This window comes from Modicisalibacter xianhensis (assembly GCF_900113605.1).
GTDB classification, from domain to species: domain Bacteria; phylum Pseudomonadota; class Gammaproteobacteria; order Pseudomonadales; family Halomonadaceae; genus Modicisalibacter; species Modicisalibacter xianhensis.
Window position 1 is genome coordinate 148416 of the sequence record NZ_FOPY01000006.1, and the last position, 55166, is coordinate 203581.

The 55166-nt window shown below is 64.1% G+C and carries 56 protein-coding genes (1 of these 56 only partly in view); 31 read left to right on the forward strand and 25 right to left on the reverse strand.

What is annotated here, in order from left to right; all coding sequences use genetic code 11:
* The coding region (locus BM194_RS20910; RefSeq protein ID WP_244890919.1) for a methyl-accepting chemotaxis protein at window positions 1-855 on the forward strand (855 nt) is incomplete at its 5' end.
* A gap of 60 nt (window positions 856-915) precedes the next feature.
* Here the strand turns inward: BM194_RS20910 and BM194_RS08670 are convergent.
* Complete coding sequence (locus BM194_RS08670; RefSeq protein WP_092845764.1) at window positions 916-1842, reverse strand: LysR family transcriptional regulator; 927 nt, start codon at window positions 1840-1842, stop codon at window positions 916-918.
* Between the two features lie 149 nt (window positions 1843-1991).
* Here BM194_RS08670 and BM194_RS08675 point away from each other — a divergent pair, with 149 nt between their 5' ends.
* Complete coding sequence (locus BM194_RS08675) at window positions 1992-2768, forward strand: ferredoxin--NADP reductase (RefSeq protein WP_092845766.1); 777 nt, start codon at window positions 1992-1994, stop codon at window positions 2766-2768.
* A gap of 82 nt (window positions 2769-2850) precedes the next feature.
* Here the strand turns inward: BM194_RS08675 and glnK are convergent, their stop codons facing one another.
* The 3 genes from glnK to BM194_RS08690 form a co-directional block, all read right to left on the reverse strand.
* On the reverse strand, window positions 2851-3189 hold the full coding sequence (gene glnK / locus BM194_RS08680) for a P-II family nitrogen regulator (protein ID WP_019019171.1): 339 nt from the start codon (window positions 3187-3189) through the stop codon (window positions 2851-2853).
* A 156-nt stretch (window positions 3190-3345) separates the two neighbouring features.
* Window positions 3346-4590 carry an ammonium transporter gene (locus BM194_RS08685; RefSeq protein ID WP_092845768.1) on the reverse strand — a complete coding sequence of 415 codons (1245 nt, stop codon included), beginning with the start codon at window positions 4588-4590 and terminating at the stop codon, window positions 3346-3348.
* A 27-nt stretch (window positions 4591-4617) separates the two neighbouring features.
* Window positions 4618-4956 (reverse strand): P-II family nitrogen regulator, encoded by a 339-nt coding sequence (locus BM194_RS08690; protein ID WP_092845770.1) that lies wholly within the window; start codon window positions 4954-4956, stop codon window positions 4618-4620.
* A gap of 247 nt (window positions 4957-5203) precedes the next feature.
* On the opposite strand from BM194_RS08690, the gene BM194_RS08695 reads away from it, so the two are divergent.
* From BM194_RS08695 to BM194_RS08710, 4 genes are all read left to right on the forward strand, one after another.
* Window positions 5204-5596 (forward strand): accessory factor UbiK family protein, encoded by a 393-nt coding sequence (locus BM194_RS08695; RefSeq protein ID WP_092845772.1) that lies wholly within the window; start codon window positions 5204-5206, stop codon window positions 5594-5596.
* A gap of 114 nt (window positions 5597-5710) precedes the next feature.
* On the forward strand, window positions 5711-7246 hold the full coding sequence (locus BM194_RS08700) for a YifB family Mg chelatase-like AAA ATPase (protein WP_092845774.1): 1536 nt from the start codon (window positions 5711-5713) through the stop codon (window positions 7244-7246).
* Window positions 7247-7274: 28 nt separating this feature from the next.
* The gene (locus BM194_RS08705) at window positions 7275-8693 is read left to right on the forward strand and encodes an amidase (RefSeq protein ID WP_092845776.1); all 1419 of its coding nucleotides are present in this window, start codon (window positions 7275-7277) and stop codon (window positions 8691-8693) included.
* A gap of 9 nt (window positions 8694-8702) precedes the next feature.
* On the forward strand, window positions 8703-9752 hold the full coding sequence (locus BM194_RS08710; protein WP_092845778.1) for a sodium:calcium antiporter: 1050 nt from the start codon (window positions 8703-8705) through the stop codon (window positions 9750-9752).
* 6 nt (window positions 9753-9758) lie between these two features.
* Here the strand turns inward: BM194_RS08710 and BM194_RS08715 are convergent, their stop codons facing one another.
* The 3 genes from BM194_RS08715 to BM194_RS08725 form a co-directional block, all read right to left on the reverse strand.
* Complete coding sequence (locus BM194_RS08715) at window positions 9759-10862, reverse strand: aminotransferase class I/II-fold pyridoxal phosphate-dependent enzyme (RefSeq protein ID WP_092845780.1); 1104 nt, start codon at window positions 10860-10862, stop codon at window positions 9759-9761.
* Window positions 10863-10939: 77 nt separating this feature from the next.
* The gene (locus tag BM194_RS08720; RefSeq protein ID WP_092845782.1) at window positions 10940-11431 is read right to left on the reverse strand and encodes a hypothetical protein; all 492 of its coding nucleotides are present in this window, start codon (window positions 11429-11431) and stop codon (window positions 10940-10942) included.
* Window positions 11428-12420, reverse strand: coding sequence for an alpha/beta hydrolase (locus BM194_RS08725; protein WP_092845784.1), 993 nt, complete (start codon window positions 12418-12420; stop codon window positions 11428-11430). Before BM194_RS08725 ends, BM194_RS08720 begins: the two co-directional genes overlap by 4 nt.
* A gap of 219 nt (window positions 12421-12639) precedes the next feature.
* Between BM194_RS08725 and BM194_RS08730 the strand changes: the two genes are divergently transcribed.
* Window positions 12640-14829, forward strand: a complete 2190-nt coding sequence (locus tag BM194_RS08730) for a malate synthase G (RefSeq protein WP_092845786.1) — start codon at window positions 12640-12642, stop codon at window positions 14827-14829.
* 158 nt (window positions 14830-14987) lie between these two features.
* Complete coding sequence (locus tag BM194_RS08735) at window positions 14988-15413, forward strand: PaaI family thioesterase (protein WP_092845788.1); 426 nt, start codon at window positions 14988-14990, stop codon at window positions 15411-15413.
* A 33-nt stretch (window positions 15414-15446) separates the two neighbouring features.
* Here BM194_RS08735 and BM194_RS08740 read toward each other — a convergent pair whose 3' ends face one another.
* Window positions 15447-15824, reverse strand: coding sequence for a DUF423 domain-containing protein (locus BM194_RS08740; protein WP_092845790.1), 378 nt, complete (start codon window positions 15822-15824; stop codon window positions 15447-15449).
* A gap of 164 nt (window positions 15825-15988) precedes the next feature.
* Between BM194_RS08740 and BM194_RS08745 the strand changes: the two genes are divergently transcribed.
* The 4 genes from BM194_RS08745 to trmB all read left to right on the forward strand — a co-directional run bounded on the left by BM194_RS08745 (window position 15989) and on the right by trmB (window position 19422).
* Entirely contained in the window at window positions 15989-17473 is a 1485-nt protein-coding gene (locus tag BM194_RS08745; protein WP_092845792.1) for an alanine/glycine:cation symporter family protein, read from the forward strand.
* Between the two features lie 66 nt (window positions 17474-17539).
* Window positions 17540-17740, forward strand: coding sequence for a sulfur carrier protein ThiS (gene thiS / locus BM194_RS08750; protein ID WP_092845794.1), 201 nt, complete (start codon window positions 17540-17542; stop codon window positions 17738-17740).
* Window positions 17741-17851: 111 nt separating this feature from the next.
* Window positions 17852-18658, forward strand: a complete 807-nt coding sequence (locus BM194_RS08755; protein WP_092845796.1) for a thiazole synthase — start codon at window positions 17852-17854, stop codon at window positions 18656-18658.
* Between the two features lie 26 nt (window positions 18659-18684).
* Window positions 18685-19422 (forward strand): tRNA (guanosine(46)-N7)-methyltransferase TrmB, encoded by a 738-nt coding sequence (gene trmB / locus BM194_RS08760; protein ID WP_092845798.1) that lies wholly within the window; start codon window positions 18685-18687, stop codon window positions 19420-19422.
* Window positions 19423-19925: 503 nt separating this feature from the next.
* Here trmB and BM194_RS08765 read toward each other — a convergent pair.
* Window positions 19926-20840, reverse strand: a complete 915-nt coding sequence (locus BM194_RS08765; RefSeq protein ID WP_092845800.1) for an AEC family transporter — start codon at window positions 20838-20840, stop codon at window positions 19926-19928.
* Window positions 20841-20949: 109 nt separating this feature from the next.
* Here BM194_RS08765 and BM194_RS08770 point away from each other — a divergent pair, with 109 nt between their 5' ends.
* Window positions 20950-21450: a hypothetical protein gene (locus BM194_RS08770; RefSeq protein ID WP_092846028.1), complete on the forward strand. Its 501-nt coding sequence runs from the start codon at window positions 20950-20952 to the stop codon at window positions 21448-21450.
* Window positions 21447-22058: an SCO family protein gene (locus tag BM194_RS08775; RefSeq protein ID WP_092845802.1), complete on the forward strand. Its 612-nt coding sequence runs from the start codon at window positions 21447-21449 to the stop codon at window positions 22056-22058. The genes BM194_RS08770 and BM194_RS08775 overlap by 4 nt, the downstream gene beginning before the upstream one ends.
* Window positions 22059-22078: 20 nt before the next feature.
* Here BM194_RS08775 and BM194_RS08780 read toward each other — a convergent pair whose 3' ends face one another.
* The 3 genes from BM194_RS08780 to BM194_RS08790 form a co-directional block, all read right to left on the reverse strand.
* Window positions 22079-23110: an extracellular catalytic domain type 2 short-chain-length polyhydroxyalkanoate depolymerase gene (locus BM194_RS08780; protein WP_092845804.1), complete on the reverse strand. Its 1032-nt coding sequence runs from the start codon at window positions 23108-23110 to the stop codon at window positions 22079-22081.
* A 6-nt stretch (window positions 23111-23116) separates the two neighbouring features.
* Window positions 23117-23851 carry a BamJ family beta-barrel-assembly machinery protein gene (locus BM194_RS08785; RefSeq protein ID WP_092845806.1) on the reverse strand — a complete coding sequence of 245 codons (735 nt, stop codon included), beginning with the start codon at window positions 23849-23851 and terminating at the stop codon, window positions 23117-23119.
* A 77-nt stretch (window positions 23852-23928) separates the two neighbouring features.
* Window positions 23929-24429: a TIGR02444 family protein gene (locus BM194_RS08790; protein WP_092845808.1), complete on the reverse strand. Its 501-nt coding sequence runs from the start codon at window positions 24427-24429 to the stop codon at window positions 23929-23931.
* 51 nt (window positions 24430-24480) lie between these two features.
* Between BM194_RS08790 and BM194_RS08795 the strand changes: the two genes are divergently transcribed.
* Together BM194_RS08795 and bamE are read left to right on the forward strand one after the other, a co-directional pair.
* Window positions 24481-26397 carry an ABC-F family ATP-binding cassette domain-containing protein gene (locus BM194_RS08795; RefSeq protein ID WP_092845810.1) on the forward strand — a complete coding sequence of 639 codons (1917 nt, stop codon included), beginning with the start codon at window positions 24481-24483 and terminating at the stop codon, window positions 26395-26397.
* 12 nt (window positions 26398-26409) lie between these two features.
* Window positions 26410-26676, forward strand: coding sequence for an outer membrane protein assembly factor BamE domain-containing protein (bamE, locus tag BM194_RS08800; RefSeq protein WP_092845812.1), 267 nt, complete (start codon window positions 26410-26412; stop codon window positions 26674-26676).
* Between the two features lie 69 nt (window positions 26677-26745).
* Here bamE and BM194_RS08805 read toward each other — a convergent pair whose 3' ends face one another.
* The 5 genes from BM194_RS08805 to BM194_RS08825 form a co-directional block, all read right to left on the reverse strand.
* The gene (locus BM194_RS08805; RefSeq protein ID WP_092845814.1) at window positions 26746-27174 is read right to left on the reverse strand and encodes a hypothetical protein; all 429 of its coding nucleotides are present in this window, start codon (window positions 27172-27174) and stop codon (window positions 26746-26748) included.
* Window positions 27175-27472: 298 nt separating this feature from the next.
* Window positions 27473-28252 carry an SDR family oxidoreductase gene (locus BM194_RS08810; protein WP_092845816.1) on the reverse strand — a complete coding sequence of 260 codons (780 nt, stop codon included), beginning with the start codon at window positions 28250-28252 and terminating at the stop codon, window positions 27473-27475.
* 30 nt (window positions 28253-28282) lie between these two features.
* Complete coding sequence (dtd, locus tag BM194_RS08815) at window positions 28283-28720, reverse strand: D-aminoacyl-tRNA deacylase (RefSeq protein WP_092845818.1); 438 nt, start codon at window positions 28718-28720, stop codon at window positions 28283-28285.
* 60 nt (window positions 28721-28780) lie between these two features.
* Window positions 28781-30055 (reverse strand): TRAP transporter large permease, encoded by a 1275-nt coding sequence (locus tag BM194_RS08820; protein WP_092845820.1) that lies wholly within the window; start codon window positions 30053-30055, stop codon window positions 28781-28783.
* 36 nt (window positions 30056-30091) lie between these two features.
* A complete protein-coding gene (locus BM194_RS08825; protein WP_177223370.1) occupies window positions 30092-30706 on the reverse strand; it encodes a TRAP transporter small permease in 615 nt (204 codons plus the stop codon).
* Between the two features lie 139 nt (window positions 30707-30845).
* On the opposite strand from BM194_RS08825, the gene BM194_RS08830 reads away from it, so the two are divergent.
* Window positions 30846-31871, forward strand: coding sequence for a TRAP transporter substrate-binding protein (locus BM194_RS08830; RefSeq protein WP_092845824.1), 1026 nt, complete (start codon window positions 30846-30848; stop codon window positions 31869-31871).
* A gap of 101 nt (window positions 31872-31972) precedes the next feature.
* On the opposite strand, the gene BM194_RS08835 is transcribed toward BM194_RS08830, so the two are convergent.
* Window positions 31973-32818, reverse strand: coding sequence for a universal stress protein (locus BM194_RS08835; protein ID WP_092845826.1), 846 nt, complete (start codon window positions 32816-32818; stop codon window positions 31973-31975).
* A 125-nt stretch (window positions 32819-32943) separates the two neighbouring features.
* A complete protein-coding gene (gene thiD / locus BM194_RS08840) occupies window positions 32944-33762 on the reverse strand; it encodes a bifunctional hydroxymethylpyrimidine kinase/phosphomethylpyrimidine kinase (protein ID WP_092846030.1) in 819 nt (272 codons plus the stop codon).
* A gap of 199 nt (window positions 33763-33961) precedes the next feature.
* On the opposite strand from thiD, the gene ndhC reads away from it, so the two are divergent.
* The 13 genes from ndhC to nuoN all read left to right on the forward strand — a co-directional run bounded on the left by ndhC (window position 33962) and on the right by nuoN (window position 48998).
* On the forward strand, window positions 33962-34375 hold the full coding sequence (gene ndhC, locus BM194_RS08845; RefSeq protein ID WP_092845828.1) for an NADH-quinone oxidoreductase subunit A: 414 nt from the start codon (window positions 33962-33964) through the stop codon (window positions 34373-34375).
* Between the two features lie 71 nt (window positions 34376-34446).
* Window positions 34447-35127, forward strand: a complete 681-nt coding sequence (locus BM194_RS08850) for a NuoB/complex I 20 kDa subunit family protein (RefSeq protein ID WP_092845830.1) — start codon at window positions 34447-34449, stop codon at window positions 35125-35127.
* Window positions 35128-35164: 37 nt separating this feature from the next.
* A complete protein-coding gene (gene nuoC / locus BM194_RS08855) occupies window positions 35165-36946 on the forward strand; it encodes an NADH-quinone oxidoreductase subunit C/D (protein ID WP_092845832.1) in 1782 nt (593 codons plus the stop codon).
* Window positions 36947-36948: 2 nt separating this feature from the next.
* Window positions 36949-37473 carry an NADH-quinone oxidoreductase subunit NuoE gene (gene nuoE / locus BM194_RS08860; protein ID WP_092845834.1) on the forward strand — a complete coding sequence of 175 codons (525 nt, stop codon included), beginning with the start codon at window positions 36949-36951 and terminating at the stop codon, window positions 37471-37473.
* The gene (nuoF, locus tag BM194_RS08865) at window positions 37470-38852 is read left to right on the forward strand and encodes an NADH-quinone oxidoreductase subunit NuoF (RefSeq protein WP_177223371.1); all 1383 of its coding nucleotides are present in this window, start codon (window positions 37470-37472) and stop codon (window positions 38850-38852) included. Before nuoE ends, nuoF begins: the two co-directional genes overlap by 4 nt.
* Window positions 38853-38880: 28 nt before the next feature.
* Window positions 38881-41670, forward strand: coding sequence for an NADH-quinone oxidoreductase subunit NuoG (gene nuoG, locus BM194_RS08870; protein ID WP_092845836.1), 2790 nt, complete (start codon window positions 38881-38883; stop codon window positions 41668-41670).
* Window positions 41667-42647, forward strand: coding sequence for an NADH-quinone oxidoreductase subunit NuoH (nuoH, locus tag BM194_RS08875; protein ID WP_092845838.1), 981 nt, complete (start codon window positions 41667-41669; stop codon window positions 42645-42647). The genes nuoG and nuoH overlap by 4 nt, the downstream gene beginning before the upstream one ends.
* Before the next feature lie 25 nt (window positions 42648-42672).
* On the forward strand, window positions 42673-43212 hold the full coding sequence (nuoI, locus tag BM194_RS08880; protein WP_092845840.1) for an NADH-quinone oxidoreductase subunit NuoI: 540 nt from the start codon (window positions 42673-42675) through the stop codon (window positions 43210-43212).
* A 20-nt stretch (window positions 43213-43232) separates the two neighbouring features.
* Window positions 43233-43772: an NADH-quinone oxidoreductase subunit J gene (gene nuoJ, locus BM194_RS08885; protein WP_092845842.1), complete on the forward strand. Its 540-nt coding sequence runs from the start codon at window positions 43233-43235 to the stop codon at window positions 43770-43772.
* Window positions 43769-44077 carry an NADH-quinone oxidoreductase subunit NuoK gene (gene nuoK, locus BM194_RS08890; RefSeq protein ID WP_092845844.1) on the forward strand — a complete coding sequence of 103 codons (309 nt, stop codon included), beginning with the start codon at window positions 43769-43771 and terminating at the stop codon, window positions 44075-44077. The genes nuoJ and nuoK overlap by 4 nt, the downstream gene beginning before the upstream one ends.
* Before the next feature lie 11 nt (window positions 44078-44088).
* Window positions 44089-45942: an NADH-quinone oxidoreductase subunit L gene (gene nuoL, locus BM194_RS08895; protein ID WP_092845846.1), complete on the forward strand. Its 1854-nt coding sequence runs from the start codon at window positions 44089-44091 to the stop codon at window positions 45940-45942.
* Window positions 45943-46008: 66 nt separating this feature from the next.
* A complete protein-coding gene (nuoM, locus tag BM194_RS08900) occupies window positions 46009-47556 on the forward strand; it encodes an NADH-quinone oxidoreductase subunit M (RefSeq protein ID WP_092845848.1) in 1548 nt (515 codons plus the stop codon).
* On the forward strand, window positions 47553-48998 hold the full coding sequence (gene nuoN / locus BM194_RS08905) for an NADH-quinone oxidoreductase subunit NuoN (RefSeq protein ID WP_092845850.1): 1446 nt from the start codon (window positions 47553-47555) through the stop codon (window positions 48996-48998). The genes nuoM and nuoN overlap by 4 nt, the downstream gene beginning before the upstream one ends.
* 83 nt (window positions 48999-49081) lie before the next feature.
* On the opposite strand, the gene BM194_RS08910 is transcribed toward nuoN, so the two are convergent.
* From BM194_RS08910 to BM194_RS08935, 6 genes are all read right to left on the reverse strand, one after another.
* Entirely contained in the window at window positions 49082-50200 is a 1119-nt protein-coding gene (locus BM194_RS08910; RefSeq protein WP_092845852.1) for a TRAP transporter substrate-binding protein, read from the reverse strand.
* Window positions 50201-50314: 114 nt separating this feature from the next.
* Window positions 50315-51718, reverse strand: a complete 1404-nt coding sequence (locus BM194_RS08915; RefSeq protein WP_092845854.1) for a TRAP transporter large permease — start codon at window positions 51716-51718, stop codon at window positions 50315-50317.
* Window positions 51718-52278: a TRAP transporter small permease subunit gene (locus tag BM194_RS08920; RefSeq protein ID WP_092845856.1), complete on the reverse strand. Its 561-nt coding sequence runs from the start codon at window positions 52276-52278 to the stop codon at window positions 51718-51720. The genes BM194_RS08915 and BM194_RS08920 overlap by 1 nt, the downstream gene beginning before the upstream one ends.
* A 195-nt stretch (window positions 52279-52473) precedes the next feature.
* Window positions 52474-53265, reverse strand: a complete 792-nt coding sequence (locus BM194_RS08925; protein ID WP_092846033.1) for an endonuclease/exonuclease/phosphatase family protein — start codon at window positions 53263-53265, stop codon at window positions 52474-52476.
* Window positions 53266-53284: 19 nt separating this feature from the next.
* Entirely contained in the window at window positions 53285-53923 is a 639-nt protein-coding gene (locus BM194_RS08930; protein ID WP_092845858.1) for a thiol:disulfide interchange protein DsbA/DsbL, read from the reverse strand.
* 179 nt (window positions 53924-54102) lie between these two features.
* On the reverse strand, window positions 54103-54711 hold the full coding sequence (locus BM194_RS08935; protein WP_092845860.1) for a c-type cytochrome: 609 nt from the start codon (window positions 54709-54711) through the stop codon (window positions 54103-54105).
* A 211-nt stretch (window positions 54712-54922) separates the two neighbouring features.
* Here BM194_RS08935 and yihA point away from each other — a divergent pair, with 211 nt between their 5' ends.
* Window positions 54923-55166, forward strand: the start of a protein-coding gene (yihA, locus tag BM194_RS08940) for a ribosome biogenesis GTP-binding protein YihA/YsxC (RefSeq protein WP_092845862.1). Its footprint extends 425 nt past the window's final position; 244 of the gene's 669 nt are visible here — the first part of the coding sequence; the start codon lies at window positions 54923-54925; its stop codon lies beyond the right edge, outside the window.

The window sequence follows — 55166 nt, forward strand, 5'->3', positions numbered from 1 at the left end:
ATGAACGACGTGCTGCTCGACGTGCGCGACAGCAGCGAATCGGTCAGCGTGGCGGCAGGCGAGATTACCCAGGGCAGCCAGGACCTGTCGTCGCGCACCGAGACGGCGGCCTCCAACCTGCAGGAAACCTCGGCCTCGATGGAACAGCTGACCAGCACCGTCGAGCACACCGCCGAATCGACGCGCCAGGCCAACCAGCTGTCGCAGTCGGCCTCGGAAGTCGCCTCGCGCGGCGGCGAGGTGGTGTCGCAGGTCGTAAACACCATGGACGACATCGATGCCTCGTCACGCCAGATCGCCGAGATCGTCACGCTGATGGACGGCATCGCCTTCCAGACCAACCTGCTGGCGCTCAACGCTTCGGTGGAAGCCGCGCGTGCCGGCGAACAGGGGCGCGGTTTCGCGGTGGTGGCCGGCGAGGTGCGTCAACTGGCCAGCCGCAGCGCCGACGCCGCGCGCCAGATCAAGGAACTGATCGATACGTCGGCGGCCAAGACCCGTGCCGGTGCGGCACTGGTACGCCGCGCCGGCGAGACCATGGACGAGATCGTCGCCAGCGTGGCGCGGGTCTCCGATGTGCTTTGCGAGATCAGTGCCGCCACCAAGGAGCAGAGCCAGGGCATTGGCCAGGTCAACCAGGCCGTTGCCGAGCTGGATCGCATGACCCAGCAGAACGCCGCGCTGGTCGAGGAATCCACGGCGGCGGCAGACCGGCTCGAGGAACAGGCGGTGAGACTGACCCAGGTCGTCGGCGCCTTCAACCTGGCGCCCCGGAATGGGCAACACACCGATATGGCGCTGCCAGCACCGGCCCAGCCTTCAGCGACACGGGCACTTAGTCGAGACGATGCCTGACGGCTGAACCCTACCTCAACGGCCCGGAATTCCGGGCCGTTGTCTTGATGCGCCTGCTCTCTAGGGAACGTAAGGCAACTCGATCTCGTCGCTGCGACGGATGCCCTCAGTCATCTGCTGGCACAGGCGCACGAATTCACGCAGGCCGGTGGCCAGGTACTTGTGGCGATGCCAGATGAAGCTGAACTGACGGCGCAGGTCGAGCTGTGGAGTGACGACCGGCACCAGGCTGCCGCGCCGGAAGGCGTCACGCAGCGCCAGACGCGAGACGCAGCCGATGCCCAGCCCCGATTCGACGGCCCGCTTGATGCCTTCGGTATGCTCCAGCTCGAGCAGGATGTTGAAGCGTCCGCGCCGGTGGCGCATGGCATGCTCCAGCGTTAGCCGTGTCCCCGAGCCCTGTTCGCGCATGATCCACGACTCGCGCAACAGCTGATCGAGGCCCACGTCGCCGGCTTGCGCGAGCGGATGGCGGGGTGAGCAGAACACCGTGAGCTCGTCCTCGACCCAAGGCTGCATCACCACATCTTCATGCTGGCAATCGCCTTCGATCAGACCCAGGTCAAGCTCGTGCTGGACGATATGCTCGATAATCGAGGCCGTGTTACGCACATGCAATCGCACCCGGCTGCCGGGATGGCGCTGCATGAAATCACTGATCAACAGCGTCGCCAGGTAGTTGCCGATGGTCAGCGTGGCGCCCACGTCCAGTGAGCCGATACCGCGCTGGCCGCGCAACAGCTCCTCGATCTCCTCGGCACGGTCGAGCAGGGCGACCGCCTTGGGCAACAGCTGGAAACCCAGCGCGTTGAGCTTGAGTCGTTTGCCGATGCGGTCGAGGAGTTGGCAATCGAACTGGCGTTCGAGCTCCGCCAGGGCGGTACTGGTTGCCGACTGGGACAGAGCCAGGGCGCGTGCAGCGCGCGAGACACTCTCGTGCTGGGCAACGGCGACGAAGACTTCGAGCTGGCGCAGGCTGTAGCGCATGTCAGGCTCCGGCAGGGCGTGTATATCAGGATTACAGATAAGCCTTATCCAGACAATCCATTTAACAGATAAGCGTCGGCAACTTAGAATGCATGTATCGACTTGGCGCGCTGCTTTATGCGCTTTGGGAATAAATACGGGAGATCGTCATGAGCAAGTTTGCCCTGGAAGAGGTCCTCAGCGTTCATCACTGGAACGACACGCTATTCAGTTTCCGCACCACGCGCGAGCGCAGCCTGCGGTTCAAGAACGGCCAGTTCGTGATGATCGGCCTGGAAGTCGAGGGCAAGCCGCTGGTACGTGCCTACTCGGTCGCCAGCCCCAACTACGAGGATCACCTCGAGTTCTTCAGCATCAAGGTGCCCGATGGCCCGTTGACCTCGCGTCTGCAGCATCTCAAGGTCGGCGACCAGATCATGGTCAGCCGCAAGCCGACCGGCACGCTGGTGACCGACGATCTGCTCCCTGGGCGCAACCTGTACATGCTGTCGACCGGTACCGGCCTGGCGCCGTTCATGAGCCTGATCCAGGATCCGGAAGTCTACGAGCGCTTCGAGAAGGTCGTGCTGATTCATGGCGTACGTACCGTCAGCGAGTTGGCGTATGCCGATTTCATCACCAAGGAGCTGCCGGCCCACGAGTATCTGGGTGAGGAAATCAGCGAGAAGCTGGTCTACTACCCGACCGTGACCCGCGAAGAGTTCCACACCATGGGCCGTCTGACCGACCACATGCGTAGCGGCAAGCTGTTCGAGGACACCGGCCTGCCGGCACTCGATCCGAAGCAGGATCGCGCCATGATCTGCGGCAGCCCGGCGATGCTCGACGAAACCAGCGCCATGCTCGACGACTTCGGCTTCAAGATCTCGCCGCGCATGGGCGAGCCGGGGGATTACGTCATCGAGCGGGCCTTCGTGGAAAAATAACCAGGCCGCTCGCCTACGTTTGAGTCAAACGAGAAAAACCCACGGCACGGGCCGTGGGTTTTTCATGTCGGGGTCAGGGCGTTTAAACGGCGTCCTTGCCGGTTTCGCCGGTACGGATACGGATGACCTGCTCCAGCGGAGAGATGAAGATCTTGCCGTCGCCGATCTTGCCGGTATTGGCGACTTGGGTGATGGCCTCGATGACCTGGTCGGTCAGCGCATCGTCCACGGCGACTTCGAGCTTTACCTTGGGCAGGAAGTCGACCACGTACTCGGCTCCCCGGTACAGCTCGGTATGGCCCTTTTGCCGGCCAAAGCCCTTGACCTCGGTGACGGTGATGCCCTGCACGCCGATATCGGAGAGCGACTCACGGACATCGTCGAGCTTGAACGGCTTGATGATAGCGGTCACCAGTTTCATCGTTGCTTCCTCGCAGCCTATTGTCTGGAGCGACCGGGACCACCGATCGCCGTTAAGGGGATTCTGCTTTCAAGCATACACCCGCTCGTCCAAGGAATAAAAAAGCCCCCCCGAAGGGGGCCAGGGGAGCACGCCAGCTCACTCGTAGGGTCGGCCTTACTTGTTGCTGCCGACAGTAAACTCGGGATAGGCCTCCAGGCCGCACTCGGCCAGGTCGACCCCCTCGTATTCTTCCTCTTCGCTGACCCGAACACCCATGATCGCCTTGATGATAAGCCACACGATCAGGCTGGCGATGAAGACCCATGCAAAGATACCGATGATGCCGATCAACTGGGCACCGAAGCTGGCGTCGCCGTTGGTGAAGGGCACCACGATCACGCCCCAGATGCCGACCACGCCGTGGGCGGAGATGGCACCCACCGGATCGTCGATCTTCAGCTTGTCCAGGGTGACGATGGAAACCACCACGAGCAGGCCACCGATGGCACCGATGAGGGTTGCGCCCAGGCCGGTCGGGGACAGCGGATCGGCAGTGATCGATACCAGGCCGGCGATTGCGCCGTTCAGAGCCATGGTCAGGTCCGCCTTGCGGAACCAGATCTTGGCCAGGATCAGTGCAGCGATGACACCGCCGGCAGCCGCGGCATTGGTGTTGAGCAGAACCTGGGCCATGTTGTTGGCGGAAGAGACGTCGGACACCTTCAACTCTGAGCCGCCATTGAAGCCGAACCAGCCCATCCACAGGATGAAAGTGCCCAGCGTGGCCAGCGGCATGTTGGCACCGGGAATCGCATAGATGGCGCCGTTCTTGCCGTACTTGTCCTTGCGAGGGCCGAGGACCAGCACGCCGGCCAGCGCAGCGGCGGCACCGGCGAGGTGAACGATGCCGGAGCCGGCATAATCGGAATAGCCGACCTCTGACAGCCAGCCGCCGCCCCAGGTCCAGAAGCCTTCCACCGGGTAGATGACGCCGGTCATGACCACGGCGAAGGCCAGGAAGGCCCACAGCTTCATGCGCTCGGCCACGGCACCGGAGACAATGGACATGGCGGTCGCCACGAACACCACCTGGAAGAAGAAGTCGGCGCGGGCGGAGTAATAGGGGGCGTCTTCGCCGCCGTTGAGTACGGCATCGACGGTGTTCTCGCCACCCAGCAGGAACCCGAGGTTGGGCAGGATGCCGCCGGCATCACTGGAATACATGATGTAGTAGCCGACCAGCAGATACATCGTACAGGCGATGGCAAACAGCACGATGTTCTTGGTCAGGATTTCTGCGGTGTTCTTCGAGCGTACCAAGCCTGCTTCCAGCATCGCGAAGCCGGCGGCCATCCACATGACCAGCACGCCGCAGATGAGGAAGTAGAATGTATCGAGCGCGTAGTTGAGCTCTGTCATCGTTATTTTCTCCTAAGTCCAGCGCCTTTAGACGGCGTCGGGCCCACGTTCGCCGGTGCGAATGCGGATCACATCCTCGAGTGGCGTGACGAACACCTTGCCGTCACCGATCTTGCCGCTGTTGGCGGACCGGGTGATGGCATCCAGCACGCCTTCGACACGATCGTCGTCCACGGCGATCTCGACCTTCACCTTGGGCAGGAAATCCACGACGTATTCGGCGCCGCGATAGAGTTCGGTGTGACCCTTCTGCCGACCGAAGCCTTTCACCTCGGTCACGGTGATGCCCTGAACGCCATTGTCGGCGAGTGCCTCTCTGACATCGTCCAGCTTGAATGGCTTTATTATGGCGGTGATGAGTTTCATCCCTTGTCTCCATTGTCGGACTGCGCCTTGCTAGACTGGCGAACGCCATGCCATGCGAAATTATTTTTCGTTCAATCAATCGGTTAGGGCGGTGTCTGGCAAGGGGTGGTCAAGATCGGGGCATAAGTGAAAATTCAGGTGCACCATGCTGGTGCCGGGGCTTTCAGGCTTTGCGCCAGGATTGCGCATGCGTCAGTCGGCGTCCTTGCGTATGCTTGAGGCAGTTCACTCGAAAGGAGCCCATTCGATGGCAAGCAACGACCGGTTCAGTCGCCTGGCCCAACAGATCGGCGAACGTCTTCAGGAAGCTTCCCACGCTCCCGAAGAGATCCAGCGCAGCGTGCAGAGTGTCATGCGCGGTGCCTTCGACCGCATGGAACTGGTATCTCGCGAAGATTTCGATATCCTCATGGACGTGTTACAGCGCACCCGGTCGCGCGTCGAGGCGCTCGAGCGCCAGGTCGCGGCACTGGAGGCCGCGGTAGATGCCCAGTCTGCCACGCCGGCATCGCCCGCCGTGGTAGCGGCCGATACTGCTGCGCCACCCGCCGAAGAGGCAGAAGGGGGTACAGCGAGCCAGCCCAGCGGCATCGACAGCAAGCGGACCGATCAAGGGACCGGTGGCGACAAGACGCCGTAACTGATCGGCGGAGCGCGCCCAAACTCGGTGCATTCACCGAACCCATTCATTCTGGGCTCCACGCTCCGCTTGCCCGGCGCGAACGATCAGGGAGCCATCTGGCGAGGGAGAGCCATGGCGCTAGCCATCATTGCCACCCGGGCGGGGCTGGGACTTGAAGCCCCGGAAGTCCTGGTCGAGGTCCATCTGTCCAACGGCCTACCGGGGCTGACCCTGGTGGGCCTGCCCGAGACGGCCGTCCGCGAAAGTCGCGAACGGGTGCGCAGTGCCCTGCTCAATGCCGGTTTCGAATTTCCCAATACCCGGCGCATTACCATCAACCTGGCGCCTGCCGACCTGCCCAAGGAAGGCGGGCGCTTCGACCTGCCCATCGCCCTGGGTATTCTGGTGGCCTCCGAGCAGATTCCTGCTGCAGCCCTGGAAGGCCTCGAATGCCTGGGCGAGCTGGCCCTGGACGGGCGATTGCGTTCCATCAATGGTGCGCTGCCGGTGGCGCTGGCCGCCAAGGTTGCCGGCCGGGGACTGCTGTTGCCGGCAGCCAACGCCGACGAGGCCGCTCTGGCCGGTGAGCTGGCGGTATTCCCGGCCGAGCATCTCTCTCAGGTTGTCGCTCACCTGCTGGGCCAGGATCGCCTGGCCCAGCATCGCCTCAGCAGCCCGAGCTTGCCGGAGCGCACCACGCACGATCTGGCCGAGGTACGTGGCCAGCATCAGGCGCGTCGCGCTCTCGAAGTCGCTGCCGCTGGCGGCCATAACCTGCTTTTCGCTGGCCCGCCAGGGACCGGCAAGACCATGCTGGCCAGTCGCCTGCCCGGCATCCTGCCGCCGCTGTCGCATGACGAGGCGCTGGAGGTCGCGGCCATCCGCTCGGTGTGCGGCATGGGCCTGCTCGATCGCTGGGGCGAGCGCCCTTTCCGCTCGCCGCACCATACCGCCAGCGGTGTCGCCCTGGTCGGTGGCGGCTCGAAACCGCGGCCCGGCGAGATCTCGCTGGCGCATCACGGCGTGCTGTTTCTCGACGAGCTGCCGCAATTCGATCGCGGTGTTCTGGAAGTGATGCGCGAGCCGCTGGAGTCGGGGCAGATCCATATCGCCCGCGCCAGCCACCAGCGCTGTTTTCCGGCGCGCTTCCAGCTCGTTGCCGCCATGAATCCGTGCCCGTGCGGCCATCTGGGCGATCCCCGCCAGCCCTGCGTATGCACCCCGGCCCAGGTACAACGCTACCAGGCCAAGCTGTCCGGCCCCCTGCTCGACCGCATCGACCTGCAGGTCGAAGTACCAGCCCTGCCGCCCGAGCAACTGACCTCGCCGACCCTCGGCGAAAGCTCGGCCACGGTGCGTGAGCGGGTACTGGCTGCCCGTGAGCGCCAGCGCCAGCGTGGTGCACTCAACGCCCGCCTGCCCGGGCGCGAGCTGGAAGCCGCCTGTGCCCTGACCACGGAAGAGCGGGCCTGGCTGGCTGACGTGCTGACACGGCTGAAGCTGTCGGCCCGGGCCTATCACCGGGTGCTGCGGGTGGCCTTGACCTTGGCCGACCTGGCCGGCGAGCCGCGTCCATCGCGCCCGCAATTGATGGAAGCCATCGGCTACCGCCAGCTGGATCGCCTGCGCGGAGGGAACGAAACGCCAAAGGCCGTTGCCGGTATGTAAGAGACATCAGCGAAGCCAAGGAGGCACGATGGACAACAGGGAATCCCGGATTGCCGCGATGGATGCCGCCACCCTGATCGACGCTTACGCGGCCGGGCGACTCTCGCCCGTGGAAGTCATCGAGGATACGCTGGCCAGGATCGACCGCGACAACCCGGCCATCAATGCATTCTGCCATGTCGATCACGAGGGGGCGCTGGCCGCAGCGCGCGAGGCCGAGACGCGCTGGCGCGCCGGCAAGCCGCTGGGGTTGGTGGACGGCCTGCCGGTCACCATGAAGGACCTGACGCGCGTACGCGGCATGCCAGCCCGTGAGGGGACGCTGATTTCCGACCCTGCACCCTGCGAGGAGGACGGCCCACCGGCGCGCATGATGCGCGAGGCCGGGGCCATCATCCTTGGCAAGACCACCACCCCCGAGTTCGGCTGGAAGGGCGTCACCGATAGTCCGCTTACCGGGGTGACCCGCAACCCTTGGGATACGCGACTGACCCCAGGCGGGTCGTCGGGCGGTGCTGCCGCGGCGTGTGCGCTCAACCTGGGCGTGATGCACCAGGGCGGGGATTCGGGCGGCTCGATCCGGATTCCGGCCTCGTTTACCGGCACCTTCGGCTTCAAGCCGACCTTCGGGCTGGTGCCGCAGTGGCCACCCTGCTCCCTGCCGTCGATGTCGCACCTGGGGCCGATCACCCGCACCGTCGACGATGCGATCCGCATGCTCAACGTGGTGGGGCGCTACGACTCGCGTGACAGCTACGCGGTCGATGCTGCACCGGACGACTGGGGCGAGGGGACACACGCACCGCTGGAAGGCATGCGTATCGGTTTGATCACCCGGGCCGAGCGCGTCGGCGTCGACCCTCAGGTCACCAAGGCCATCGAACGTGCCGCCAGGCAGTTCGAGGCGCTCGGCGCCGAAGTCGTACCCGATGACCTGGACCTTCACGAGGCGGGTGAAGCCTTCAAGATCCTGTGGTACTCCACCAGTTGGCGCCTGTGCAGCCAGATGACCGAGAGCGAGCGTCGCCAGATCAGCGAAGGTCTGATGAAGAATGCCTGGCGCGGCGAATCCCTCAATGCCAACGATGTGCATGCCGCCCAGGAAGCGCGCGCCATGCTGACGGCGCGTTTCGAAGCGAGCTTTCGCAATCGCTTCGACCTGTTCCTGATGCCCAGCGTCGCCGTGCTGCCGTTCGCGGCCGGTCAGGAAGTGCCGGAAGGGCGTGGCATGAGCGACTGGATGGATTGGACGCCGTTCACCTACCCGTTCAATCTGACGCGCCAGCCGGCTGCCTCATTGCCGTGTGGGTTCAGTGAGGAAGGCCTGCCTATCGGTTGTCAACTGGTCGGGGCACGCTTCAACGACCGCGCCGTGCTGCGCGCCAGCCGCGCCTACCTGGCGGCGCATCCGCCGCGTTTCCCGGACGCACCCCACGACCCACGGTGAGCCCAAGCCATGCCTGTGTCTCTCGAAAGCCTGCCGCTACCCTGGAGTATCGGCCTGTTCTGTGCCTGTGCGCTGATCATCGGCGTGGTCGGTACCCGCCTCACCCATGTGGTCGACGATCTTGCCGACCGGACCGGTCTGGGCGAGGCGATTGCCGGCGCCCTGCTGTTGGGGGCGACCACGTCGCTATCGGGCAGTGTGCTGTCGATCACTGCCAGCCTGGAAGGCCAGGCCGAACTCGCGGTCAGCAACGCGGTAGGCGGGATTGCCGTACAGACCCTGTTCCTGACCGTGGCCGATATGTTCCTGCGCCGGGTCAACCTCGAGCATGCCGCGGCCTCCATCGGCAACATGATGCAGGGTTCGCTGCTGGTCTGCATGCTGGGACTGGTGCTGATCGGAACCTTCTCCCCCGAGTGGACGTTCTGGAGCGTTCATCCCATCACGCCGATTCTGGTCGTGGGTTATATCTACGGCCTGCACATCGTCGACAAGGCCCAGGCCGCTCCCATGTGGCAGCCGGCGCGCACGCGCGAGACCCGCGAGGATGTACCCGATGAACAGGCCCAGCAGCGTTCATTAGTCTCGCTGTGGATCGCCTTCCTGACCATGGCGCTGATCCTTGGCGTGTCGGGGTGGCTGCTGCAGCGTTCGGCCACGGTGATTGCCCAGGAGACGGGGCTGGGCCAAGTGGCGGTGGGCGTCTTGCTGACCTCGGTCGTTACCTCGTTGCCGGAACTGGTAACGTCGGTCGCCGCGGTACGGCGTGGCGCCCTGACGCTTGCCGTGGGCGGGATCATCGGCGGCAATGCCTACGATACGCTGTTCACCGCCATGTCGGACGTCGCCTACCGCCAGGGCTCGGTCTATCACGCCGTTTCCGACGAGACGCTATTATGGGTGGCGATCTCGATGGTCATGACCGGTGTGCTGATCATGGGCCTGATTCGTCGCGAGAAGCATGGGCCTGGCCATATCGGCTTCGAGAGCATGGCCATCATCGGGCTCTATGTGGCCGGGGTCGTCATGGTGATCTTCGGTGGAGCGGCCTCCGGCTAGCGCCGCTCACTCGGCCAGGGCCCGCTCCAGTGCGGTCAACCGGCCGGGGCGCAGGGCGTCTTCCACGGCACTGATGCGCAGCACATGGCCCAGCGCCGGGTGCGGTGGCCGATGGATGAGGCTGCCGGCCTCGAGAAGCTCACGGTGCACGCGGGCGGCTGTGTCGGCCTCGGACAGGCGCACGGCCACGAAGTTGGTATCGCTGGTGGGCACATCGGCGCCCAACTCGCGTAGCCAGTCGGCCAGACGCTCGCGGCGTGCGATCACTGCATCGATATGCTCGCGCGTCTCGTCGGGATGATCCAGCACCGTCTCGGCGGCAGCCAGCGCCAGCGACGATACCGCGTAGTGAATCCTCACCTTGTGCATGATCTCGACGGCCTCGGGCTCGGCAATCGCATAACCGATACGCAGGCCGGCCAGGCCGTGGGCCTTGGACAGGGTACGCAGGCGAATCACGCCGGGCCAGGCCGCGCCAGCGGAGGCGGAACCGGCATCGGGACGGAAGTCGTGGTAGGCCTCGTCGAGCAGCAGCGTACACGTCTCGGGCAGTGCTTCGCGCAGGCGCTGGATGGCGGCATCGTCATGCAGGTGCCCGCTCGGGTTGTCGGGGTTGGCCAGATAGACCAGCCGCGCCGATTGCTCATTCGCCGCCTCGGCCAGTGCCTCCAGGTCGGGTGCCAGCAGCCCCGGTGCGTCACGGTAGGCCACCTCATGCATCACGCAGCCTTGGCCCAGCGCGAAATAGCCGAACGTGGGATAGGTACCGGCGCTGGCCACGACGGCGGCCCCCGGCTCGCAGGTGGCGCGCAGCGCCAGGGCGATCAGGCTGTCGGCGCCGGCATCGACCAGCAAGGCGTCCAGTGGCGTGTCAAGCGCTGCCGACAGCCGCTGGCGCACGCCTAGCGCCTGTGCATCGCCATAGCCCCGGGCCAGTTCGGCCACGGCATTGCCAAAGCGCGCCGACAGGGCGCGGTGCGGCATGTCCAGCCCCTCGTTGGAGCCCAGTTGATACGGGATGGCGCGCCCCAGGCGGCGCTCCAGGGCCTTGATGCCCGGAAAGGGGTTATGCGGGCCGTCGCGGTAGAGGTGGCGAGCGTAGCGGGGCATGGCGGTCCTCGCGGTCTGGCGGATGAACGGCCATTGTGGCGGCTGGACCGCGACATGCAAAGCCCGGGTGCGCCACGCTACAGGGCGCTGGCATCCAGTGCACCGCTGATGACCTGGGTCCAGTGCGGTGCCGCATCGCCCGGCCGGCGCAAGGCCAATTCCAGACGATAGGGCAGCAACTCGCGGTCCGACAGGATCAAGGCTGGCCCCTCGGCACGCAAGCGGCTCTCCAGCAGCCACTGGTTGTCGGGTAGTCGGGCCTCGGCCATCGTCGGAGTCCAGTCCAGAACCTGGGGGCCCTCCTCGCGGGCGAGAAGGGCACGGGTCAGCGTCTCGCGAAAGCGCTCGGTGTCGACGCCCAGGTCGCTGTCGATCTCGGGTAGCGCCAGCAACAGCACGACTTCCTCGGTTGGGCCCGACCAGGTGGGCTGGGTGGCGGCCGCCTCGGCGGCGCGCTCGCCCAAGCCGTAGAGCGCCTGACGCTGTGTCTGCGGACGCTCCGGCTGGCCGGCACAGGCTGATAGGGTGAGTGTCAGGACAGCGATCAGGAATTTCAGGCGACGGCTCATAGCGTGGTCGACGGTGACGAGAAAGGGGAGGGTACGGGCCCGCTGGGGCACGCCAGGTCGTCCAGAAACGCGTCGAGCTCTTCGAACAGCAGGTCGCGGATGGGCGCCGCCTCGTTGACCAGATGATGTCGGGCCTCGGGGTGACGATGGATACGGGCCTGGGGAAACTTGCTGGTCAGCACTTCCAGGTTCCATTGCCAGTCCACGGTCAGGTCCTGCTCACCCTGCAGGATCAGCACCGGCAGGTCACTCGAGGGCAGGGCCAGCATGTGCGCCATCCAGCGGCGCATGGCCGCGACCCAGGTCAGCGTCAGGCGATCGGGTTGCAGCGGGTCGTGCTCGCGCAGGAAGGTGGCGAAATCGTCGTCGGTGGAATTGGCGCGGTACTTGCGGGGAATCGAGCGGATGAACGGACTGGCCAGGCGATGCAGCCAGTTCGATTGTGGCCAGCCCCACGGCCGGACCAGCGGCGCCAGCAGGACCAGCGCTTGCCAGGGCGCGGACGAACCTCGACCGAGCGCATCGGTGGCGAGAATTGCCGCCCCTGTGCTCTGGCCGACCCCGATCCACGGCCCCGGCGCCATGTCGCGGGCTGACAGGTGATTCTGCAGTGCCTGCAGGCAGGCGCCGTACTCCTCGAAATCGTCGATGGTGGCACGCTCGCCGCTGGACAGGCCATGGCCGGGCAGGTCCCAGAGTACTACCCGCCAGCCCTGGCCGAGCAAGCGCTCCAGCAGGTGACGGTAAAGTCCCAGGTGATCGAAGTAGCCATGCACCACGAACGCCGTGCCACGTGGTGCTTCCGGCGACCACACCTGGGCCCAGAGGCGGTAGCCTTCGGCATCGATGAAGCCGACATGCAGGCCCACCTCTTCCTTGAGCAGCGGGGCCAGACGATAGTGATCGAGGTAATCCACCAGGGCTGAGGCCTGGGATTCGCCCACCGGGGCCAGCGGCCCAAGTGCTTGCAACGGTGCGAAATCGGTCATCGCGTTCTCCCTGTACGTCTTCATGCTAGCCCGCTTTACTGATGAACACGACACCCCGAGCATCAACGGCTTTCTTAGTCATTGGTCGAGCGGTACACAATTTTCTTCCAATTTGGTTATTATATGGAAGTCATTTCCATAAACGTGGCAACCATAACGAATCGTCTATCGTTGGAAGGATCGCATCGTTAGACAGCAGCGCAGCAGGAGAGGATTTCCATGACTCAACGCATCTCTCGCCATCGTCTCCAGGTGGCCGCCGAGCTCGACCGCTTCCTCAATGAAGAAGCCTTGCCCGGCACCGGTGTAGATGTCGATGCCTTCTGGACCGGGCTCGACGCCCTGATTCACGATCTCGCCCCCACCAACCGGGAGCTGCTCGCCGAGCGCGATCGCCTGCAGGGCGAACTTGATGCCTGGCACAAGGCACACCCGGGACCGGTGCGCGACCTGGCCGGCTATCGCGAGTTTCTCAAGCAGATCGGTTACCTGGTCGAGGCACCGGCCAAGGTCGAGACGACGACCCGCAACGTCGACCCCGAGATCGCCGTGCAGGCCGGGCCGCAACTGGTGGTGCCGGTCAGCAATGCGCGCTATGCCCTGAATGCCGCCAACGCGCGTTGGGGCAGCTTGTACGACGCGCTCTACGGCACCGACGCCATCAGCGAGGATGATGGCGCCGAGAAGAGTGGCGACTACAATCCCAAGCGCGGTGCCAAGGTCATTGCCTATGCGCGTGGCGTGCTGGATCAGGCCGCTCCGCTGGCCGAAGGCTCGCACAAGGATGCCGTCAGCTATACCCTGCGTGACGGCAAGCTGGTCGTTGGCCTCGAAGGGGGGCAGGAAACTGGCCTCAAGGACCCGGCCCAAATGGTCGGCTTCCAGGGCGATGCCGCCCAGCCGCAGGCGATTCTGCTGACCAACCATGGCCTGCATCTCGAAGTGCAGTTCGACGACACCCACCCGATCGGCAAGACCGACCCGGCCGGCGTCAAGGACGTGCTGGTGGAAGCCGCGATCACCACCATCATGGATTGCGAAGACTCGGTGGCTGCCGTGGATGCCGAGGACAAGGTCCACGTCTACCGCAACTGGCTGGGCCTGATGCAGGGCGACCTCGAGGAAGAGGTCAGCAAGGGCGGCAAGGCGTTCATGCGTCGTCTCCATGATGACCGCAGCTACACTACGCCCGATGGCAGCACGCGCACCCTGCCGGGCCGTTCGCTGATGTTCGTGCGCAACGTTGGCCATCTAATGACTACGCCGGCGATCCTCGACGGCAACGGCGATGAGATCCCCGAAGGCATGCTCGACGGCATCGTCACCAGCCTGATCGCCATGCACGACCTCAAGAAGGGCGGAGCGACCGGCACCCAGAAGACCAACAGTCGCAGCGGATCGATCTATATCGTCAAGCCCAAGATGCACGGGCCCAGGGAAGTCGCTTTCGCCAATACCCTGTTCGGGCGTATCGAGGACGTACTGGGACTGGAGCGCGATACCCTGAAGATGGGCATCATGGACGAGGAACGGCGTACCACCGTCAACCTCAAGGCCTGTATCAACGAGGCCTCCTCGCGCGTCGTGTTCATCAACACCGGTTTCCTCGACCGCACCGGCGACGAGATGCACACCGCCATGGAAGCCGGCCCGATGCTGCGCAAGGGCGACATGAAGGGCGCCAAGTGGATCGCCGCCTACGAAAAGAATAACGTCCAGGTCGGCCTGGCCTGCGGCCTGCGCGGCCGCGCCCAGATCGGCAAGGGCATGTGGGCCATGCCTGACCTGATGGCGGCCATGCTCGAGCAGAAGATCGGCCATCCCAAGTCTGGCGCCAATACCGCCTGGGTGCCGTCGCCGACCGCTGCGGTGCTGCACGCGCTGCATTACCACCAGATCGATGTCGCGGCGCTGCAGCAGGAAATGGAGCGCCAGGGCGAAGCCGATCTGCTTGACGACCTGCTCAGCGTGCCGGTGGTCGAACGGGCCGATTGGTCAGCCGACGAGCTCCAGCAGGAACTCGACAACAACTGCCAGGGTATCCTCGGTTACGTGGTGCGCTGGGTCGAGCAGGGTGTGGGGGCGTCCAAGGTGCCCGATATCCACGATGTGGGCCTGATGGAGGATCGCGCCACACTGCGTATCTCCAGCCAGCACATCGCCAACTGGCTGTACCATGGCGTGGTGACCGAGGCGCAGGTGCGCGAGACGCTGGAGCGCATGGCTGGCGTGGTCGACAAGCAGAACGAGGGCGACGCCAACTATGTGCCGATGACCTCGCACCTCAGTGAATCCACGGCCTTCCAGGCCGCCTCGGACCTGATCTTCAAGGGGCGCGAGCAGCCTTCCGGATACACCGAGCCGCTGTTGCACCACTGGCGCGCGGTACACAAGGCGAAGCACGCCTGATTACCGTACACCAGGCAGACAACTCAGTAGAATGCCCCGCTTCGGCGGGGCATTTTTCGTATGGCAAAACGCTTGGCGGCTGTGCTGCGCCTGACGCTTACGCTATCGTTACCCACGAGCCCGTACCCACCCGTTCGTCACGCAGGGAGAAGCACCGCATGACCGTCATGACCGCCGCCGCCATCGAGGAGTTTCTCGATGAGGTCTTTCCGCATCGTCAGGGGACCATCGAAGGCGTCGGCGATATGCGCGCCACCATGAGTCTGGCCATCGAGGACGAACACTTGCGGCCGGGTGCGTGCGTCTCGGGGCCGAGCATGATGGGGCTGGCCGATGTGTGCCTGTACGTGGCGATCCTCGCCCAGATCGGCCCGGAGGCGATGGCCGTGACCACCGATCTCAACTGCCATTTCCTGCGGCGTGCCCGCGGCGACCGCGACCTGATCGCCAATGCCCGCATCGTCAAGCTGGGGCGGCGACTGGCGGTCGGCGAGGTGGAACTGTTTACGGCCGGCGACGACGAACCGGTGGCCATCGTCACCGCGACCTATGCGATTCCGGACCGCGACGAGGAAGACGACTGAGCTCCTCGTCGGGATACCCTCCGGCCTGGGCGGTCAGGGGCGGGCCCGCCAGGCCGCCACGGCCAGGGCCAGCCAGCCGACCATCAGTAATACTCCGCCCAGCGGTGTGACCATGCCGATGCCGCGTATGCCCGTCAGGGCCAGCAGGTAGAGCGAGCCCGAGAACAGCACGATACCCGCTCCCCATAGCCACAGCACGAGTGGCTGCCCCTTGAGCGGCATCTGCTGGTGCCAGATGAGCACACCGAGAATCGCCAGGGTGTGCCATGCCTGATAGCGTACTCCCGTCTCGAACGCCTCGAGCAACGACGCCGAGACGCGCCCCTCCAGGCCGTGGGCGCCGAATGCGCCGGCCATCACCATGATCAGGCCGCTCAGGGCCATGGCGATCCAGGCTGGACGCTGTCGCATGAACTTGCCTCCCGACTGCTACGCTGACTGTGTGTCAGCTCAAAACGATTTGCATGCTTGGCATTTCGCCAGGCGTGCCGCGCCGCTATCATGCCTGCCCTTGCGGCACCGTGCACCATCGAGGTGCAAGACCGGCCCAATGACGACGACAGGAGATTCGACCCATGGAAGCCCTTGCCTCGCTGTTCGCCCCGCTGCGCGACGGCATGTATGCGGTGATGACGCCCATCAGCGATTTTATCTGGAGCTACATTCTCGTCTACCTGCTGCTGGGGGCCGGCCTGCTGTTCACGATCCTGACCCGCGGCATGCAGTTTCGCCTGTTCGGCCACATGGCACGTGTCACGATCTCCGCGCGTGGCGCAGGGGAGGGTGTCAGCGGCTTCCAGGCATTTGCCACGTCGCTGGCGGCCCGCGTGGGCACGGGCAACCTGGCCGGGGTGGCGATTGCCCTGTGGGTCGGCGGCCCCGGGGCGATCTTCTGGATGTGGATGACCGCGCTGGTCGGGTTCGCCACGGCCTTCGTCGAGTCGACCCTGGCCCAGGTCTACAAGCATCGCAACGAGGACGGCGTGTTCCGTGGCGGTCCGGCCTACTACATCGAACGTAGCCTGGGCTGGCGCTGGCTGGGATCGCTGTTCGCAATTTTTCTGCTAATTGCCTATGGCCTGGCTTTCAATGCCGCGCAGTCCAACACCATTGCCCAGGGCATGTCCGGGGCGTTCGGTATTCCCGACTGGTTGACCGGGCTGGTGCTCGTCGGGGTGGTCGCGCTGGTCATCTACGGCGGCCTCAAGTCCGTGGCACGGACCGCCGAGCTGATCGTGCCGTTCATGGCCATCGCCTACCTGCTGGTAGCGCTGTGGATCCTGTTTGCCAACATTACCGCCGTGCCCGACATGCTGGCACTGATCGTCAAGAGCGCCTTCGGCTTCGGCCCGGCGGTCGGCGGCGCGGCCGGCTATGCCATCAAGGCGGCAATGGAGAACGGCATCAAGCGCGGCTTGTTCTCCAACGAAGCCGGCATGGGCTCGGCGCCTAACGCCGCCGCCCAGGCGACGGTCAAGCATCCCGCCGCCCAAGGGCTCGTGCAATCCTTCGGCGTGTTCGTCGACACCTTGGTGATCTGCACCTGCACTGCCGTGGTAATCCTGCTTTCGGGGGTCTACGAGCGGCTGCTGAGCACCTCGGCCGGTGACTCGATCGAGGGTATCAAGCTCACTCAGGATGCCATGGTCGACCATCTGGGTGGCTTCGGCGAGATATTCATCGCCATTGCCATTCTGCTGTTCGCCTTCACCTCGATCATCGCCAATTTCTCGTTTGCGGCGGTCAACGTCGAGTACCTGTTCCGCCATCATGCACGCAAGGCCGTACAGATTCTTCGCCTGGCCGTGCTGGGCATGGTCATGATCGGTGCGCTGGCCAACCTCGAGTTCGTGTGGCGCTTCGCCGACCTGTCCATGGGCCTGATGGCGACCACCAACCTGTTCGCGATACTCATCTTGGCGCCGGTGGCCCTGCGTGTGCTGCGTGACTACGAGCGCCAGCGCCGGGAGGGTGTCGCTGAGCCAGTGTTCGACCCCAAGGTGCTCAAGCGGCCGGAACTGGTCGATGCCGATGTCTGGCCGCCGAAGGATGTCCGCTGAGGCATTTGGCGTTAAACTAGGGGCCCGCCTGATGGCGGGTCTGCCTTCCCGAACGATGAGGCTGCCATGCAGATTCAGCTAAACGGCGATCCTCGCGCCCTTGACGGCGAGCCGACGATCAGCGAGCTCATCGCTTCCCTGGGCCTGACCGGCCGGCGTATCGCCGTCGAGGTCAACGAAGAGATCGTTCCGCGCAGTCAGCACGCCGAGACTCGCCTGGCCGAAGGTGACCGCGTGGAAATCGTGCACGCCATCGGTGGTGGCTAGGCACGCTGCCCCGTGTAAACCATTCATGCTGTGTTCCGCCGCTCCGGCCACCCCGCCTGCGGGATCGGCAGGTCCGACGCGGACCCGTCAGCGCCTTTTCTGGAGACGCCAATGTCAGAACGCATGGACATCCCCGGTGACCAGCCCTGGCACGTTGCCGGACGCGAGTTCACCTCGCGCCTGCTGGTCGGTACCGGCAAGTACAAGGATCTGGACGAGACTTCCGCCGCCATCGAGGCCAGCGGTGCCGAGATCGTGACTTTCGCGGTGCGGCGCACCAATCTCGGCCAGAACGCCGACGAGCCCAACCTGCTCGATGCCGTACCGCCCCAACGCTATACCCTTCTGCCCAACACTGCCGGCTGTTATACCGCCAAGGATGCGGTGCGCACCTGCAAGCTGGCGCGCGAACTGCTGGACGGCCACAACCTGGTCAAGCTCGAGGTGCTGGGTGACGACAACACGCTGTACCCCAACGTGGTCGAGACGCTCAAGGCCGCCGAGGAACTGGTGCGCGATGGCTTCGATGTGATGGTCTACACCAGTGACGACCCCATCGTCGCCAAGGAACTCGAGAAGATCGGCTGCAGCGCGGTCATGCCGCTGGGCTCGCTGATCGGCTCCGGGCATGGCCTGCTCAACCCGGCCAGCCTGGCGATCATCCTCGAAAACGCCAACGTCCCGGTGCTGGTCGATGCCGGCATCGGTACCGCATCAGACGCCGCGCTGGCCATGGAAATGGGCTGTGCCGGCGTATTGATGAACTCGGCAATCGCCCATGCCCGCCAGCCGGTACTCATGGCCCGCGCCATGCGCAAGGCCATCGAGGCCGGACGTGAGGCGTTCCTCGCCGAGCGCATGCCGCGCCGCCAGCGTGCCGAGGCATCGTCGCCGATGGCTGGACGCATCAACCGCTGAACCTTCGAGAGACTCAAGACCGTTGCATGAACAATGACCGTTTGAACGCCGACGACCCGGGGCAGGATACTTCCACCGTGGCCGAGCCTCCGCGGCGCGGCATCAAGAGCTATGTGCTGCGTGCCGGTCGCATGACGGCAGCCCAGCAGCGTGGCCTGGACGAGGTCTGGCCGCAGCTGGGGCTCAAGCTCGAGGACGGCCTGCTGGACCTCGATGCGGTATTCGGCCGCCGCGCACCGCGCGTGGTGGAGATCGGCTTCGGCATGGGCGCCTCATTGATCGAGCAGGCCGAGACGCACCCCGATACCGATTTCATCGGCATCGAAGTGCACGCGCCCGGGGTGGGCAAGCTGCTCGACGAGGTTGACAAGCGCGGGCTGACCAACCTGCGCGTCTATCGTGACGATGCCCTGGAAGTGCTGACGCGCTGCCTGCCCGAGGCCAGTCTCGACGGCCTGCAGCTATTCTTCCCCGACCCGTGGCCGAAGAAGAAGCACCACAAGCGGCGTATCGTGCAGCCGGCCTTCGTGGAACTGGTACGCACGCGCCTCAAGCCTGGCGGTACGCTGCACATGGCGACCGACTGGGAAGCCTATGCCGAACATATGGCCGAGGTCATGGCCGAGGCGCCCGGTTTCCGCAATACCTCGTCCGAGGGTCCCTACGTGCCGAGACCTGAGTTTCGGCCCTTGACCAAGTTCGAGCATCGCGGCGCCCGGCTGGGACATGGTGTGTGGGATCTGATTTACCGTCGCAGTGAATGAAAGCCATACGCACAGGCGCTCAGGAGCCGCTCCCTTGGAGCGGCTCTTTTGTTTCACGCGGTATACCGATCGTGAGATGAAAACATCAATGGCAAAAGAAAGCCGCTCCAAGAGGAGCGGCAAGGACCGTGACTAGCTTGATGAGGAGAAACCATTAGCGGGAACCTGACTTCTCGCCGATGGAGTGCGATGTCTCGCGACATCGCAAATAAAAGATAATCATTATCATTAACGTCGTCAAGCGGCAACGCTAACTTTTTATGGAGCGAGAGAGTGCAAGGAGCGAGCCTGGCGGTACACAGAAAGGTGATGCCAAAAGAAAGCCGCTCCAAGGGGAGCGGCAAAGACCGTGACTAGCTTGATGAGGAGATAACCATGGCAGGGAATACCGCGCGTACAGTATTCTCTGCGATGGAAAGTAGCGCCTGGCGAGCGCCACAACTTCAAAGTAAATCATTCTCATTTGTCCCGTCAAGGTAAACGAGAATATTTTTTATTCGCCTTTATCCCGCCAGGGCTAGCCAGGCCGGCAGAGTCAACATGGCCAGCAGGGTTTGTCCGGTGATCAGCGCAGCCATCAGCTCGGCATCGCCACCCAATTGGCGTGCCAGGATATAGGCCGATGTCGCGGTCGGCAGTGCGGCAAAGAGCAGAGCCACATCCCGGCTCACGTCATCGAGCCCCAGCAGGATGCCCAAGCCCAGGACCAAAGCAGGCATCAGTGCCAGCTTGATCAGGTTGGCGCTCAAGACGCCACGGTCTAGGCGCATCAGCGCACGAGGGCGCAACGCAACGCCTACTGCGACCAGTCCCATGGGCAGTGCCGCGCGCCCCAGCAGCGTAATGGCATCGCCACTCCAGCCGGGCAGGCCGATATCGCTGAGATTGAGCGCAATGCCGACGACACAGGCCAGGATCAAGGGGTTGCGTATCAGTGCGGTGAGGCTCTTGCCGACACTCGATGAGCCCAACGTGCCGGCCGCCACGAAGCTTGCCACGCAGAACACGTTGACTACCGGGACCATCAGCGCCACCGCCACTGCAGCCACCGTGGCACCGGCCGACCCATGCAGCGCTGCGGCGCCGGCCACCCCGACATACGTATTGAAACGCAGTGCGCCCTGGAAAACCGAGGTAAAGGCTGCCGCCTCGAGACCGAGGCGCGCGCGCCAGCGCCAGAGCAGCAGGGCGAACAGGGTCATGCTGCCCAACAGGGCCAGGGCGACGCGAACCACCGGCACCTCGGCGACATTGGCCGTGGCCAGCGTGGACACCAGCATGGCAGGAAACAGCACGAAGTAGATCAGGCGCTCGAGCGGCGGCCAGAACCCGTCGCCGGGAAAGCGACACGTGCCAAGTACGGCACCCAGCAGAATCAGCAGGAACAGTGGCCCCAGGGCGCTCTCGACGCCGGTCATGTCATCTCCTCACGTGGCGGCCCCATGCGACATCGTTTCGCAGGGAGGTGCTGGCAAACGCTGGTAAGCTTACCCGTTTCCACCGATCAATGGCTTGTCGAGTATGGCCATGTCCCGTCAAGACGACGATAACGCACGCTCGCCGCTGCTCAACCTCCTGATCATCGTGACGCTGGCCACCATCGTGGTGGCGCTCTGGTATCTGGTCGATTACTACGTGCGCGGCAGCACCGAAGACATCATCTGGTATCCTCCCCAGGTCCCTTGCGACCTGCACCGTGGCGCCTGCCAGGCCGACCTGGGCGTGCATGCCGACATGCGACTGTCACTGGGTAGCGACCTGCAGCCCCTTGAGCCGCTGGAAATCGATGTGCACCTCCACGGCATCGAGGCCGAGCAGGTCGTGGTGGAGTTCGTGGGGCGCAACATGAACATGGGGCTGAACCGCTATATCCTCGATGACATGGGCAACGGCCATTTTCGGGGGCTGGGGCAGTTCGGCGTCTGCAGCGAAGACCTCATGCCCTGGCGCGCACAGGTGATGATCGAGACCGCCGACGGACGCAAGGGCAGTTGGTTCGATGTCGACATCCGACGGAGAGCGTCATGAGAGGGAAACTCAAGCGGCATTGGCCTTGGCTTGTGCTGGGCGGCACGTCGCTGGTTGCCGCATTGGTCCTGGCCTGGGCGCTGCAGCAGTTGCTTCGCGATGATGACGGGTTGCCGCAGGGTGGTCCGATTGAATTGCCGTCGACCGTTGGCGAGTTCTCTCTCTCCGAACTCGATGACGATCAGTTGGCTGTGGTGTTCTTCGGCTATACGCACTGTCCCGATGTCTGCCCGATGAGCCTGTCGGTCATGCGCCAGGCCCTGGCCCGGCTCGACCCCGAGACACGTCAGCGCGTCGTGCCGCTATTGATTTCAGTGGACCCGGCGCGAGACGATCTGCCGCGCTTGCGGGAATACGTCGGTTTCTTCGGGCCGCAGTTCATCGGTGCCACAGGCAGCCAGGCACAGCTGGCCGATATCGCCGAACGCTACGGCGTGGCCTGGCGCAAGGTGGATGCAGGCGATTCGGCGATGGGCTATACCGTGGATCACAGCGCCTCGCTGTTCATCGTCGATAACGACGGTGAGATTCTCGAACGGGTGATGTACTCGCCAACGCCTGGGTTGTTGAGCGATGCCTTGGGCCAGGTGCTGACAGCCCACCGGTAACAGGCGAAGCCAAGCCGTCGCTAGGTACCGGCCAAGTGATCGACCATGGCCTTGATCGCCTGGACCTGGTGACCCTGGCGGGTATCGTAGATCGGATCGCGCTGCCAGCTGCTTTCATCGTAGCCCCACCAGTCCCAGCATGCCTTGGGGTTGGGCAGGCTGGGTTCCGCCTGTGGGTATAGGACAACGATACGATTGGCCGCCGCCCAGGCATTGAGCCCCGATTCGCGGACGAACGTCTCGCCGACCTGTTCGGCACTCATTGCGCACCCATGCAGTGCCACGGTCAGCGCGCAGGGTGCACCTTCCTCGCAGGCCTTGGGCACGTACACATAGCCTGTCTCGGCCAGCCGCCGCCCATCGTAGAACGGTGCCTGATCGAAGGGCATCAGCATGCCGCGTTCGTCGCCTGTGGGTGGCTGCAGGTCGTTAGCGTAAATCCACTGCAGCGCCTGGCCGGCCCCGTCCATGTCACAATCCAGCAGATGGGGACTACCGCCCTGGGAACAGTCGACTGCCGCTGACGAGGCTGACACCGGCCAGCCATGGGCGGCTCGGGGAGACGTTACCTCCTTGAGCTGTGACTCGGGATCGTCCAGCCAGGTACGATACTGCTCGGCGAGCAGGGCGCCGAGTTGCGGGTCGACCGTGTCGTCCTGTCCGCCATGCCAGAGATAGACGCGCTGTCTGGCCAGGTCGCCGGGATCGCCGACGCGCTCGTCGTGCAGATAATCCGTATGACGTTGCTGGAGAACATTGAGGTCGGGGGGGCCGAGGCGGGTCTGCATGCACTGGGTCAACGCCAGGGACAGCGTGCCCCGGGCACACCCCCAAGGGCCGGCGGCAAACACCGCCAGCCCCGAGAAACGTGCCGGCCAGGCGACGGCCAGTTGCGTCGCCATGTAGCCGCCCGACGAGACGCCCATCACGCTGATGGCGTCAGGCTCGATGTTCAGCACCGGCAGCGAGGCCGCCGGTTGCGCCTCGGGCTCGGCCAGTGCCGTGGCAGGCAGGGCCAGGAGCAGGGCCGTGAGCACAGCCGATGCTTTCACGCCGGGTCAGCCCTGGTCGCTTTCGGCATTGCCACCGCTGGCCTGATCGCCATCTGCCGATTCGACACCCAGCAGTTCGACCTTGAAGGTCAGGGCCTCGTTGGGGCCGATCGGGCCACCGGTACCGGCCTGACCGTAGGCCAGATCGGAAGGCAGGTAGATCATCCAGGTGTCGCCGACATTCATCATCTGCAGGGCTTCCTGCCAGCCTTCGATCACCTGGTCGACACGGAACTCGACCGGCTCGCCACGCTGGTAGGAACTGTCGAAGACAGTGCCGTCGAGCAGCTTGCCTTCATAATGAACCTTAACGTTGTCCTTGGGGCCAGGCGTGGCGCCATCGCCGGATTTCAGTTCCTTGTACTGCAAGCCGGAATCAGTGACCTTGACGCCTTCCTTCTCGGCATTCTCGGCCAGGAACTTCTCGCCTTCGGCCTTGTTGGTCTCGGCGGCCTGCTTGGCCTTGGCCTGCTGCTCGGCCATCTTCTGCTGCTGGAACTGGGTCAGGGCCTGAGCCATCTCTTCCTGGCTCATCTGCAGCTCGTCACCGGCGTAGATGTCTTCCAGGGCCTGGGTGAAGGCGTCGATATCAAGGTTCTCGACATCCTGCGAAAGGCTCTGACCAAGCGTGACACCGATGCTGTAGCTGAGCTTTTCCTGGTCGCTCTCGGGGGCGGCCAGCACGAACGGCGCGGTGCTCAATGCCGCTGTGACGGCTGCGGCGGTCAGTAGGGTTTTCATAAGGCTCCTCTGGAATCGATATGCCTGCGGTTGCGTTATTGTCAGGCCGTTTCGCAACGGCCCGGAACCTTGGGACTCTAACAGGGCGGCATGGGTTCCGCACTTGCGGCGGCGATCAGCTGGGCCAGCGCCGGTTCGGTCGCAAGGGTCAGCATGGGGATCAGGCGTCGCAACTGGGCATCCAGCGTGTCGCCGGGCTGCATGCGGTACACGCCCTGTTGGGGTTCGGCAAGTCGTGCCAGACGAGTCAGCGCCTCGCGCTCCGCCATTAGTTCGGCCCGCTTGATTGCCTGGCGCAGCTGCGCCACGTTCTCGTCACGCGCGGCGTCAGGCTTGAGCGCACGGCGTTGCGCCCGCAGCGGGTATGTGTAGCGGGCCTGCCAGTCACGCACCGCGGCCAACTGTGCCGACACATCATCGGCAGGTCGCCAGCCGCGCCGGGCCAGCCAGCAGGCCCATAGCAGCTCGCAGACGTCTGCGCCGGCTTCGTCCTGCAGGGCAAGGCAGGCCTCGGCCACCTCGGCATGGCCATACAGGGACAGCGCGTAATCCCATAATTGGGTAGAATCGTCACTCATTGCCTGCGCGGCCTTCGCCGCCGTTCCCTCATCGCTTTATTCGGAGTCGGCATGATCGCACTGCGCCAACTGGCCCTGCAACGCGGCACCCAACCCCTCTTCGAGGATGCCGAGCTGACCCTGCATCATGGTCACAAGGCCGGGATCGTCGGCCCCAACGGGGCCGGCAAGTCGAGCTTGTTCAAGCTGCTGCTGGGTGAGCTGTCCCCCGATCGTGGCCAGGTCGAACTGTCTGGTGGCCAGCGCATCGCTCACATGGCCCAGGAAATCGAGGCGCTGGACCGCTCGATTCTCGATTACGTGCTCGATGGCGACGTCGAGCTACGCCGCACCGAGCGCGCTCTCGACGAGGCACGCCAGCGTGGCGACGCCCACCGCGAGGCCGAGCTGCACGGCCAGCTCGAGGCGCTGGACGGCTACAGCGCGCCGGCCCGCGCCGCGCAACTGCTGGTGGGCCTGGGCTTCACCCAGGTCCAGCTCGATCAGCCCCTGTCGGCGTTCTCCGGTGGCTGGCGCATGCGCGTCAACCTGGCGCGTACGCTGTTCATGCCGTCCGATCTGCTGCTGCTCGATGAGCCGACCAACCACCTCGACCTCGACGCCCTGCTGTGGCTCGAGCAGTGGTTGGTCCGCTATCCCGGCACGCTGCTGCTGATTTCCCACGACCGCGACTTCCTCGATGCAGTCTGCGATCACATCGTGCATTTCGACCGGCAGCGCCTGGTGCTGTATCGCGGCAATTACTCGACCTATGAGCGCACCCGCGCCGAAAAGCTCGCCCAGCAGCAGGCCGAAGCCGCCAAGCAGCAGGCGCGCCGCGAGGAGATCGAGCGCTTCGTGGCGCGCTTTCGGGCCAAGGCCGCCAAGGCGCGCCAGGCCCAGAGCCGACTCAAGATGCTCGAGCGCATGGAGACCATCGCTGTCGCCCATGTCGATTCGCCGTTTCACTTCACGCTGCCATCCTCCGACAAGACCTCGCACCCGCTGCTGGTCCTCGACCAGGCGGCGCTGGGTTACACCACACCGCTGCTGGACGACGTCAAGCTGACCATCCTGCCCGGTCAGCGCATCGGCCTGCTGGGACCCAACGGCGCGGGCAAGTCGACGCTGATCAAGTCGCTGACCGGCGAGTTACCCCTGCTCGGCGGAAAGCGCGTGGCCGGCGAGCACCTGGCGATCGGTTACTTCGCCCAGCACCAGCTCGAAGGGCTTGACCTGTCGGCCACGCCCTTCCTGCATGTGCAGCGCTTGTCACCGAAGGCCAGCGAGCAGGAGATCCGCAACTTCCTGGGCGGCTTCGGTTTCAAGGGCGACGATGCCTTCGGCGAAGTGGGATGCTTCTCGGGTGGCGAGAAGGCGCGCCTGGCGCTGGCCCTGATCGCTTGGCAGAAGCCCAACCTGCTGCTGCTCGACGAGCCGACCAACCACCTCGACCTGGAAATGCGCGAGGCGCTGACCGAGGCATTGGCCGGCTTCGAGGGCACGGTAATCATCGTATCCCACGATCGCCATTTGCTGCGCGCCACGGTCGATGAGTTCTGGCGGGTAGCCGATGGCACGGTGGCGCCGTTCGATGGCGACCTGGAGGACTATCGGGCCTGGCTCAAGGCGCGCCTGGAGAGCGAGCGCCGCGAGGCACGCTCAGGCAAGGCCGCGGACACCGCGCCGGCCGTCGATCGCAAGGCGGCGAGGCGTGCTGCCGCCGAGCTGCGCGACAAGCTTCGCCCACTCAAGCGTGAGCGCGACAAGACAGAGCGAGACATGACCCGCACGGGAGACGAGCTGGCCACGGTAGAAGAACGCCTGGGCGATGCCGAGCTCTACACCGAAGCCTCGCGCAAGGATGAGTTGACCGACTTGCTGGCCCGTCAGGGCGAGCTCAAGACACGCCTGGCCACGCTCGAGCAGGCCTGGCTCGAGGCCGAAGAGGCACTGGAACAGCTCGAGACCGAGCTTACCGCCGATTGACGAGGACCGACGATGAGGCGAAACGTGTGGGTGGCGGCAATCATGGTCGTCACACTCGGGCTGGTTGGCTGCGAGGATTCCCGCCTGACCCTGGACAACTACGAGCAGCTTCAGGCGGGCATGACCCGGGCACAGGTCGAGGCGATTCTTGGCGAGCCCAGCGAATGTTCCGGCGCGGTGATGATCGACAACTGCCTATGGGGTGACGAGGTGCGCTTCATTCAGGCGCAGTTCGTCGGTGGCAAGGCCATGGCCTATCAGTACCAGGGGCTGAAATAGAAGACAGTCTGCCGAATTGGCAGCCTGTCGCGGGGTCGCAAACTGCCTTGTGGAAAAGTGCCTTGTGAATCAGTGGCGATGACGCATGAACGGAGCCGGGCGTGCCCGCAGGGCGATACCGGTGTCACGCAGCGTCGAGCCGCAATCCCTGAACAACCGAAGCATGTAGGTCGACATGCGGGTCAGGCAGTCGCCCGCCGGCAAGGATGTGTCGTCATGCTTCATGAAGTAGTTCAGGGTGGCCAGCAGATCGAGTTCATCGTGCGAGACGCAGGGTGACTTGGGGCCGAGCAGTTCGAATTCGCCACGGCTGTCCAACGCGTTCTTGATCAACTGGACGAAAGGCGAGCTTGCCTCGGGATGAATGCCGATCCGCTTCAGGGTGGCCTCCACGTCGGTTGGCCGGGAATCGGCCTCCTTGATGGCCCGTAGTGCTCGCAGCAGCTCCTGTTCGGACTTGGAGCACTGTGCCTTGAGAAACAGAACATTGCCTTTCATTGCTAATGCCCTCCCGTAATCGGTGGTCTGGCGCCGTAGTTCAGGATTCGTCGGCCCTTCCCTCCGATGCCGTGCAACGTGCTATGCAAGTGAACTTGCGTCAAAATCTAGTCGGCTAGTGAATAAGGTTAACCGTGGTTGAATTATGGCGTTTCACCGCCAGGATTCCCACCTTCGCCCCATGAAGAATGGCTATGATGACGATTGCCAACCACGATGAACGACCCATCGCCGACGGCAATGAAGGAAAGGCGAATACCGCTGAGGCTGCCATTGGCAGCCTCGGCAAGAAGGACGCCTAGTCGGCGTAGATCATCTTGCGGGTCATGCCACCATCGATGACGAATTCCTGGCCGGTGATGAAACCGGCCTCGTCGCCAGCCAGAAAGGCCACGGCAGCGGCGATATCCTCGGGCTCACCGATACGGCCAGCGGGGTGCTGCTCCCGGTCGATGGTGCGGTGCACCGGCGTGCTGCGCTGGCTGCTCTTCTGCCAGGGGCCAGTCTCGATCCAGCCCGGACAGATGGCATTGACGCGCACCTCGGGACCCAGACTGACGGCCAAGGCATGGGTCATGGCCAGCAGACCGCCCTTGGCGGCTGCATAGGCTTCGCAATGCGGCTCCGACTGCAGGGCGCGGGTCGATGCCATGTTGACGATACTGCCTCGACGGGTGCGCAGATCAGGTATCGCCGAGCGTGTGCACAGGAAGGCGCCGGTCAGGTGGCTGTCCTGCCAACGCCGCCAGTCGGCCAGTGAAAGACGCTCCAGCGGGCCAGTTTCGGGATCGGCAATACCCGCGTTGTTGACCAGCAGATCCAGGCCGGGTGGCTGGTTGGCCACGCCCTGCCAGTCGTGCAGGCGGGTAAAGGCGGCATCCACTTCGGTCTCGTGGCTATTGTCGGCCACCAGCGGCAGCAGCGGCGACGAGGGATGCGCGGCATCCAACTCGGCCAGCGCATCGCCATCGCGATCCAGGGCAGCGACCCGCCAACCGCGAGCCAGCAGGTATTCGACGATGCCGCGCCCGATCCCCTGGGCGCCGCCGGTAATCAAGGCGAGTCTCGAACTGGCCATGACTGTTGTCCTCCTTGCTTCGACTCGGCCTCAGGTTTCCAGCAGGAACGTGACGGGCCCATCGTTGAGCAGACTCACCTGCATGTCGGCCCCGAACTCGCCGCTGGCCACGTGAGGCCATGTATCGCGCGCTCGTGTCAGCAGATACTCGAACAGGCGCTCGCCCTCGGCCGGGGGCGCGGCGCTGGAAAAGCTCGGACGCAACCCCTTGCGGGTATCCGCCGCCAGGGTGAATTGCGACACCAGCAGCAGCCCCCCGTCGACCTGCTGCAGATCGAGGTTCATCTTGCCGGCGTCGTCACCGAACACGCGATAATGCAGCAGCTTGTGCAGCAGCTTGTCGGCGCGCGCCTCGTCATCGCCTTTCTCCACGCCGATCAGGGCCAGCAAGCCCTGGTCAATGGCACCCACCGTTCGCCCGCCGACATCCACACGGGCATGACTGACCCGCTGTATCAACGCTCTCATCGTATCTCCAAAGAAAACCCCCGTCCGCAGACGAGGGTAGCATGACGCCGATGACTCGGCTCAGTTGGCCAGATTGGGCAGGAACAGCGAGATCTGCGGGAAGGCAATGATCAGCGCGGTGGCCAGCAGCAGCAGGGCAATGAATGGCGGGGTGCCGCGGATGATGTCCAGGTAGGGTTTTCGGAATACCGCCACCGCCGTGAATATGTCACAGCCGAAGGGTGGCGTGGCCGAACCTATCGCAGCCTGCAGCGTGACCAGCACCCCGACGTGCACCGGATCGAGGCCGGCGGTCTCGATGGCCGGCGCGAACACTGGCGACAGGATCAGGATGACCACGATCGGATCGACGAACATGCAACCGACGAAGAAGGCTGCCGCGATGACGATCAGCAGGGCAAAGGGGTGCTCGGACAGAAACGGGATATAGCCGCCGAGTATGGCGTCGGGAATCTTGGCGAACGAGATGATCCACGAGAAGGCGGCACCGGCCGCAACCAGGATGAACACCACGGCGGTAATCAGGCCGGTGCTGAAGGCCACCTTGGGCAGGTCGCTGAAAGAGACGCCGCGATAGATGACCATCTCCAGCAGCAGGGCATAGAGTACCGACACGGTGGCGGCCTCGGTGGGCGAGAACATGCCCGAATAGATGCCGCCGATAATGATCACCGGAAAGCCGGCCGGCAGACTGGCGCGCTTGACGGCATGCCAGCGTTCGGCCCAGCTTTTGCGCGGCAGCGGCTCGATGCCCAGCTTGTTGGACTTCCAGATGCAGTAAATCGAGAACAGGACCAGAATCAGCAGCCCTGGCAGGATGCCGGCGATAAATAGATCGCCCACCGAGGTACCGGTGGCCACACCGTAAATGATCATGCCGATCGACGGCGGAATCAGTAGCGCGATGTCCGAGGCATTGATGATCAGGGCGATGGTGAACTTGTCGCTGTAACCGGCATCCAGCAGTCGCGGGCGCAGTGGACGCCCCATGGCGACCACGGTGGCCTGGGTCGAGCCCGAAACGGCACCGAACATGGTACAGCCCATGGCGGTGGTGACCGGCAGTCCACCTTTCCAGTGACCGACGAAGCTTTCTATGACATCGAGCATGCGCTGGGCGGTGCTGCCCTTGAGCATGATATCCGCTGCCAGGATGAACATCGGCACGGCGGTCAGGACCACCGGCTGCAGCCCGCCGATCATCTGCTGGATGGCCAGTTCGGGCTTGAGAAAGCTGTAGCCGCTCAGCAGGATGGCGAAGGCGCCGGCAAGCAGCGGAACCAGCATGGGTAGACCCAGCAGCAGCAGGCCGACCATCAATAGCATAATCCACATGGGCGAGTATCCTCGTGTTCTTGTTGGTTCCCTGACTTACAGGCTGGTTTCGCTGAGATCGCCGCTCTCGGCATCGATCTCGGGCGTCTTCCATGACATCCAGGCGCCGCGACTCAGCAGGTTGCGCATGATCGCCATGAAGAACTGGATTGCGCCCAGTCCCAGGCCGATGGGCACGATCGAGTAGAGGACATCCAGTGGCCAGCGCAGCGACGGAGTAACGCGTCCGGAAGCAGTGAGGCTGCCCACGTACTTGAATGCCAGCCAGGCCAGCCAGGCCAGCAAGGCGCAGGTCACGATCTGGCCTGCGACCAGCAGCCATTTGCGGAAAGTTTCTCCGACCATGTCGAGCAGCGCAGTGACCCGGATATGCCGACCGACCCGGGCACCGTAGCTGATCCCCAGGAATGTCAGCCAGATCTGCAGGATCTGCATGATCTCCTCGGTGAAAGGCAGGCTGTAGTTGAAGAGGTTGCGTCCGATGACGTTGGAAAAACTGGCGACGGCCATGCCAATGACACAGCCGGCGATCAGCCAGCGTTCCACCACTGCCATGGCACTGTCCGCCTTGTCGAGCCCGTGAGCCAGACCCAGTAATCCCCGCGGTAGATGACTCAGCGATTGCTCTCGTTCTTCTTTGGATGTAGCCATGAGCGATCCTTGTTCTAAAAAATGGAAGCAAGCTCCAGAATGTTGACTATTATCATAATGATAAATAATGAGGTTTTGGAAAAACGCTAGTTGATCTGTTATGTATGTATCACACCACCTCGAAAAAGGGATAACAACCATGTTCAAGAAAGCAGGCCTGATTGCCGCCATTGCCGCTGCTGGTGCCATGACTACTAGCGTAGCCCAAGCGGAAACCTGGCGTTTCGCTCTTGAGGAAGTGGATGGCAGCGTGCAGGACGCCTATGCGGAAGAATTCAAGAAGCGCATCGAGGAAAAATCCAACGGCAATATTACGGTCGAGATCTATCCATACGGCACGTTGGGAACGTCATCGCAGTTGACCGAGCTGGTGCAGCAGGATGCCATCCAGCTCGCCTTCGCCTCGCCCGGTCACCTGGCTTCGGTGATTCCCGAAACCGGCGTGTTCACCCTGCATTTCCTGTTCTCGGATGACAATCAGGTCAACGAGCAGGTACTGGGCAGTTCCAAGGCCATCGACATGCTGCAGGAGGCCTATAACGAGCAGAACCTCGAATTGCTGGGGGTGATTCCTGAAGGCTGGATGGTGTGGACCGCCGACCGCCAGATCCAGACCCCGGAGGATATGGAAGGCTTCAAGATCCGCACCATGACCTCGCCGATCCTGGTCGAGTCCTACCGTGCCTATGGCGCCAACCCGACGCCGATGCCGTATTCCGAAGTCTACTCGGGGCTGCAGCTCCAGCAGATCGACGGGCAGGTGAACCCGGTCTTCGCCATCGAGGAAATGAGCTTCTACGAAGTTCAGGATTACATGATCGAGGCCAAGCAGGCCCAGTTCATCACTACCTTGGTGGCGGCCCAGGACTTCTACAACAATCTGCCCGAAGATCAGCAGCAGATGGTTGATGAAGTGACCGATGGCCTGCGCAGCTATATCTTCGAGAAGCAGGACCAGTTCAATGAAGAGCGCCTGAATACCATCAAGGAAAACAGCGACATCCAGGTGTCCACGCTGACTGATGAGCAGCGCGATGCCTTCCGTGAGAAGAGCATGTCGGTACGCGATACCTTCATCGAGCAGGCGGGCGAGCGCGGCAAGCAGATTCTTGAAACGCTGCAGCAGGACATCGAGGCGGCCGAGAAGGAAAAGAGCGGCAGCTAAGTTGACGCCAACACTGCATGAGATGATAAACAAGGCCCGGCACATGCCGGGCCTTTTCGTTTATCGAAGCGATGGAAGCATGTCTCTGCAGCACATCGGGGTTACCAGGCGCGACACACCATCATGTCGCAGTGCGGTTCGGCCAGCAGGCGCTCGGTCAGGTGACCGTCACGCCCCAGGCGCATCTGGCTGTTGAGTGCCAGCAGGTCGGGTGGCTGCCGGCGCAGGCGGTTGAGCAGGACCTCGCCGGGCTCGCCCCGCTCCAGTTCCAGTTCCAGTTCGGGCACGTCACCCAGCTCGTTCATCATCTGATCGATCTCGCCCTGAATCTGCTGGCGTAACCTTTCCACCTCGCGATCACGCCACTGAGCGTAGCCGCTATTGGAACCGAACTCCTCCTCACCCGGGACATGCCAAGCGTGCAGCAGGGTCAGGCGGGCATCGGGAAAGCGCATCAGGGTCTGGCGCAAGGTATGGCGGCAAGCCAGGGAAAAGTCCACCGGCACCAGCACATCCTGCCACTCCTGGTTGGCGGCATGACTGATCAGGTAGACCGGACAGGGCGCGCCGCGCAGCACCCGCGCCAATGTGGTGCCACCGACCAGCTCCGGCTGGCCGCGCTTGCGATGGGCGCCGAGCACGATGGCACCGGCCTTGCGCTCGTGCGCCTCGCGGACGATCTCCACATAAGGCGCGCCGGCCACGGTCTGGATCAGGGTGGGTGGGGCCGGCAAGGCATAATCCTCGCGCAGGTCGGTCATCAGCCGTTCCATTTCCTCGACGACCGCAATCTCGAGGTCGCGAAGCGCCTGATGAGGCAGGTGCGGGTCCAGGACATGCAGGACATCCAACTGAGCGCCATTCTCCACGGCCAGGCGTATGGCGCGGGCGAACGCTGCACGGTTTTCGGCAGACAGGTCGCAGGCAAACAGCAGCGTCTGAGGCATGGCGGTTCCCTCCGGGTCGTTGACGTTCGGTCATCTCCGGTTACATTGGCGCCTTGACGGTGGGCACCGTAGCCTCAGCATGGTCAGCCCCTGCTGGTCCTGCAAGTGACGCGATTCGCCCGTGTTCACCACCAGGCGTGAAAGTGATGGACCGGCCCGCGCCCCTTGCCGACATCGAGGCGCTCGCTTTCATGCAGCGCCTGGCTCAGCCAGACCTTGGCGCGCTGCACGGCGCTGACCAGCGCATCGTCATGGGCCAGGCAGGCGGCGATCGCCGAAGACAGCGAGCAGCCGGTACCGTGCAGATTGTCGGTAGGGATGCGCTCCGCTTCCAGCCAACTGCTGCCCGCCGCGGAAGCCAGCAGGTCGGGGCAACGTTCACCCTGAAGGTGACCGCCCTTCAGCAACACGTTGGGCGCGCCCAAGGCCAGCAGGCCCGGTACCATGGCTTCCATGGCATCGGCGTCCGAAGCCCGGGGACGGTCGAGCAGTACTGCGGCTTCCGGCAGGTTGGGGGTGATCACGTCGGCCAGCGGGACCAGCACGTCGCGCACCGCCTGGATGCCGGCGTCGTTGACCAGTATATCCCCGCTCTTGGCTACCATCACCGGATCGAGCACGACCCAGCGCGGGCGCTGGCGTTGCAGCGCATCGCGAATGACTTCGGCGACGTCCAGGCTGGCCACCATGCCGATCTTGACGGCATCGATGCGCACGTCGTCGAGCAGTGCCTCGAGCTGGGCGGCGATGAAGTCGGCCGGTACCGGATGCACGCCCCTCACACCTTGTGTGTTCTGGGCAGTCAACGCCGTGATCACGCTGGTGCCGTAGGCCCCGAGCGCCGAGAACGTCTTGAGATCGGCCTGGATGCCGGCACCGCCCGCGGGATCGGAGCCGGCAATGGTCAGCACATTCGGAATGTGAGAACGAGAAGATGTGGTCATTGCGGTGATCTTAATGGCCTGCAGAAACCCCATAGCCTAGATGATTTCGATGTATCACGGCCACGTTACCGACCTCTGACAAATCTCTAATGATCTCCTACGCTTAAGCCAGACGAATGAGAACAGGGCGATTCGACGAAGTCGCCTGTGCCGCGAGACGGCTGGCCACGCCCATGCGCGTGGCCTGACGAGGAGGAGTATGGAGCAGAACGCCGCAGCGCTGATTGCCCAGTACTGGGCTGTCGGACTTTTCGTGGTCGCTGTCATCGGCCTGTGCGCTTTCATGATCGGCGCTGCCAGCCTGCTGGGCGGTCGCAGCGTCGGTCGCAGCAAGTCCCTGCCATTCGAGTCCGGCATCATCGGCACCGGCAGTGCGCGCCAACGCTTCTCCATCAAGTTCTACCTGGTCGCGATGCTCTTCGTGATCTTCGATATCGAGGCCGTGTTCCTGTTCGCCTGGGCCGTTTCCGTGCGCGAGGTCGGCTGGGCCGGTTTCTGGGGCGCGGCGGTATTCATCGTCATCCTGCTGGCCGGGCTGGTCTACGACAGCCGGGTCGGGGCGCTGGACTGGGCGCCGACGGCGCGTCGCAAGCGCCAGGATGGCGAGGCCTGACACCGTGGCCGGACTTGCTCGAATCCGTAACACTTTCGATCGTTTTATTGCCTTGTCGTGGGAGGAGTCGCATGGCGTATACCCTAACGCGTGCCGATGACGCGATGGCGGCGGACAACGCCCGCTATCCGCTGGGCGAACGCCAGCGCGTGGAGGACCCGCTCGACCAGCAGGTCCATCGCAGCGTGTTTACCGGCAAGCTCGAGGAAGTGCTCCACTCGGCAGTCAACTGGGGGCGAAAAAACTCCCTGTGGCCCTATAACTTTGGCCTGTCGTGCTGCTACGTGGAGATGACCACGGCGTTCACCGCCCCCCACGACATTGCCCGCTTCGGCTCCGAGGTCATTCGCGCCTCGCCCCGCCAGGCGGACTTCATGGTCATCGCCGGTACCTGCTTCATCAAGATGGCGCCGGTCATCCAGCAGCTCTACGACCAGATGCTGGAACCCAAGTGGGTGATCTCGATGGGCTCGTGTGCCAACTCCGGCGGCATGTACGACATCTATTCCGTTGTTCAGGGTGTCGACAAGTTTCTGCCGGTGGATGTTTACGTGCCGGGCTGCCCGCCGCGTCCCGAAGCGTTCCTGCAGGGACTACAGTTGTTGCAGGACTCCATCCAAGAGGAGCGGCGGCCGCTGTCCTGGGTGGTCGGCGATCAGGGCGTCTACCGTGCCGAGATGCCATCGCAGCGCGAGAAATGGCGCGACCAGCGCATTCAGACCACCGAGCTGCGTACCCCCGACAGCATCTGAGACATCGTTGGATTGAGCAGGGAGAGCTGCACGAGACATGAGCGTCGCCACACCCAATGATACGACCGCGAACGACGCGCAGGCCGATCCGGTCGTCGTTGCCCTGATGCAGCGCTTCGGCGAGCGGGCCTTCGTCGAGCAGGCCACCCTGATCGGCATGCCGGTGCTGTGGGTCGCGCGTGACAGCCTGATTGACGTGTTGCGCTTTCTGCGAGAAATGCCCGAGCCGTTCAATATGCTGTTCGACCTCTCGGCCACTGATGAGCGCCTGCGCGGCAATCGTCAGGGTCTGCCGGATTCGGATTTCACGGTGTTCTACCAGCTACTGTCGGTCTCGCGCAATCGCGACATCATGCTCAAGGTGGCGCTCGCCGAGAGCGACCTGGAAGTACCCAGCAGCGTCTCGCTCTACCCCAACGCCAACTGGTACGAGCGCGAGGTGTGGGACATGTTCGGCGTGACCTTCCATGGCCACCCGCACCTGACCCGCATCCTGATGCCGCCGACCTGGATGGGGCACCCGCTGCGCAAGGATCATTCCGCGCGGGCCACCGAGTTCGACCCCTACACCCTGACCGTGGAGGGCCAGGACAAGGAGCAGCAGGCGCTGAAGTTCGATCCCGAGGCGTGGGGCATGCGCCGCGGCGGCGAGGACAGCGAGTTCATGTTCCTCAACCTTGGCCCCAACCACCCCTCGGCCCACGGTGCTTTCCGCATCGTGCTGCAACTCGAGGGCGAGGAAATCGTCGACTGCGTGCCCGACATCGGCTATCACCATCGCGGTGCCGAGAAGATGGGCGAGCGCCAGTCGTGGCACAGCTATATCCCCTATACCGACCGGGTCGACTATACCGGCGGGGTGATGAACAACCTGCCCTACATCCTGGCGGTGGAGAAGCTCGCCGGCATCACCGTCACCGACCGGGCGCGCACCATTCGCGTGATGATGGCCGAGCTGTTCCGCATCAACAGTCACCTGCTCTTCCTTGGCACCTACCTGCAGGACCTTGGTGCCATGACACCGGTGTTCTTCACGTTTACCGACCGCCAGAAGGCCTACGAGGTGATCGAGGCGATCACCGGTTTCCGCATGCACCCGGCGTGGTTCCGCATCGGTGGAGTCGCCCAGGACCTGCCCAAGGGCTGGGACCGGCTGATGCAGGGATTCGTCGACTGGATGCCCAAGCGGCTGGCCGAATACGAACGGGCGATGATGGAAAACGCCATTGTCCGCGAGCGCACCCGCAATGTTGTCGCCTATTCCACGGCTGAGGCGCTGGAGTGGGGGGTGACCGGCCCCAACCTGCGTGCCACCGGCTGCAATTTCGATCTGCGCAAGCAGCGCCCCTATTCCGGCTACGAGAACTTCGACTTCGAGGTGCCGCTGGGGGGCAACGGCGATGTCTTCGACCGTGGCCAGGTGCGCATCGAGGAGATGCGCCAGAGCCTGCGCATCATCCAGCAGTGTATCGACCACATGCCAGACGGCGACTACAAGGCCGACCACCCGCTGACCACGCCGCCGCCGCGCGACAAGATGCTGCAGCACATCGAGACGCTGATCACGCACTTCCTGCAGGTGTCGTGGGGGCCAGTGCTCAAGCCCAACGAGTCGCAGCAGATGATCGAGGCCACCAAGGGTATTAACAGCTATTACCTGACCAGTGACGGTAACACCATGAGCTATCGCACGCGCATTCGTACGCCGAGTTTTCCGCACCTGCAGCAGATTCCGGCAGTGATGCGCGGTGGCTTCGTGCCGGATCTGATCGCGCACCTGGGCAGTATCGATTTCGTCATGGCCGACGTGGACCGCTGAACATGAACTCGACCGCCGCTACCCGTAACGACGCCACCATCGCCACTGACGGCGACGCCTTCGTCCTGCATGGCGATGACCGCCGCGCCATCGAGCACGAACTCGCCCATTATGAACAGCCGCAGGCGGCCTGCATCGAGGCGCTGAAGATCGTCCAGCGCCGCCACGGCTGGGTGCCCGACGGGGCAATTCCGGCGATCGCGACAGTGCTGGGCGTGGGAGCGGCCGACGTCGAGGGGGTGGCCACCTTCTACAGTCTGATCTTCCGCCAGCCGGTCGGGCGCCACGTGATCCTGGTCTGTGACAGCAGCTCGTGCTTTCTCACCGATTACGAGGCGCTGTATGACGCGCTGGCGGAGGTACTCGGCATTCGCTTCGGCCAGACCACGTCGGACGGGCGCTTCACACTGCTGCCGGTGTGCTGCCTGGGCGCCTGCGACCGCGGCCCGGCGCTGATGATCGATGACGACACCTATGGCCCCGTCGAACCCGACGATGTGGCCGAGCTGCTGGAGGCCTACGCATGACGGCAAGTCGCTCTTCGCTTCGCACTTCGTTGCGTTATCGCTGCCAGTTACGCCAGGCGGCCGCCGAGCGGCGCGCCGAGACCCACCCGTTGACCTGGCGTCTGCACGATGACAATCGCCCGCTCGGGTTCGACGAGTACCTCGACATGGATGGCTACGCCGCCGTGCGCGAGGTGCTTGGCAGGCAGTCGCCCGACGAGGTGATCGATCAGGTCAAGGAGGCCAATGTCCGCGGCCGCGGCGGGGCCGGTTTCTCGGCCGGCATGAAGTGGAGCCTGACCATGAAGGGCGAGGGCATCCCGCGTGGCTATCTGGTGTGCAACGCCGACGAGATGGAGCCGGGCACCTTCAAGGATCGCCTGCTGCTCGAACAGCAGCCGCACCTGCTCATCGAGGGCATGATCCTCGGTGGCTATGCCAACAACTCGCGCTACGGCTACATCTTCCTGCGTGGCGAGTACGTCGAGGCGGCCCGTGCCGTGACGCAAGCATTGGAGGAAGCACGCGCCGCCGGCTGGCTGGGCAAGGATATCGCCGGCAGCGGCTTCGACTTCGACATTGCCCTGCACACCGGGGCCGGGCGCTACATCTGCGGCGAGGAGACTGCGCTGATCAGCTCGCTGGAGGGCAGCCGCGCCAATCCGCGCGCCAAGCCCCCCTTTCCCGGCCAGTCCGGGGCCTGGGGCAAGCCCACCGTGGTCAACAACGTCGAGACGCTATGCAACGTGCCGGCGATCCTGCGCCACGGTGTCGAGTGGTATCAGGGCCTGTCCGGCGGCCGCAGTGACGACGGGGGTACCAAGCTCTATGGCGTGTCCGGGCGGGTCAATGAGCCCGGTCTCTGGGAACTGCCGATCGGCACCACCGGCCAGGAATTGCTCGACCTAGCTGGCGGTATCCGCGATAGCAAGGCGCTCAAGACCTGGCTGCCGGGTGGCGGCAGTACCGGGTTTCTGCTGCCGGAACATCTCGAGCTGCCGCTCGACTTCGACACTGTCGGCCAATACGGCAGCCGCATGGGCACCGGGCTTTTGACCGTGGTCACCGAGGAGCAAAGCGTGGTGGCGTTGCTGCGCAATCTAGAGCAGTTCTTCGCCCGCGAGTCGTGCGGCTGGTGCACGCCATGCCGCGATGGCCTGCCATGGGTAGTGAAGATCCTGCAGTCGATCGAGCGCGGCGAGGGCGAGCAGGGCGATATCGAACTGCTCGAGGATCTTGCCGTCAAGCTGGGGCCGGGCAAGACGTTCTGTGCCCACGCACCCGGGGCGGCGATGCCACTGCAGTCGGCGATCAAGCATTTCCGGGACGAGTTCGAGCGCGGCATCTCGCACCGGGCGCGGGCCGCCCACGAGGATCCGATACCGGTGGGGGAAGTATGACGCGGGCAGGCGCAGGGGAGAGGCACTGATGGCGACGATTCATGTGGACGGTAAGGCCTACGAGGTCGACGGCTCGGACAACCTGCTCCAGGCCTGCCTGTCGCTGGGGCTGGATATTCCCTACTTCTGCTGGCATCCGGCCATGGGCAGTGTGGGTGCCTGCCGGCAGTGCGCGGTCAAGCAGTACAAGGATGCCGACGACACCAAGGGCATGCTGGTAATGTCGTGCATGGCGCCGGCCAAGGACGACACGATCATTTCCATCGATGACGACGAGGCCCGCGACTTTCGCGAGAGTGTCATCGAGTGGCTGATGATCAACCATCCCCATGACTGCCCGGTGTGCGAAGAAGGCGGCCATTGCCACCTGCAGGACATGACCGTGATGACCGGCCATGACCGGCGCCGCTACCGCTTTCGCAAGCGCACCCACCGCAATCAGTACCTCGGCCCGTTCATCGCCCATGAGATGAACCGCTGTATTACCTGCTATCGCTGCGTGCGCTTCTATCGCGACTATGCCGGCGGTGGCGATCTCGGGGCCTTCGGAGCCCATGACAACATCTATTTCGGACGCCATCAGGAAGGCGTGCTGGAAAGCGAGTTCGCCGGCAACCTGACCGAGGTATGTCCTACCGGGGTATTCACCGACCAGACCCACTCGGATCATTACACCCGCAAGTGGGATTTGCAGTTCGCGCCGAGCATCTGCCACCAGTGCGCGGTGGGCTGCAATATTAGCCCCGGTGAGCGCTACGGTGACATCCGACGCATCGAGAATCGCTATCACGGTGAGGTCAACCGCTTCTTCCTGTGTGATCGTGGTCGCTTCGGCTATGGCTACGTCAATCGCAGCGACCGGCCACGCCGCCCCGAATGGCGTGACGAGAACGGCCATGAGCCGGTCACGCTCGAGGTGGATGCCGCGCTGGAGCGGGCCGCCGACCAGTTGCGTACCGCGCGGCGGGTGATCGGCATCGGTTCGCCGCGCGCCAGCCTGGAAAGTAACCACCAGCTGCGCGAACTGGTCGGCGACGACAACTTCTCGACCGGCATCGTCGCCCGCGAACTGGCCTGCCTGACCGCCATGAACCGGCTCAATCGCGAGACCGGCGTGGCTACGCCGACCCTGCGTGAGGTGGAGGCGCACGATGCGGTTCTGGTGCTCGGCGAGGACCTGATCCAGAGCGCCGCCCGGCTGGGGTTGGCAGTGCGTCAGGCGGTGCTGGGACGCCGCGATGCGCTTGCCGAGCAGCGTGGCATTCCCGGCTGGAACGCCGAGGCGGTCAAGACGCTGGGCCAGGATACGTTCTACCCCCTGTTCAGTGCCTATCCCACTGCAACCGGGCTCGATGCCATCGGCGAGACGACCTGGCGGCTGGCGCCGGACGACATCGCCCGGCTGGGCTTCGCCATTGCCCATGCCATCGACGACACGGCGCCGGCCGTGGACGGTCTGGACCCGGCGATGCGCGACGAGGCCGGGCGCATCGCCGAAGCGTTGCTGGCCGCCCAGCGCCCGTTGATCGTCAGTGGCGGCTCGCTGGGCTCACAGGCCATCATCGAGGCCGCCGGCAGCGTGGCCCGGGCGCTGGCACGGCGCACCCGGCAGGCCGGACTGACGCTGGTGCGCCACGAGGCCAACAGTACGGGGCTCGCGCTGCTGGGTGGCGAGTCGCTGGAGTGGGCGCTGAAGGAGATCGAGGCCAATCGCGCCGATGCGCTGGTCATCCTCGAAAATGACCTCTATCAGCGCCTGCCGCAAGGCCAGGTCGATGCCGCCCTGGACGCCGCCGACACTGTCATCGTGCTCGATCACCAGCGAACCGGAACCTGGGAACACGCCCACCTGGGGCTGCCGGCGGCGACCTTTGCCGAGGGCGACGGCACGCTGGTCAGCCTGGAAGGCCGCGCACAGCGCTTCTTTCAAGTGTTCGATCCGCGTTATATCCGCCCCGAGACACGCATCCACGAGAGCTGGCGCTGGCTTCACGTGCTCAAGGCGGGGCTCGAGCGACGCAGTGGTGCGGACGTCACGCTCGACGAGGTGACCCGCGCGTGTGCCGAGCGGCATCCCGCACTGGCCGGCATCGTCGATGCCGCGCCGCATGCCGACTATCGGGTCGAAGGGCTCAAGCTGGCCCGCGAGCCGCACCGTTACAGCGGGCGCACGGCGATGCGTGCCAACCTGAATGTCAGCGAGCCCCGCGCCCCGCAGGATCCCGACTCACCGTTCAATTTTTCCATGGAAGGCTACAACGGCTTCCATCGTCCGCGTCAGGAAGTGGCCTTCGCCTGGGCGCCGGGCTGGAACTCGCCACAGGCCTGGAACAAGTTCGTGGATGAGGTCGGCGGCCATCTGCGCGCCGGCGACCCCGGGGTGCGCCTGCTGGCGCCGCAGCCCGGCGACTACACCTATGCACAGGACATACCTTCCGCCTTCACGCGGCGCGACGATGCCTGGCAGGTCGTGGTGCTGCCGCGCCTGTTCGGTGGCGAGGAAACCACGCTGCGGGCCGCGCCGATTGCCGAGCGCGCCGCGCCGCCGGCCATCATTCTGGCCGCCGAGGATGTTCAGCGCCTGGGGCTAGCCGAGGGCGAAGCGATAGCGCTCGAGACCGAGACAGGGCGCGTGGAGCTGCCATTGAACTCGTCCGATGGCTTTCCGGCTGGCCTGGTCGGCCTGCCGTCAGGGGTTTCGGCGGGCATGGTCTCGGGGACATGGGGCTGGTTGCACGCGGCAATCACCGACCAGGGGGACCACGCGCCCGGCGTCGACAGGCCGCCCCGTAACGATCACCAGGAGGATCGCCCATGAGCTGGTGGACCCCGACAGTCGAGGCGGCGTTCATTGCCATGCTGCAAGCGTTGGTCATCCTGCTCGGAGCCGTGCTGCTGGGGGCGGTGATGACGGTCGTCGAGCGTCGCCTGCTCGGCCTATGGCAGGATCGCTACGGTCCCAACCGGGTAGGGCCGTTCGGCACGCTGCAGCTGGTCGCCGACATGCTCAAGATCTTCTTCAAGGAAGACTGGATACCACCATTCGCCGATCGTACGCTGTTCGTGCTGGCCCCGGCCATTGCCATGGCGTCGCTACTGCTCTCCTTCATCGTCATACCCATCACGCCCGGCTGGGGCGTGGCGGACCTGCACATTGGCCTGCTGTTCTTCCTCGCCATGGCCGGCATCAACGTCTACGCAGTGCTGTTCGGCGGCTGGTCGAGCGGCAACAAGTACGCCCTGATCGGCGCCATGCGTGCCTCGGCGCAGACACTCTCCTACGAGGTGTTCATGGGCCTGGCGCTGATGGGGGTGGTAGCCATGGCCGGCTCGTTCAACATGCGCGAGATCGTCAACGCCCAGGAGGGCTTCTGGTTCGTCATCCCGCAATTCTTCGGTTTCTGCACTTTCCTGATCGCCGGGATCGCGGTGACCCACCGCCATCCCTTCGACCAGCCCGAGGCCGAGCAGGAGCTGGCCGATGGCTACCACATCGAGTACTCGAGCATGAAGTTCGGCATGTTCTTCATCGGCGAGTATGTCGGCATGGTGCTGGTCTCGGCGCTGATCGTCACCCTGTTCTTCGGGGGCTGGCATGGGCCGCTGTTGCCGCCCATCGTGTGGTTCGCGCTCAAGACGGGCTTTTTCCTGATGCTGTTCGTCCTGCTGCGCGCCTCGTTGCCCAGGCCGCGCTACGACCGGGTGATGAGCTTCGGCTGGAAGGTCTGTCTGCCGCTGACACTGGTCAACCTGCTGGTGACAGGAGCGGTGATACTGCTCGTGTCGCCGCAATGAATCCGAGTCTGCAAGGAGTCACGGTATGCTGAAGTGGCTGATCGAGGGAACCTGGTCGCAGCTGCGCACGCTGGGCATGGTCTTCATGCACAGCTTTCGCAAGCGCGAGACCCTCAACTATCCCGACGAGCCGGTACCGCTGCCGCCGCGCTATCGCGGACGCATCGTGCTGACCCGCGACCCCGATGGTGAGGAGCGCTGCGTGGCCTGCAACCTGTGCGCCGTGGCCTGCCCGGTGGCCTGCATCTCGCTGCAGAAGGGCGAAAAGGAAGACGGTCGCTGGTATCCCGAGTTCTTCCGCATCAATTTCTCACGCTGCATCTTCTGCGGCATGTGCGAGGAGGCCTGCCCGACCTCGGCGATCCAACTGACCCCCGACTTCGAGATGAGCGAGTACCGCCGCCAGGAGCTGGTCTACGAGAAGGACGACCTGCTGATCAACGGACCCGGCAAGGATCATGACTACCACTTCTACAAGGTGGCCGGGCTGGCGATCGCCGGCAAGGACAAGGGCAGGGCGCAGAATGAGGAAGCGCCCATCGACGTCAAGACACTGCTTCCCTAGTGCACAGATAAGGAAAAGACATGGAAGTAGCTTTCTACCTCAGTGGTCTGGTGGCGGTGCTGGCGACCCTCGGCGTGGTCGTCAGCGTCAACCCGGTGCATGCGTTGCTCTACTTGATCGTCTCGTTGATCGGCGTGGCGATGGTGTTCTTCGCCCTCGGCGCGCCCTTTGCCGGGGCGCTGGAGATCATCGTCTATGCCGGGGCGATCATGGTGCTGTTCGTGTTCGTGGTGATGATGCTCAACCTCGGCGAGGCGGTCGTCGACCAGGAAAGAGCCTGGCTGAAGCCCGGCATCTGGCGGGGGCCGGCAGTGCTGGCCGCGCTGCTGCTGGTGATCCTGGCGGTGACGCTGTGGCGGGGCGACATCGGCATGGTCATTGCCGGCGAGACGCTGACCGCCAAGGCGGTGGGGATGACGCTGTTCGGCCCTTGGCTGCTGGTCGTGGAGCTGGGGGCGATGCTGCTGCTGGCGGCACTGGTCACGGCCTCCCACGTTGGACGACTGTCGACGCCGCGACAGACGCCGGGGCGTGACGCGAGCACTAAGGAGGGGGCATGAGCGGCATACCGATGGAGCACGGCTTGATCCTGGCGTCTATCCTCTTCGCGCTGGGGCTGGTGGGGCTGATGGTCCGCCGTAACATGGTGTTCGTGTTGATGAGCCTGGAAATCATGCTCAATGCGTCGGCCCTGGCCTTCATTGTCGCCGGCACGGCCTGGGGGCAACCCGAGGGGCAGGCAATGTTCCTGCTGGTGATCACCCTGGCGGCGGCCGAGGCCAGCGTGGGCCTGGCGCTGTTGATCCAGTTGCATCACCGCTTCAAGACCCTGGACACCGATGCCGCCAGCCGGATGCAAGGATGATGGAGTCGCCGATGTCGCTGTTTCTGCCCCTGACCTTCCTGCTGCCCCTGGCCGGTACGCTGATCCTGTCGCTGTCCCGCGGTCGTCTGGGTGAAGCCGACAGCGCCTGGGTCGGTGTCTCCAGCGTCGGGCTGGCAGCCGTGATCACGGCGCTGCTGACCTGGACCTACCTAGTTTCGCCCGGCACCTACGAGGTGACATTGTGGACCTGGATCGCGGTCGGTGACTTCCAGCCCACCATTGGCCTGGCCCTGGACGGCCTGTCGCTGACCATGCTCGGCATCATCACCGGCGTGGGATTCCTCATCCATCTGTTCGCGGCCTGGTACATGCGTGGCGAGAGCGGCATCACGCGCTTCTATGCCTACATGAACCTGTTCGTGTTCAGCATGATCCTGCTGGTGCTCGGCGACAACCTGCTGCTGCTGTTCCTGGGCTGGGAAGGGGTCGGCCTGTGCAGTTACCTGCTGATCGGCTATTACTACCAGACCGCGGCCAACGGCTGGGCCGCCTTCAAGGCATTCATCGTCACGCGTATCGGCGACGTGTTCCTGGCCATTGGCCTGTTCCTGCTGTTCCGCGAGCTGGGCACGCTGGACATTTCCGAGCTGCTCGAGAGGGCGCCGCAGGTCTGGGCCGAAGGCGACGCCACGGTGGAACTGGCGGCCCTGCTGCTGCTGGGTGGGGCGCTGGGCAAGTCGGCGCAGCTGCCGCTGCACACCTGGTTGGCCGATGCCATGGCCGGCCCCACGCCGGTGTCGGCGCTGATCCATGCCGCAACCATGGTCACCGCAGGCGTGTATCTGATAGCCCGCCTGCACGGCATCTTCCTGCTGGCGCCGGGAGCGCTCTACCTGACCGGCGTGATCGGGGCGCTGACCCTGCTGCTGGCCGGCTTCGCCGCGCTGGCGCAGACCGACATCAAGCGCGTGCTGGCCTACTCGACGATGAGCCAGATCGGCTACATGTTCCTGGCCTTGGGCGTGGGTGCCTTCGATGCGGCGATTTTCCATCTGATGACCCACGCCTTTTTCAAGGCGCTGCTGTTCCTGTCTGCCGGGGCGGTGATTGTCAGTTGCCACCACGAACAGGACATGCGACGCCTGGGCGGGCTGTGGCGTCGCCTGCCGCTGGCCTACGGCGGGTTCGTGGTCGGTGGGGCGGCACTGGCCGCGCTGCCGCTGGTCACTGCCGGGTTCTACAGCAAGGACGAGATTCTCTTCCAGGCACTGCTGGCCGGTCACGGCGGGCTGATGCTGGCGGGGCTGATCGGCGCCTTCCTGACTTCGATCTACACCGTGCGCTTGATCATCAATACCTTCCATGGCGAGCCGAAGAGCGACAATGCCCGGCATGCCGAGCCCGGACGCGGTCTGGTGCATGGCGCGCCGCTGGTTGTGCTGGCCATTCTCTCGACGTTTCTCGGCGCGTGGATCACCCCGCCGTTGCAAGGCGTGCTGCCTGCGGCGGAAGAGGCTGGGCATGGCGGGGCGCTTGCACTCGAGATCGTCGCGGCCGGGGTCGCCCTGGCGGGTATCGCGCTGGCGGCGTGGCTGTTCCTGGCCCGGCGGGCCTGGCTGCGCGAGCGGGTCGCCCAGGGCTGGGGCGCCAGGTTGCGCACGCTGTGGTATGCCGCCTGGGGATTTGATGCCTTCTTCGACCGTACGCTGGTGAAACCCTACCAGGGCATGGTGAAGTGGCTGCGCAGTGACCTGCTCGACCGCACCTTTGCTCGGGTGGCCTGGCTGGCGGGCCTGCTGCACCAGGGGCTGTCGCGCACGCAGACCGGGCGGCTGCGCTGGTATGCCACCACGATGGTGGTCGGCGCCACCGTCGTGGTGCTGTTATTGACGCTGGGGGCGTAGCGTTGGCCGTCAGGCCGACGCCGTCGGGGGAGCCGTGATGACAAGACGACAAGGAATGCGACATCTATGACGCTGGTCTGGCTGATTCTGATTCCCTTCATTGGCGGGTTGCTGTGCTGGCAGGCAGAGCGCTGGGGCGGGATGGCGCCGCGCTGGATCGCACTGGGCACCATGGGGCTGGTCCTGCTGATCACCCTCGGCCTGTGGTTCCAGGGCGAATACCATCTCCCCGATCCTACGGCCGCCAGCGAGGCGGTGCGCTGGTCGATGGAGTGGCGCACGGCGTGGATTCCGCGCTTCGGCATCGAGGTGCACCTGGCGCTGGATGGCCTGTCGCTGGTACTGATCGCGTTGACCGGCTTTCTCGGTGTGCTGGCGGTGCTGTGTTCCTGGAACGAGATCGTGCGCAGGGTCGGTTTCTTCCATCTCAACCTGCTGTGGATTCTCGGCGGGGTGGTCGGGGTGTTCCTGGCCATCGACCTGTTCCTGTTCTTCTTCTTCTGGGAAATGATGCTGGTGCCGATGTACTTCCTGATTGCGCTGTGGGGACACAGCGGCTCGGAGGGCAAGACACGCATCACTGCCGCCACCAAGTTCTTCATCTACACCCAGGCCAGCGGGCTGCTGATGCTGGTGGCCATCCTTGGGCTGGTCTTCGTGCATCACGCCAATACCGGGGAATATACGTTCAGCTACGACGCCCTGCGCAACACGCCGCTGTCCGACGACCTGGCCATGTGGCTGATGCTGGGGTTCTTCATTGCCTTTGCGGTCAAGCTGCCGGTGGTGCCCCTGCATGGCTGGCTGCCCGACGCGCATGCCCAGGCCCCGACCGCGGGCAGTGTCGACTTGGCGGGTATCCTGCTCAAGACCGCGGCCTACGGCATGCTGCGCTTTGCGCTGCCGCTGTTTCCCGAGGCCTCTCAGGCCTTTGCGCCGGTGGCGATGGCGCTGGGGCTGGTGGGCATCTTCTATGGCGCGGTGCTGGCCTGCGGTCAGCACGACGTCAAGCGACTGATCGCCTATACCAGTATTTCGCACATGGGCTTCGTGCTCATCGGTATCTATGCCGGCACCGAACTGGCCCTGCAGGGCGTGGTCATGCTGATGGTGGCGCATGCCTTCTCGGCAGCCGGCCTGTTCATTCTCAGCGGGCAGCTCTACGAGCGCCTGCATACCCGCGACATGCGCGAGATGGGTGGCCTGTGGGGTCGCCTGGGCAGCCTGCCGGGGTTCACGCTGTGCTTTTCCGCTGCCTCGCTGGGCATGCCGGGGACGGCCAACTTCATCGGCGAGTTCATGGTGCTGTTCGGCAGTTTCCCGGTCGCGCCCTGGACGGTGGCGATCGCCAGCGCCGGCCTGATCCTGGCTGCCGTCTACTCGCTGTTGCTCATGCAGCGTGTGCATTTCGGTCCGGCCCAGGACGACGCTCCACTGGCCGGACTCGACCGGCGCGAGTTCCTCATGATGCTCGGCCTGCTGGCGCTGGTGCTGCTGTTCGGCCTGTACCCGCAGTTGCTGCTCAACACCACCGATGCCGCCATGCTCGAAGTCCAACGCCTGTTCGGCGCGGCTGACGCGCTTTCCACCACGCTGCCGATGGGGGTCTCATGACGCTGACCTTGACGCACCTCGTTGCGCTGCTGCCGCTGATCCTGGTCTGTGTCACGGCCGTCGTGGTGATGCTGGGCATCGCCTGGCGGCGCCATCACTCGGGGACTGCCTTCGTCAGTGTAGTGGGGCTCAACCTCGCTCTGCTGTCGCTGCTGATTGTCTGGCAGGTGGCGCCGCTCGAGACGCCGTTGCTGGCCGTGGATGGGCTGGCGATGTTCGCTGCCGTGCTGATCCTCGTCTCGTCGCTGGCCTGTGCCACGCTGGCCCATGCCTATCTCGAGCATTACGGCGGGCCGCGTGAGGAGTTCTACCTGCTGCTGCTGTGTGCCGCTGCTGGCGGCCTGGTGCTCGCGGCCAGCCAGCATCTGGCGACGCTGTTCTTCGGCCTCGAACTGCTGTCGATGCCCCTCTACGGCATGCTCGCCTACACCTTCCATGAACGGCGCTCGCTGGAGGCCGGCATCAAGTACCTGGTGCTGTCAGCGGCGGGCACGGCATTTCTGCTGTTCGGCATGGCGCTGCTGTATGCCCAGACCGGCCGCCTGGACCTGGCCGGCCTGTCGGCGAGCCTCGTCGAGGGACCCGGCCCCTGGGGGCTGGCCGGTGCCGGCCTGATGCTGGTAGGGCTGGGCTTCAAGCTGTCGATCGTGCCGTTTCATCTATGGACGCCGGATGTCTATGAGGGCGGGCCGGGGCCGGCCGCGACGTTCCTTGCCTCGGCCAGCAAGGTGGCGGTATTCGTCGTGCTGCTGCGCCTGGTGCTGTCGGCGCCGGCCTTCGAGGATGCCTGGCTGCACGATCTGTTGGCGGCATTGGCGCTACTCACCATGCTGGTCGGCAACCTGCTGGCACTGACCCAGGCCAACCTCAAGCGTCTGCTTGGTTACTCGTCGATCGCTCACTTCGGTTACCTGCTGGTCGCCTTGGTGGTCAGCGACGGGTTGGCGGCGGAAACCGGTGCGGTCTACCTGGTCACCTACCTGATCACCACGCTCGGCGCATTCGGGGTAGTCACCCTGCTGTCGAGCCCCTACGGCGGACGGGACGCTGCAGGGCTTCACCATTTTCGCGGCCTGTTCTGGCGACGGCCCTACCTGACCGCCGTGCTCACCGTGACCATGTTGTCGCTGGCCGGCATTCCCTTCACAGCGGGCTTCATCGGCAAGTTCTACATCATCGCGTTGGGCGTCGAGGCAGAACGCTGGTGGCTGGTCGGAGGTATCGTGGTAGGCAGCGCCATCGGCCTGTACTACTACCTGCGTGTGATGGTCACGCTGTACCTGGTCGAGCCGGGCATGCAGAGCCGCGACGCACCGCACAACTGGGGCATACGTGCCGGTGGGGTCATGGTGCTGGGGCTGGCGCTGCTGGTCGTGCTGCTGGGTATCTATCCGGCACCGATGATCGAATGGGTGCGGGCCATGGGTACCCTGAACGGTTAAGCGTAGGGAAGCCGATCGTACGTGAAGCCCAAAAAAACCGGGCCCGCTGAGCGGGCCCGGTGATCTGCAGGAACCAGTGCTTCTTACTGCTGCTGGGTCGTGGTGGTATCGCCGTCCGGGTTGCGGGCGTTGTAGTACGCCTGTTCGGAAATGGCGTGGTAATTCTCGACCTTATCCTGGAAGGCGCTGTAGGAGTCGTAGATCTTCTTGGCCATCTCGTTGGTCTCGGCCAGTTCCTGCACGACGGCCTGGGAGTGCTTCTTGGCTTCAGCCAGTACGTCGTCGGGGAAGCGGCGCAACTCGACGCCATGCTCTTCGACCAGTGTCTGCAGCGCATCGTTGTTGCGTGCGGTGTACTCGTTGAGCACCGATAGATTCACGTCGTGCACGGCGGTCTGGAGGATCGCCTGCAGGTCGGCTGGCAGCTCGTTGTAGGCGTCTTCGTTGACGATGGCCTCGAACATCACGGTCGGCTCGTGCCAGCCCGGATAGTAGTAGTAATCCGCCGCCTGGTGCAGGCCGAAGGCCAGGTCGTTGTACGGCCCGATCCACTCGGTGGCGTCGATGGCGCCGGACTGCAGCGAGGTAAAGATTTCGCCACCCGGCATATTGACGATGGCCGTGCCCATGCGGCTCATGACCTCACCGCCGAGGCCGGGCATACGCATCTTGAGCCCTTCGAGGTCCTTGACCGAATTGATTTCCTTGTTGAACCAACCGCCCATCTGGACGCCCGAGGCGCCCGCCGTCATGACCTCGACGCCGAACTGATCATACAGCTCGTTCCACAGCTCGATGCCGCCGCCATACTGCAGCCAGGCATTCATTTCCTGCGCGTTCATGCCGAATGGCACGGCGGCGAAGAACTGGGCGGCAGGTGCCTTGCCCTTCCAGTAGTAGGACGCGGAGTGGCCCATCTCGGCGGTGCCTTCGGCCACGGCATCGAAGACCTCGAAGCCCGGTACCAGCTGGCCGGCCCCGTAGACCTCGATGGTCAGGCGGCCATCGGACATCTTCTCGACCAGTTCGGCCAGGCGCTCCGGCCCCTGGCCAACGCCGGGGAAGTTCTTCGGCCACGAGGTGACCATCTTCCATTCGTAGGTTTCCTGCGCGTGGGCGGGGTTGTCGAGTGCGGTCGCCAGGCCCAGGCCGGTGGCGGCACTGGTCATGGCGATTGCTGCGGCAAGTGACTTGAGTTGCATAGCGCATTTCCCCTTATTGTGTCGTTGAGCGCATCGTGCGCCTAGGGTTGTCATCGTGTGACGGTAGGCGGTCTGCCCACCGCCATCACACGAGTCAGTCTGGACCATTCCCTATCAGAACTGTGCCGGTAGCCAAGTTGCCAGCTCCGGCACCAAGGCCAGGGCGACCAGCATGCCCAGCTGCAGCACGATGAAGGGAATCACGCCCCGATAGATCGCCGTGGTCGGCACCGTGTCCGGCGCCACGCCCCGCAGGTAGAACAGCGCGAAGCCGAACGGCGGCGTCAGGAACGAGGTCTGCAGGTTGATGGCGATCATGATGCCCAGCCAGATCGGGTCGAGGCCCATGGCCAGCAGGACCGGACCGACGATCGGCACCACCACGAAGGTGATCTCGATGAAGTCGAGGATGAAGCCGAGCAGGAAGATCACCAGCATCACGATGATCGTCGCACCGACCACACCACCGGGCATGTTATCGAACAGGTGCACGACCAGTTCCTCGCCGCCGTAGGCGCGGAACACCAGCGAGAACAGCGCGGCACCGATCAGGATCAAAAAGACCATGGTGGTGACGTGCGTCGTCGAGCGCACCACTTCCTTGAGGGTGGCGAAATCCAGCTTGCGGTAGGCCAGCGCCAGCACCAGCGCACCGAAGGCACCCACCGCCGACGCCTCGGTGGGCGTGGCAAAGCCGCCAAGGATCGAGCCCAGCACGGCGATGATCAGCACGATCGGCGGTACCAGACCCTTGAGCAACAACGTGCCCAGGTTGCCCTGATGGCCGAGTTCGGCCATCAGTTCTTCACGATCGGCGGGAGGGGCGGCCGAGGGCTTGAGCCAGGCGACGGTGGCCACATAAATGATGTATAGCACGACAAGGATCAGACCCGGCACGATGGCGCCCATGAACAGGTCGCCCACCGATACGGTCTTGGGGCTGAAGATGCCCATCGACAACTGCGCCTGCTGATAGGCGGACGAGAGTACGTCGCCGAGCAGCACCAGGGCGATGGAAGGCGGAATGATCTGGCCCAGGGTGCCGGTGGCGCAGATCGTACCGGTGGCCAGGGACTGGCTGTAGCCACGCTTGAGCATGGTCGGCAGCGACAGCAATCCCATGGTGACCACGGTGGCACCGACGATACCGGTCGAGGCGGCCAGCATCATGCCGACGATGGTCACCGAGATGCCCAGGCCACCGCGCAGCGAGCCGAACAGTAGCGCCATGGCGTCGAGCAGGGTCTCGGCGACCTTGGATTTCTCCAGCAGTACGCCCATCAGCACGAACAACGGCACGGCCAGCAGCGTCGAGTTGGACATGATGCCGTAGAGACGGTTGGGCAGGGCCGACAGGAAGGCCGGGTCGAAGTTGGCATCGATACCGATGGCATCGAGCCCCAGGCCAAGGCCGGCAAAGGCCAGCGCGGTACCGGCCAGCGACAGTGCCACCGGGTAGCCGAACATGAGAACGATACAGATGACAGCGAACAGGACGAGCGCCATGTAGTCGAACATTACACGCGCTCCTCGAGGTGATCGTCGTCATGGGGCGGCGGCGTGATGCGGCCGGTAATGATCAGGACATTGCGGATGAGTTCGGCGATCCCCTGCAGGATCATCAGCACGGCGAACACCGGAATCAACGTCTTGAGCAGGAACACGGCAGGGATGCCGCCAGTGTCCGGGGAGCCTTCGAAAATCGCCCATGACTTGCCGACGTAACCCAGGCTCGAGACGAAAATGAAGATCATGACAGGGAACAGCAGGAACAGCGTCCCGAACAGGTCGACCCAAGCCTTGCGTCGGGCCGAGAATCCCCGATAGAAGATGTCGACGCGTACATGACCGTCGTGCTTGAGGGTATAGGACGCGGCCAGCAGGAAGACCAGGGCATGCATGTACATGACCGACTCCTGCATGGGAATGCTATTGAAGTTGAAGATGTAGCGCAGCACCACGATCAGGAACTGGATCAGCATCATCACGATGATCAGCCAGGCAAGCGCCTTGCCCAACCGCTCGGTGACGACGTCTATCCAGGCCAGGGGAGCCGGCACGGACGAAGCACGATTCATGGAACCCTCTCAGTACTAGGCGTTTTGCGCCGTTATTTTTCCTGGAACGTCGTGTCGCTGCCCACAGGGTGCGTACACGGCATGCCAGGGGGCCTATCTTCGCACAGTCCGGCTTGTGGCCGTGACGTCAGGAATGGCCGCGCTTCACGCAAAATCTACGCTAGCGTGCCCGCTGACCGCCACCACGGCAATGGATCATTGGTCTGACAAGAGGGAAATGGCCTGCCGACATGATTCGGGCAGGTGAATGTCCACTGCCAGCGGCAGGTGATCCGAGGCCAGCGGATCCAGCGCCATGATCTCGCCGGCCTCGAGTGACGAGGAGAGCAGGATATGATCCAGCGCCCGGCTCGGCTGCCAGGAGGGGTAGCTCAGCAGTGGACGCACCGGATGCAGTGGCAGCGAGGTGCAGAATCGCGAATGGGCGTGCAACTGATCGGGTGTACAGTTGAGGTCACCCATGACCACCACGTGCTTGAGTGGCGTGATCAGCTCGCTGAGGTAGTCGAGCTGGCGTGTGCGGCCGCGGTGGCTCAGTGCCAGGTGAGCAACGAATACATGCAGAGCATCGGGCCCTTCACCGAATCGGGCATGAATGGCGCCACGCCCGGGCAGGGTGCCGGGCAGGCGGTGCTCCTCGATATGGCTCGGCGCTACACGAGACAGCAGGCCGTTGCTGTGCTGGGCTACACGGCCCAGGTTGCGATTCAGCTGCTGGTAATGAAAGGCAAACCCCGCCCGGTGGGCGAGGTATTCCACCTGATTGACGTTTCCCGAACGGAAGCTGCCGCCATCGACTTCCTGCAGGCCGACAATATCGAAGCGACCCAGCACCTCGCTGAGCATATCGAGTCGCCCCAGCCGCTTCGAGTGTGGCAGCAGGTGCTGCCAACTGCGGGTGATGTAGTGGTGATAGGCCGAGGTGTGGATGCCGACCTGCAGGTTGTACGTCAGCAGGCGCAGCGTGTCTGCACGGCCTTTATGCATGGCTCGCGCGTGCGTCACGTCACTCTCCTTGGCTGCTGTCTTCGTCACGCACCTGCTCGATGAGCGCACTGGCGATCTGCGGCATGTTCTCGAGACTGCCGGCGCTGCTGGGGGTGATGACATAGCGGCCATCGACGACCAGCGCCGGGACGCCCATCAGCTTGTAGGCACGCATCGTGGCATGGGCGCGGTTGATCTGGCTCTTGACGCCGAACGAGGTCAGGGCATCCTTGGCCTCCTCTTCGCTCACGCCATAGTTGCTGAAGAACTCGGCGATCTCGTCGGTATCGGCGAGCTTGCGCCCGTCCTGATGGATCGCATCGAAGAAGTCCTCGTGGAGCTTGTCAAGGATGCCGAGCTGCTGGGCGGCGTAGAAGGCCGTGGCATGGGTCGTCCAGACATCGCCCATGGTCGCTGGCAAGCGCTGGAAGGTGACATCCTCGGGCAGCTCGGTTACCCAGGCGTTGAGCGGCTCTTCCAGGTTATAGCAGTGCGGGCAGCCGTACCAGAAGACCTCGGTCACCTCGATCTGTCCCTGGTCGACACGGGTTTCCACCGGCTCGTCGAGCACCTGATAATCCTCGCCCGCGACCGGGGCGGCCATGGCCATCGTCGACAGTCCAAGTCCGGCAATTGCCGCGATCCAGTGTTTCAGCATGTGCCACGTCTCCTTGAAGTGCTTGGCGGTTTTCTACTTAAGGTACCAGAAACTGCGGCGTGGGGCTGCGGCCCCGCCCGCGTCTTTGAACGCGAACCTGGAAGACGGTTCCCGAGACGTAACGACACAAGGCGGCCGAAGCCGCCTTGCTTGAAGATGCCGAGCGTCAGTACCGACGATCAGTTCAGACCATAGACGTAATTGGCCACGGCTTCCATGTCGCTGTCGCTCATCTTGGAGGCAATATCGCGCATGATGGCGTTGGGGTCGTTGTCACGCTCACCGCTGGCAAACGCCTTCAGCGTACTCACGGTGTACTCGGGATGCTGGCCGGACAATGCTGGGTAACGGGCGGTATTGATGCCTTCGCCGGTCGGGGTGTGGCAGGCCATGCAGGCGGGAAGGCCCTTGGCGAGGCTGCCGGCCTTGTAGAGCTCGAGCCCGCGCTGGGCGAGTTCGGGGTCGGCCTGACCCAGGTTGGCGGGTTGATTGGCGTAGTAGGCGGCCAGGTCGGCAATGTCCTGCTCGCTGAGGTTGTCGACGATGCCCGCCATCTGCGGCACTACGCGTTCGCCGTCACGGATATCGGTAATCTGCTTGATCAGGTAATTGGGTTGCTGTCCCGCCAGGTTGGGAAAGGTCGGAGCCGCGCTGATGCCCTGCTGGCCATGACAGGCTGCACAGACCTGCGCCTTTTCGCGGCCTGCGGAAGGATTGCCCTCGACCTGAGCGTGAGCCGTGCCCACCAGACCAAGAGTGATAGTCAGGCTTGCCAGTAACTTTCTCATCGCTAATCCACTATGCCGTTTCATTATGTTATGTCGGGTTGCAGGCTCACGTGCCGGAAGCGCCGACAGGCCAAGCGTTCGCGACCGTCGCGTACCGAGTGGTACACTAACCCGGCCCAAGGCGACAACAACTGCTGGGGCAGTATATCGAATCCCCTCTGTGGCGTGAATGTGGCCATATTGCCGCACGTGGCCCATGACAGATTCTCCGATGATCGCCACTCGGGGCCGCTTAGCCAGAAAGAGACCCGTCGTGACCCGCCTCAACTACCACGCTACCCGATTCATGACCAGCGCGCCGACGTTGGCAACGTGCCCGCCCGATGCCGGCCATGAGGTCGCTTTTGCCGGACGTTCCAATGCCGGCAAGTCCAGTGCGATCAACGCACTGACCCAGCAGAAAGCCTTGGCGCGCACCTCCAAGACGCCGGGCCGCACCCAGTTGATCAATTTCT

Bases quoted from the DNA above. Each gene is read 5' to 3' on its own strand.
- BM194_RS08725 (WP_092845784.1), bottom strand. From the start codon at position 12,420: ATGACCGATTTCGCACCGTTGCAAGCACTTGGGCCGCTGGCCCCGGTG.
- nuoF (WP_177223371.1), top strand. From the start codon at position 37,470: ATGACGGCAAGTCGCTCTTCGCTTCGCACTTCGTTGCGTTATCGCTGC.
- BM194_RS08820 (WP_092845820.1), bottom strand. From the start codon at position 30,055: ATGTGGATTATGCTATTGATGGTCGGCCTGCTGCTGCTGGGTCTACCC.
- BM194_RS08695 (WP_092845772.1), top strand. From the start codon at position 5,204: ATGGCAAGCAACGACCGGTTCAGTCGCCTGGCCCAACAGATCGGCGAA.
- nuoG (WP_092845836.1), top strand. From the start codon at position 38,881: ATGGCGACGATTCATGTGGACGGTAAGGCCTACGAGGTCGACGGCTCG.
- BM194_RS08745 (WP_092845792.1), top strand. From the start codon at position 15,989: ATGGAAGCCCTTGCCTCGCTGTTCGCCCCGCTGCGCGACGGCATGTAT.
- BM194_RS08715 (WP_092845780.1), bottom strand. From the start codon at position 10,862: ATGCCCCGCTACGCTCGCCACCTCTACCGCGACGGCCCGCATAACCCC.
- BM194_RS08685 (WP_092845768.1), bottom strand. From the start codon at position 4,590: ATGACAGAGCTCAACTACGCGCTCGATACATTCTACTTCCTCATCTGC.
- BM194_RS08850 (WP_092845830.1), top strand. From the start codon at position 34,447: ATGGCGTATACCCTAACGCGTGCCGATGACGCGATGGCGGCGGACAAC.
- nuoE (WP_092845834.1), top strand. From the start codon at position 36,949: ATGAACTCGACCGCCGCTACCCGTAACGACGCCACCATCGCCACTGAC.
- BM194_RS08795 (WP_092845810.1), top strand. From the start codon at position 24,481: ATGATCGCACTGCGCCAACTGGCCCTGCAACGCGGCACCCAACCCCTC.
- BM194_RS08830 (WP_092845824.1), top strand. From the start codon at position 30,846: ATGTTCAAGAAAGCAGGCCTGATTGCCGCCATTGCCGCTGCTGGTGCC.
- BM194_RS08670 (WP_092845764.1), bottom strand. From the start codon at position 1,842: ATGCGCTACAGCCTGCGCCAGCTCGAAGTCTTCGTCGCCGTTGCCCAG.
- BM194_RS08785 (WP_092845806.1), bottom strand. From the start codon at position 23,851: ATGAAAACCCTACTGACCGCCGCAGCCGTCACAGCGGCATTGAGCACC.
- nuoC (WP_092845832.1), top strand. From the start codon at position 35,165: ATGAGCGTCGCCACACCCAATGATACGACCGCGAACGACGCGCAGGCC.
- BM194_RS08720 (WP_092845782.1), bottom strand. From the start codon at position 11,431: ATGAGCCGTCGCCTGAAATTCCTGATCGCTGTCCTGACACTCACCCTA.
- nuoH (WP_092845838.1), top strand. From the start codon at position 41,667: ATGAGCTGGTGGACCCCGACAGTCGAGGCGGCGTTCATTGCCATGCTG.
- glnK (WP_019019171.1), bottom strand. From the start codon at position 3,189: ATGAAACTGGTGACCGCTATCATCAAGCCGTTCAAGCTCGACGATGTC.
- BM194_RS08910 (WP_092845852.1), bottom strand. From the start codon at position 50,200: ATGCAACTCAAGTCACTTGCCGCAGCAATCGCCATGACCAGTGCCGCC.
- BM194_RS08925 (WP_092846033.1), bottom strand. From the start codon at position 53,265: ATGCATAAAGGCCGTGCAGACACGCTGCGCCTGCTGACGTACAACCTG.
- nuoI (WP_092845840.1), top strand. From the start codon at position 42,673: ATGCTGAAGTGGCTGATCGAGGGAACCTGGTCGCAGCTGCGCACGCTG.
- trmB (WP_092845798.1), top strand. From the start codon at position 18,685: ATGAACAATGACCGTTTGAACGCCGACGACCCGGGGCAGGATACTTCC.
- BM194_RS08805 (WP_092845814.1), bottom strand. From the start codon at position 27,174: ATGAAAGGCAATGTTCTGTTTCTCAAGGCACAGTGCTCCAAGTCCGAA.
- BM194_RS08755 (WP_092845796.1), top strand. From the start codon at position 17,852: ATGTCAGAACGCATGGACATCCCCGGTGACCAGCCCTGGCACGTTGCC.
- BM194_RS08730 (WP_092845786.1), top strand. From the start codon at position 12,640: ATGACTCAACGCATCTCTCGCCATCGTCTCCAGGTGGCCGCCGAGCTC.
- thiS (WP_092845794.1), top strand. From the start codon at position 17,540: ATGCAGATTCAGCTAAACGGCGATCCTCGCGCCCTTGACGGCGAGCCG.
- BM194_RS08810 (WP_092845816.1), bottom strand. From the start codon at position 28,252: ATGGCCAGTTCGAGACTCGCCTTGATTACCGGCGGCGCCCAGGGGATC.
- BM194_RS08740 (WP_092845790.1), bottom strand. From the start codon at position 15,824: ATGCGACAGCGTCCAGCCTGGATCGCCATGGCCCTGAGCGGCCTGATC.
- bamE (WP_092845812.1), top strand. From the start codon at position 26,410: ATGAGGCGAAACGTGTGGGTGGCGGCAATCATGGTCGTCACACTCGGG.
- nuoK (WP_092845844.1), top strand. From the start codon at position 43,769: ATGAGCGGCATACCGATGGAGCACGGCTTGATCCTGGCGTCTATCCTC.
- BM194_RS08930 (WP_092845858.1), bottom strand. From the start codon at position 53,923: ATGCTGAAACACTGGATCGCGGCAATTGCCGGACTTGGACTGTCGACG.
- BM194_RS08920 (WP_092845856.1), bottom strand. From the start codon at position 52,278: ATGAATCGTGCTTCGTCCGTGCCGGCTCCCCTGGCCTGGATAGACGTC.
- BM194_RS08835 (WP_092845826.1), bottom strand. From the start codon at position 32,818: ATGCCTCAGACGCTGCTGTTTGCCTGCGACCTGTCTGCCGAAAACCGT.
- nuoM (WP_092845848.1), top strand. From the start codon at position 46,009: ATGACGCTGGTCTGGCTGATTCTGATTCCCTTCATTGGCGGGTTGCTG.
- BM194_RS08770 (WP_092846028.1), top strand. From the start codon at position 20,950: ATGTCCCGTCAAGACGACGATAACGCACGCTCGCCGCTGCTCAACCTC.
- BM194_RS08710 (WP_092845778.1), top strand. From the start codon at position 8,703: ATGCCTGTGTCTCTCGAAAGCCTGCCGCTACCCTGGAGTATCGGCCTG.
- BM194_RS08935 (WP_092845860.1), bottom strand. From the start codon at position 54,711: ATGAGAAAGTTACTGGCAAGCCTGACTATCACTCTTGGTCTGGTGGGC.
- BM194_RS08735 (WP_092845788.1), top strand. From the start codon at position 14,988: ATGACCGTCATGACCGCCGCCGCCATCGAGGAGTTTCTCGATGAGGTC.
- BM194_RS08690 (WP_092845770.1), bottom strand. From the start codon at position 4,956: ATGAAACTCATCACCGCCATAATAAAGCCATTCAAGCTGGACGATGTC.
- BM194_RS08700 (WP_092845774.1), top strand. From the start codon at position 5,711: ATGGCGCTAGCCATCATTGCCACCCGGGCGGGGCTGGGACTTGAAGCC.
- BM194_RS08675 (WP_092845766.1), top strand. From the start codon at position 1,992: ATGAGCAAGTTTGCCCTGGAAGAGGTCCTCAGCGTTCATCACTGGAAC.
- nuoL (WP_092845846.1), top strand. From the start codon at position 44,089: ATGTCGCTGTTTCTGCCCCTGACCTTCCTGCTGCCCCTGGCCGGTACG.
- BM194_RS08775 (WP_092845802.1), top strand. From the start codon at position 21,447: ATGAGAGGGAAACTCAAGCGGCATTGGCCTTGGCTTGTGCTGGGCGGC.
- BM194_RS08915 (WP_092845854.1), bottom strand. From the start codon at position 51,718: ATGTTCGACTACATGGCGCTCGTCCTGTTCGCTGTCATCTGTATCGTT.
- ndhC (WP_092845828.1), top strand. From the start codon at position 33,962: ATGGAGCAGAACGCCGCAGCGCTGATTGCCCAGTACTGGGCTGTCGGA.
- BM194_RS08705 (WP_092845776.1), top strand. From the start codon at position 7,275: ATGGACAACAGGGAATCCCGGATTGCCGCGATGGATGCCGCCACCCTG.
- BM194_RS08790 (WP_092845808.1), bottom strand. From the start codon at position 24,429: ATGAGTGACGATTCTACCCAATTATGGGATTACGCGCTGTCCCTGTAT.
- nuoJ (WP_092845842.1), top strand. From the start codon at position 43,233: ATGGAAGTAGCTTTCTACCTCAGTGGTCTGGTGGCGGTGCTGGCGACC.
- BM194_RS08825 (WP_177223370.1), bottom strand. From the start codon at position 30,706: ATGGCTACATCCAAAGAAGAACGAGAGCAATCGCTGAGTCATCTACCG.
- dtd (WP_092845818.1), bottom strand. From the start codon at position 28,720: ATGAGAGCGTTGATACAGCGGGTCAGTCATGCCCGTGTGGATGTCGGC.
- nuoN (WP_092845850.1), top strand. From the start codon at position 47,553: ATGACGCTGACCTTGACGCACCTCGTTGCGCTGCTGCCGCTGATCCTG.
- BM194_RS08765 (WP_092845800.1), bottom strand. From the start codon at position 20,840: ATGACCGGCGTCGAGAGCGCCCTGGGGCCACTGTTCCTGCTGATTCTG.
- thiD (WP_092846030.1), bottom strand. From the start codon at position 33,762: ATGACCACATCTTCTCGTTCTCACATTCCGAATGTGCTGACCATTGCC.